55 protein-coding genes and 1 riboswitch (2 of these 56 only partly in view) are annotated in these 57671 nt (G+C 54.1%); of the genes, 12 read left to right on the top strand and 43 right to left on the bottom strand.

What is annotated here, in order from left to right:
* The 5 genes from QY332_05215 to QY332_05195 all read left to right on the top strand — a co-directional run.
* Positions 1–3695, top strand: the 3' portion of a protein-coding gene (locus QY332_05215; protein WKZ37327.1) for a PAS domain S-box protein. 3196 nt of this gene lie to the left of the window's left edge; the window shows 3695 of its 6891 coding nt (coding positions 3197–6891); the start codon falls outside the window, past its left edge; its stop codon occupies positions 3693–3695.
* Entirely contained in the window at positions 3667–4716 is a 1050-nt protein-coding gene (locus QY332_05210; protein ID WKZ37326.1) for a response regulator, read from the top strand. Before QY332_05215 ends, QY332_05210 begins: the two co-directional genes overlap by 29 nt.
* Positions 4713–5363 (top strand): response regulator transcription factor, encoded by a 651-nt coding sequence (locus QY332_05205; GenBank protein ID WKZ37325.1) that lies wholly within the window; start codon positions 4713–4715, stop codon positions 5361–5363. The genes QY332_05210 and QY332_05205 overlap by 4 nt, the downstream gene beginning before the upstream one ends.
* A 69-nt stretch (positions 5364–5432) precedes the next feature.
* Entirely contained in the window at positions 5433–6431 is a 999-nt protein-coding gene (locus QY332_05200; GenBank protein WKZ37324.1) for a response regulator, read from the top strand.
* A gap of 14 nt (positions 6432–6445) precedes the next feature.
* On the top strand, positions 6446–6874 hold the full coding sequence (locus QY332_05195; protein ID WKZ37323.1) for a hypothetical protein: 429 nt from the start codon (positions 6446–6448) through the stop codon (positions 6872–6874).
* A 40-nt stretch (positions 6875–6914) separates the two neighbouring features.
* Here the strand turns inward: QY332_05195 and QY332_05190 are convergent, their stop codons facing one another.
* The 6 genes from QY332_05190 to QY332_05165 all read right to left on the bottom strand — a co-directional run bounded on the left by QY332_05190 (position 6915) and on the right by QY332_05165 (position 11309).
* A complete protein-coding gene (locus tag QY332_05190) occupies positions 6915–7763 on the bottom strand; it encodes an SMP-30/gluconolactonase/LRE family protein (protein WKZ37322.1) in 849 nt (282 codons plus the stop codon).
* A 1-nt stretch (position 7764) separates the two neighbouring features.
* Complete coding sequence (locus tag QY332_05185) at positions 7765–8691, bottom strand: magnesium transporter CorA family protein (GenBank protein ID WKZ37321.1); 927 nt, start codon at positions 8689–8691, stop codon at positions 7765–7767.
* 210 nt (positions 8692–8901) lie between these two features.
* On the bottom strand, positions 8902–9687 hold the full coding sequence (locus QY332_05180; GenBank protein WKZ37320.1) for a class I SAM-dependent methyltransferase: 786 nt from the start codon (positions 9685–9687) through the stop codon (positions 8902–8904).
* Positions 9688–10605, bottom strand: coding sequence for a R2-like ligand-binding oxidase (locus QY332_05175; protein WKZ37319.1), 918 nt, complete (start codon positions 10603–10605; stop codon positions 9688–9690). It lies immediately after the preceding gene.
* Positions 10606–10621: 16 nt separating this feature from the next.
* Complete coding sequence (locus tag QY332_05170) at positions 10622–11032, bottom strand: type II toxin-antitoxin system VapC family toxin (protein ID WKZ37318.1); 411 nt, start codon at positions 11030–11032, stop codon at positions 10622–10624.
* Positions 11025–11309, bottom strand: a complete 285-nt coding sequence (locus QY332_05165; GenBank protein WKZ37317.1) for a hypothetical protein — start codon at positions 11307–11309, stop codon at positions 11025–11027. The genes QY332_05170 and QY332_05165 overlap by 8 nt, the downstream gene beginning before the upstream one ends.
* Positions 11310–11377: 68 nt before the next feature.
* Here QY332_05165 and QY332_05160 point away from each other — a divergent pair, with 68 nt between their 5' ends.
* Both QY332_05160 and QY332_05155 read left to right on the top strand, forming a co-directional pair.
* Positions 11378–12235: a class I SAM-dependent methyltransferase gene (locus QY332_05160; GenBank protein WKZ37316.1), complete on the top strand. Its 858-nt coding sequence runs from the start codon at positions 11378–11380 to the stop codon at positions 12233–12235.
* Between the two features lie 51 nt (positions 12236–12286).
* Entirely contained in the window at positions 12287–13561 is a 1275-nt protein-coding gene (locus QY332_05155; GenBank protein ID WKZ37315.1) for a glycosyltransferase, read from the top strand.
* A 6-nt stretch (positions 13562–13567) separates the two neighbouring features.
* On the opposite strand, the gene QY332_05150 is transcribed toward QY332_05155, so the two are convergent.
* The 10 genes from QY332_05150 to QY332_05105 all read right to left on the bottom strand — a co-directional run bounded on the left by QY332_05150 (position 13568) and on the right by QY332_05105 (position 23166).
* The gene (locus QY332_05150) at positions 13568–14749 is read right to left on the bottom strand and encodes an MFS transporter (protein WKZ37314.1); all 1182 of its coding nucleotides are present in this window, start codon (positions 14747–14749) and stop codon (positions 13568–13570) included.
* 83 nt (positions 14750–14832) lie between these two features.
* Positions 14833–16083: an FAD-dependent oxidoreductase gene (locus QY332_05145; GenBank protein ID WKZ37313.1), complete on the bottom strand. Its 1251-nt coding sequence runs from the start codon at positions 16081–16083 to the stop codon at positions 14833–14835.
* An 82-nt stretch (positions 16084–16165) separates the two neighbouring features.
* Positions 16166–16654: a transposase gene (locus QY332_05140; protein WKZ37312.1), complete on the bottom strand. Its 489-nt coding sequence runs from the start codon at positions 16652–16654 to the stop codon at positions 16166–16168.
* A 25-nt stretch (positions 16655–16679) separates the two neighbouring features.
* Positions 16680–17159: a winged helix-turn-helix domain-containing protein gene (locus tag QY332_05135; protein ID WKZ37311.1), complete on the bottom strand. Its 480-nt coding sequence runs from the start codon at positions 17157–17159 to the stop codon at positions 16680–16682.
* Between the two features lie 151 nt (positions 17160–17310).
* Positions 17311–18318 (bottom strand): proline racemase family protein, encoded by a 1008-nt coding sequence (locus QY332_05130; GenBank protein WKZ37310.1) that lies wholly within the window; start codon positions 18316–18318, stop codon positions 17311–17313.
* A 135-nt stretch (positions 18319–18453) separates the two neighbouring features.
* Complete coding sequence (gene dapA / locus QY332_05125; GenBank protein WKZ37309.1) at positions 18454–19326, bottom strand: 4-hydroxy-tetrahydrodipicolinate synthase; 873 nt, start codon at positions 19324–19326, stop codon at positions 18454–18456.
* Between the two features lie 206 nt (positions 19327–19532).
* Positions 19533–20270, bottom strand: coding sequence for a hypothetical protein (locus tag QY332_05120; GenBank protein WKZ37308.1), 738 nt, complete (start codon positions 20268–20270; stop codon positions 19533–19535).
* A complete protein-coding gene (locus QY332_05115) occupies positions 20267–20422 on the bottom strand; it encodes a hypothetical protein (GenBank protein WKZ37307.1) in 156 nt (51 codons plus the stop codon). The genes QY332_05120 and QY332_05115 overlap by 4 nt, the downstream gene beginning before the upstream one ends.
* Before the next feature lie 45 nt (positions 20423–20467).
* A complete protein-coding gene (locus QY332_05110; protein WKZ37306.1) occupies positions 20468–21022 on the bottom strand; it encodes a GNAT family N-acetyltransferase in 555 nt (184 codons plus the stop codon).
* A gap of 11 nt (positions 21023–21033) precedes the next feature.
* Positions 21034–23166, bottom strand: coding sequence for a bi-domain-containing oxidoreductase (locus QY332_05105; GenBank protein ID WKZ37305.1), 2133 nt, complete (start codon positions 23164–23166; stop codon positions 21034–21036).
* Between the two features lie 203 nt (positions 23167–23369).
* Here QY332_05105 and QY332_05100 point away from each other — a divergent pair, with 203 nt between their 5' ends.
* A complete protein-coding gene (locus QY332_05100; GenBank protein WKZ37304.1) occupies positions 23370–25196 on the top strand; it encodes an aldehyde ferredoxin oxidoreductase family protein in 1827 nt (608 codons plus the stop codon).
* A gap of 175 nt (positions 25197–25371) precedes the next feature.
* On the opposite strand, the gene QY332_05095 is transcribed toward QY332_05100, so the two are convergent.
* The 3 genes from QY332_05095 to QY332_05085 are packed head-to-tail and all read right to left on the bottom strand — an operon-like array spanning position 25372 to position 27296.
* Complete coding sequence (locus QY332_05095) at positions 25372–25650, bottom strand: MoaD/ThiS family protein (protein WKZ37303.1); 279 nt, start codon at positions 25648–25650, stop codon at positions 25372–25374.
* Complete coding sequence (locus QY332_05090; GenBank protein WKZ37302.1) at positions 25647–25979, bottom strand: MoaD/ThiS family protein; 333 nt, start codon at positions 25977–25979, stop codon at positions 25647–25649. The genes QY332_05095 and QY332_05090 overlap by 4 nt, the downstream gene beginning before the upstream one ends.
* 45 nt (positions 25980–26024) lie before the next feature.
* Entirely contained in the window at positions 26025–27296 is a 1272-nt protein-coding gene (locus tag QY332_05085) for a radical SAM protein (protein WKZ37301.1), read from the bottom strand.
* Between the two features lie 165 nt (positions 27297–27461).
* On the opposite strand from QY332_05085, the gene QY332_05080 reads away from it, so the two are divergent.
* Positions 27462–28586: an aminopeptidase gene (locus tag QY332_05080; protein WKZ37300.1), complete on the top strand. Its 1125-nt coding sequence runs from the start codon at positions 27462–27464 to the stop codon at positions 28584–28586.
* A 96-nt stretch (positions 28587–28682) separates the two neighbouring features.
* Here the strand turns inward: QY332_05080 and QY332_05075 are convergent, their stop codons facing one another.
* On the bottom strand, positions 28683–29768 hold the full coding sequence (locus QY332_05075) for an ATP-dependent 6-phosphofructokinase (protein WKZ37299.1): 1086 nt from the start codon (positions 29766–29768) through the stop codon (positions 28683–28685).
* Positions 29769–29889: 121 nt separating this feature from the next.
* Between QY332_05075 and QY332_05070 the strand changes: the two genes are divergently transcribed.
* The 3 genes from QY332_05070 (at position 29890) to QY332_05060 (ending at position 31635) form a co-directional block, all read left to right on the top strand.
* Positions 29890–30708 carry a DUF2085 domain-containing protein gene (locus QY332_05070; protein ID WKZ37298.1) on the top strand — a complete coding sequence of 273 codons (819 nt, stop codon included), beginning with the start codon at positions 29890–29892 and terminating at the stop codon, positions 30706–30708.
* 79 nt (positions 30709–30787) lie between these two features.
* Positions 30788–31360 carry a DUF4126 domain-containing protein gene (locus tag QY332_05065; protein ID WKZ37297.1) on the top strand — a complete coding sequence of 191 codons (573 nt, stop codon included), beginning with the start codon at positions 30788–30790 and terminating at the stop codon, positions 31358–31360.
* A gap of 98 nt (positions 31361–31458) precedes the next feature.
* Positions 31459–31635 (top strand): hypothetical protein, encoded by a 177-nt coding sequence (locus QY332_05060; GenBank protein ID WKZ37296.1) that lies wholly within the window; start codon positions 31459–31461, stop codon positions 31633–31635.
* 41 nt (positions 31636–31676) lie between these two features.
* On the opposite strand, the gene QY332_05055 is transcribed toward QY332_05060, so the two are convergent.
* The 23 genes from QY332_05055 to QY332_04945 form a co-directional block, all read right to left on the bottom strand.
* Entirely contained in the window at positions 31677–32108 is a 432-nt protein-coding gene (locus QY332_05055) for a DUF402 domain-containing protein (GenBank protein ID WKZ37295.1), read from the bottom strand.
* Positions 32105–33094: an ABC transporter ATP-binding protein gene (locus QY332_05050; GenBank protein ID WKZ37294.1), complete on the bottom strand. Its 990-nt coding sequence runs from the start codon at positions 33092–33094 to the stop codon at positions 32105–32107. The genes QY332_05055 and QY332_05050 overlap by 4 nt, the downstream gene beginning before the upstream one ends.
* Positions 33094–34875 carry an iron ABC transporter permease gene (locus QY332_05045; GenBank protein ID WKZ37293.1) on the bottom strand — a complete coding sequence of 594 codons (1782 nt, stop codon included), beginning with the start codon at positions 34873–34875 and terminating at the stop codon, positions 33094–33096. The genes QY332_05050 and QY332_05045 overlap by 1 nt, the downstream gene beginning before the upstream one ends.
* On the bottom strand, positions 34854–35891 hold the full coding sequence (locus QY332_05040; protein ID WKZ37292.1) for a thiamine ABC transporter substrate-binding protein: 1038 nt from the start codon (positions 35889–35891) through the stop codon (positions 34854–34856). The genes QY332_05045 and QY332_05040 overlap by 22 nt, the downstream gene beginning before the upstream one ends.
* A 20-nt stretch (positions 35892–35911) precedes the next feature.
* Positions 35912–36565, bottom strand: a complete 654-nt coding sequence (locus QY332_05035) for a thiamine diphosphokinase (GenBank protein ID WKZ37291.1) — start codon at positions 36563–36565, stop codon at positions 35912–35914.
* A 75-nt stretch (positions 36566–36640) separates the two neighbouring features.
* Positions 36641–36749, bottom strand: a riboswitch (TPP riboswitch).
* Positions 36750–36833: 84 nt separating this feature from the next.
* A complete protein-coding gene (locus QY332_05030) occupies positions 36834–37622 on the bottom strand; it encodes an alpha/beta hydrolase (protein ID WKZ37290.1) in 789 nt (262 codons plus the stop codon).
* A 6-nt stretch (positions 37623–37628) separates the two neighbouring features.
* Positions 37629–38003, bottom strand: a complete 375-nt coding sequence (locus tag QY332_05025) for a response regulator (protein ID WKZ37289.1) — start codon at positions 38001–38003, stop codon at positions 37629–37631.
* Between the two features lie 10 nt (positions 38004–38013).
* Entirely contained in the window at positions 38014–45420 is a 7407-nt protein-coding gene (locus QY332_05020) for a GAF domain-containing protein (protein ID WKZ37288.1), read from the bottom strand.
* A 13-nt stretch (positions 45421–45433) separates the two neighbouring features.
* Positions 45434–46339: a response regulator gene (locus tag QY332_05015; GenBank protein ID WKZ37287.1), complete on the bottom strand. Its 906-nt coding sequence runs from the start codon at positions 46337–46339 to the stop codon at positions 45434–45436.
* Between the two features lie 10 nt (positions 46340–46349).
* Entirely contained in the window at positions 46350–47438 is a 1089-nt protein-coding gene (locus QY332_05010) for a hypothetical protein (GenBank protein ID WKZ37286.1), read from the bottom strand.
* Between the two features lie 24 nt (positions 47439–47462).
* A complete protein-coding gene (locus QY332_05005; protein WKZ37285.1) occupies positions 47463–48740 on the bottom strand; it encodes a hypothetical protein in 1278 nt (425 codons plus the stop codon).
* 79 nt (positions 48741–48819) lie between these two features.
* Entirely contained in the window at positions 48820–49443 is a 624-nt protein-coding gene (locus tag QY332_05000; protein WKZ37284.1) for a 4-vinyl reductase, read from the bottom strand.
* On the bottom strand, positions 49440–50237 hold the full coding sequence (locus tag QY332_04995) for an alpha/beta hydrolase (GenBank protein ID WKZ37283.1): 798 nt from the start codon (positions 50235–50237) through the stop codon (positions 49440–49442). The genes QY332_05000 and QY332_04995 overlap by 4 nt, the downstream gene beginning before the upstream one ends.
* A gap of 20 nt (positions 50238–50257) precedes the next feature.
* Entirely contained in the window at positions 50258–50794 is a 537-nt protein-coding gene (locus tag QY332_04990) for an ATP/GTP-binding protein (protein ID WKZ37282.1), read from the bottom strand.
* A 27-nt stretch (positions 50795–50821) separates the two neighbouring features.
* Positions 50822–51628 carry a DUF4388 domain-containing protein gene (locus QY332_04985; GenBank protein WKZ37281.1) on the bottom strand — a complete coding sequence of 269 codons (807 nt, stop codon included), beginning with the start codon at positions 51626–51628 and terminating at the stop codon, positions 50822–50824.
* Between the two features lie 204 nt (positions 51629–51832).
* Positions 51833–53173 (bottom strand): GNAT family N-acetyltransferase, encoded by a 1341-nt coding sequence (locus QY332_04980; GenBank protein WKZ37280.1) that lies wholly within the window; start codon positions 53171–53173, stop codon positions 51833–51835.
* A gap of 55 nt (positions 53174–53228) precedes the next feature.
* On the bottom strand, positions 53229–53843 hold the full coding sequence (locus tag QY332_04975) for an HAD family phosphatase (protein ID WKZ37279.1): 615 nt from the start codon (positions 53841–53843) through the stop codon (positions 53229–53231).
* Between the two features lie 102 nt (positions 53844–53945).
* Positions 53946–54386: a hypothetical protein gene (locus tag QY332_04970; GenBank protein ID WKZ37278.1), complete on the bottom strand. Its 441-nt coding sequence runs from the start codon at positions 54384–54386 to the stop codon at positions 53946–53948.
* A gap of 28 nt (positions 54387–54414) precedes the next feature.
* The gene (locus QY332_04965) at positions 54415–55449 is read right to left on the bottom strand and encodes a GNAT family N-acetyltransferase (protein WKZ37277.1); all 1035 of its coding nucleotides are present in this window, start codon (positions 55447–55449) and stop codon (positions 54415–54417) included.
* Between the two features lie 9 nt (positions 55450–55458).
* On the bottom strand, positions 55459–56439 hold the full coding sequence (locus QY332_04960) for a GNAT family N-acetyltransferase (protein WKZ37276.1): 981 nt from the start codon (positions 56437–56439) through the stop codon (positions 55459–55461).
* Positions 56417–56995, bottom strand: coding sequence for a GNAT family protein (locus tag QY332_04955; GenBank protein WKZ37275.1), 579 nt, complete (start codon positions 56993–56995; stop codon positions 56417–56419). The genes QY332_04960 and QY332_04955 overlap by 23 nt, the downstream gene beginning before the upstream one ends.
* Positions 56992–57549, bottom strand: a complete 558-nt coding sequence (locus tag QY332_04950; GenBank protein ID WKZ37274.1) for a GNAT family protein — start codon at positions 57547–57549, stop codon at positions 56992–56994. Before QY332_04950 ends, QY332_04955 begins: the two co-directional genes overlap by 4 nt.
* Positions 57550–57558: 9 nt before the next feature.
* On the bottom strand, positions 57559–57671 hold the end of the coding sequence (locus tag QY332_04945; GenBank protein ID WKZ37273.1) for a GNAT family protein. It continues 466 nt past the right edge of the window; 113 of the gene's 579 nt are visible here — the last part of the coding sequence; the start codon falls outside the window, past its right edge; it ends in the stop codon at positions 57559–57561.

Genomic DNA, 57671 nt, shown 5'->3' with positions numbered 1-57671 from the left:
TGCCCGCCATGGTCTGCAGGTTCAAAGCGGACGGGACGTTGACCTTCATCAACTCCTTCTATTGCGAGTATTTCGAAACACCGCGCGATAAACTTATTGGAAGCAATCTGTTCTCCCTCATCCCGGAAACGGAACGGGAACTTGTGATGGGAAACTATCTTTCGCTCAACCGCGAGAAACCGTATATTTCCTATGAATACAAGACAACCGACGGGAGAGGCGGGGAACGCTGGCAGCGCTGGACAGACCGCGCCCTGTTCAACGAGCAGGGAGAAATCTTCGAGTACCAATCCATTGGAGAGGACATCACCCAGCGCAAGCAGGCGGAGAATGAACTAAAAACTTCTCTTTCGATGCTCAACGCCTCCCTGGAATCCACTGCCGATGGCATCCTGATTGTGGACAGGCAGGGAAAGATTACGCTTTGGAATCAGAAATTCGCCGATATGTGGAAAATACCGGAAGAAATTCTCGCCGATCATGACGATGCAAAAACCATAAACTACATCCTGAACCAGCTTGCCGATCCGGAGCAGTTTATATCCAAAGTCAGTACATTGTACGAACAGCCGGAAGAATCGAGTGTAGACCAGATCCAGTTTGCAGACGGGCGCGTGTTCGAGCGTTATTCCCAGCCTCAAACAATCGGATCCAAAATTGAAGGCCGTGTCTGGTCATTTCACGACATCACCGAGCGCACACAGGCGGAACAGGAAAAACAGCGCCTGATCCGCGACCTCGGCGAACGGGTAAAGGAAGTATCCTTTTTACATAATGTCGCCAGGATCTTCATGGATTACTCCCGCCCGGAGGAGGAGGTCCTGCAGGATGTCATCAACAGCCTGCCCTCCGCGTGGCAGCATCCGGAGATCACCCGCGCCCGCATAACATTCCATGACCGGGAGTTTGCCACGCAAGGGTTCCGCGAAACCGCGTGGATGCAAACCCAATTCTTTGATATTTCCGACGGCAAACGCGGCTCCATCGAGGTGGCCTATCTGGAGGAGAGACCGCGGGGGGATGATGGTCCCTTCATGAAGGAGGAACGCCGGCTGCTTGAGTCGCTGGCCGAAAAACTGCAGACCTATATGCGGGGCATCCAGGCAGACAGGGCGATCAACCGCCAGGTGACCGAGCTGGAAACCCTGTATGAAAGCGGACTGGCCATCAGCCGCCTGCACACGCCGAATCAAGTCGCCCACGCAGTGATCGAGATCCTTGGCCGTAGGATGGACTGGCATCATATTGCCATCCGTGAATACGAACCCAGATTCAACAGCGTGAACCTGGTCGGATTCCACAAACCAAGCCTCAGCGCGGAGGAGGCGGAAGATCATATCCAGGAAATGAACGGGATCATTACCAATTCCCGTCAGGGTTTGAGCGGCTGGGTGACGTTGAATGGAACCTCCCTGCGTGTGCCGAATGTGAAAACGGATGAGAGATACGTGGATGTGTTTCCCAATATCCTCTCCGGGTTATATGTGCCGCTTAAGATTGGCGAGCGGGTGATCGGCTCCATTTCGGTGGAAAGCGAGGCGGAGAACGCGTTCACGGAACACGATCAGCGCCTGCTGGAGACCCTGGCCGGGCAGGCCGCGATTGCCATCGAAAATGCAAACCTGTTCACCACACTGCAATCCGAGTTGATCGAAAGACGGCTGATCGAGGCGGAAGTCCGTCATTTGAATGCCGAGCTGGAGGAGCGTGTGCGCGAACGCACCCTGCAGAGCGAAGCCGCAAAACGCCGCCTCGAGCTTGCCACGCACGCCGGGCAGATCGGGGTCTGGGAATATTATCCCGCAGAAAATACAGTCATCTGGGACGAACGGATGCACATGATCCACCACATCCCGGCCGGGGAGTTCGACGGCACTCCGCAGGCCTGGGCGCAATCGATCCATCCCGACGACCTGGAAAAAACGGGGATCGACAGGCAACTGGAGGTCACACAGGACCTGTTACTGAACAGGGAACACCGCATCATCCTGCCCAATGGTTCGGTCCGCCATATTTCCACCAGCTCGGTGACGGTCTTCTCCGATAACGGGGAAGCGGAACGCGTGGTGGGCATCAGCGTGGATATTACCGACCGCAAACAGATCGAGCAGGCCCTGAGCGCGAGCGAAGCCTACGCCCGCCTGCTCTTCGACGCCGCGCCTGATCCCGTCTCGGTGACGGAGGCGGACGGGACCGTGCGGGATGCCAACCGTTCCTTCGAACAACAGCATCAATTGAAACGCGATGAGATCCGCGGCAGGCGCATCTCGGAACTCGGCATCTTCCCGGCCGGGGAATCCGCGAGGCTGCAGGACTACAATCTCGCCATCATGAATGGCGAAAAAACACCGCCGGTGGAGCTTACCTTCCATGCGCCCGGAGACGGCCGGCACGTCCTGGAAATGCACTCCTATCCCGTTGAAGTGGGCGGCAGACGGCTGGTTTTGAGCACAAGCCGCGATATCACCACCCACAAACAGGCGGAGGAAGCCCTGCGCTTCGCCAACGCGGAGATGGAGAATGCCCTGCGGATCAAGGATGAGTTCCTCGCCAACATGAGCCACGAACTACGCACACCGCTTAATTCCATTATCGGCATTTCCGAAAGCCTGGAGGAACAACTGGTCGGCGGGCTGAACGAGAAACAGGAGAAATACGTCCGCATCGTCAAGGAAAGCGGGCACCACCTGCTCGACCTGATCAACGATATCCTCGATATTTCCAAGATCGAAGCGGGGCGCATGGAGCTCGACCTGCGCGCCTTCTCGGTGGAAAAGCTGTGCCAGTCCAGTATCCGCATGGTCAGGGAACTCGCCCAGAAAAAATCGCTGGACGTCTTGTTCCAGGTGAAGGGAAATGTGAAGATCATCTCAGGCGACGAACGCCGTTTGAAACAATCGCTGGTAAACCTGCTCGGCAATGCGGTTAAATTCACAGAGACTGGAAAACGGATCGGGCTGGAGGTGGAGGGTCACCCGCAAAGGAACGAGGTCACGTTTACCGTTTGGGATGAGGGAATCGGCATCGCGCAGGAGGATCTACAACTGCTCTTCAAACCGTTCGTACAACTGGATGCCGGTCTGACGAGGGAATACCAAGGCACGGGCCTGGGGCTTGCCCTGGTGGCACAAATGGTGCGCCTGCACGGCGGGCACGTCCGGGTGGAAAGCGAATGGGGCGCGGGCAGCCGTTTCATCATCACCCTGCCCTGGGGGGCGGAGGAGCAAAATGCCGAGGTGAAGGGCACCGGTGAGCTTTTGCCCCCGCACCAAATGCCGGCTGGGAAGCACAGCGGCAGCGTTTTGCTCGTCGAGGATACAGAGATCATCATCTCTCTCCTGAAGGAATTTTTGACCCATAGGGGGTATCAGGTATTCATTGCGCGCAACGGCAGGGATGGCATCCAACTTGCAAAGAGCGAGCGCCCCGACCTGATCCTGATGGATATAATGATGCCCATGATGGACGGGCTGGAAGCCGCAAAGCTCCTCCGCGAAGACAATGACTTCAAACAGGTTCCCATCATTGCGATGACCGCGCTGGCAATGCCCGGCGACCGCGAGCGCTGCCTCGCCGCCGGCATGACCGATTACATGAGCAAACCGATCCGAATTGACGAACTCGGAAAAATGATCGAACGTTACATACCCGCGGAAGGCAGGTCAAATGCAGAGCAAAATACTGATCGTGGATGACGACCCGGCTGGCATTGCCACCCTCGAATCGATCCTCGACGGGCAGGGCTATGAGATCCTGTCCGCGCAAGATGGGCCGGCCGCCCTGCACATGGCGGACGCATCGATGCCGGACCTGGTCCTGCTGGATGTGATGATGCCCGGTATGAACGGCTTCGAGGTCTGCCGGCGCCTGCGCGCTGCACCGAAACTTGCCGAGGTCCCGATCATCATTCTCACCGCCCTGGATGACCGCGCCTCGCGCCTGCAGGGCATCGAAGCCGGCGCAGACGATTTCCTCACCAAACCGGCAGACAGGCAGGAACTGCGCCTGCGCGTCAATACCATCCTGAGGCTGGACCGCTACCGCACCCTGCTGACACAGCGCGAGAATTTACAGCAGATGGCGGAGCGTGTGGTCACGGCACAGGAACAGGAACGGCGGCGTCTCTCCCGCGAACTGCACGACGACCTGGGACAGGCGTTGATCGCCCATATGCTGCGCCTGCGCAGTCTGCAAATGGAGCCACCCATCCAGACCGGCCTGCTCAACAGGGAGCTTGAAGACCTGATCGCAGATACCAACCAGACCATTCAGAGAATGCGCCAGCTTGCGCAGGATATCCGTCCCAGCATGCTGGATACGCTGGGGCTGCGTTCTGCGCTGGAAACCTACAGCCGCGAATTCGGTTTGCGCGCCGGCCTGCCCATCCACGTCGAAGTCGACGAGAAACTCGCGGACCTTTCCGATGTATACTCGATCACACTCTACCGTTTTTTACAGGAGACCCTGACGAACGTGATCAAGCATTCAAAGGCAACCCAGGTCTGGGTGGATCTGATCGTGGACGAGCACGCCATCATATTAACCGTGCAGGATAACGGCATCGGCTTCACCAGCGAAGATCGTTCCTCCGGGAGAAGCATCGGCTTGAGCGGCCTGGGCGAGCGGTTAATGCTTGTGGGAGGCCATTTAACCATCACATCCGCGCCCGCAAAAGGGACGATCATCTCCGCCCACCTGCCGCTGGAGGCAGCATGATCCGCATCCTGCTGGCGGAGGATCATTCCCTGGTGCGGGCAGGCTTGCGCGCCCTGCTCGAACGCGCCCATGACATCCACGTGGCCGGCGAAGCGTCCAACGGGCAGGAGGCCATCGAAAAAACGGTGGAACTCAAGCCGGATGTGCTCGTGATGGATATCATGATGCCGCGCCTTAATGGCATCCAGGCCGCCGAGCAGATTCGCAGCCTGAAACTGCCTGTCAACATCCTGCTGCTGTCCATGTATGCGGAGGAGGGATTGGTGCATCAGGCTCTGCAAAGCGGCGTAAAAGGCTATGTGTTGAAGACCTCGGCCGGCGAGGAATTATTACAGGCGATCCACACCGTGGCACGGGGGGAAACCTTCCTAAGCGCCACGATCTCCTCCATTGCGACACAAAGCGCAATGCGCCCGAAGGCCCCGCAAAGCAACAATCCGCTGGACGCCCTCTCGCCGCGCGAGAAGGAGATCCTGCAATTGATCGCCGAGGAACATACCAGCGGCGAGATCGGCAAGCTCCTCTTCATCAGCGAAAAAACCGTGGAAAAGCATCGCGCAAACCTGATGGAAAAGCTGCTCGTGCGCAACCTGGCCGGGCTGGTGCGCCTGGCGATCAAACACGGCCTCATAGATAAAGACCGCTGATAGCATGGGAATTTTCCGTATGACAATTTCCGGCATAACACAATTTGCGGCAGCGACCAAGGAGGTCCTATGTCCAGCACAATCCTGATCGTAGATGATGAACCCGCCGGGCGGCACACGCTGGAATCCATTTTGGAGGGGCAGGGGTATATCCTGGAAATGGCGGAGAACGGCATGGAAGCCCTGGAAAAGATCCGCCAGATCCTGCCGGATGTGATCCTGCTGGATGTGATGATGCCCGGCATGGACGGCTTTGAGGTCTGCCGGCGCATCCGCAATGACCCTTTACTGGCCGAGATCCCGATCATCATGCTCACCGCCCTCGACGACCGCAAATCCATGCTGAGCGGCCTGGAATCCGGCGCGGACGATTACATCACCAAGCCGTATGACCGCTACGAATTGCGCGCCCGCCTGCTCGGCATTACGCGCCTGAACCGCTACCGGAAATTAGTGGACGAACGCGCCAACCTCGAAGCGGCGCATGAACAGTTATTATCCGCCTACGATGCCACCATCGAAGGCTGGTCACGCGCCATGGATCTGCGCGACCATGAGACCGAAGGCCACACCCTGCGCGTGACCGCCCTCGCGGAACGACTGGCGATCCGCATGGGCATAAAGAACGAGGATCTTGTTTACCTGCGCCGCGGCGCGCTCCTGCACGATATCGGCAAACTGGGCGTCCCGGATGCGATCCTGCTAAAGCCTGATAAATTAACAGAGCAGGAATGGGAGATCATGCGCAAACACCCACAGTATGCATATGAAATGATCCAGCCCATCGAATACCTGCGCCCCGCATTGGATATTCCCCACAGTCACCACGAAAAATGGGATGGGACTGGATACCCGCACGGGTTGAAAGGGGAGGAGATTCCCATCGCCGCGCGCGTCTTTGCCATCATGGATGTGTGGGATGCTTTGACCTCCGACCGCCCCTACCGCCCCGCATGGAGCAGGGAAAAAGCGCTGGAATACATCCATGAACAATCCGGCGGGCATTTTGACCCCAACGTTGTGGAGCAGTTCAATATCATGATGGATTCAGGCCTGCTCGAAATTTAACAGGAAAACAACCCATGAACATACTCTCCGAAGCCCTGCTTGAAATCCGTGAACATAACGGGGCCGATTACAAACCCTTGATAGATTACCAGGCCTGGCGCGTGGCGTTGATGAATTACACGCCCGATCTTACGCCCGACAGGATCCACCAAATGCAAAAACACACCGAAACCGATGAGGTCTTTGTTCTACTGACAGGACGCTGCATCCTATTCATCGGCGAGGGCGAAGAGATGGTCACCAACATCCATGCGGTGGATATGGAGCCGTATAAACTTTATAACGTAAAGCAGGGCGTTTGGCACTCGCATACATTCAGCAGGGAGGCGCGCGTGCTGATCGTGGAAAACTGCGACACCGTGGAAGCCAATTCGCCGTTTGCACCGCTTTCCGGAAGTCAGTGCAGGGAAGTTGTGGAATTAACAGGGAAGTTGTGGAATTAAATGCATAGGGCGGGGTAACCCCGCCCATGCTTTCGTTACATTATCCAAACTCAAACGTCGGCATTCCCTCAACATTTGTCATCACTTTGAACAGCCCGCCGGAGAGCGGGTATTTTATTAATTCCGCTTCGCTCATGTTTTTTCGCGCCGAGGTGACGTACAACTCGTTCATATCCTTCCCGCCAAACACGCAGGAGGATGTCTGCCGGGCGGGGATGGGGATCTGCGCGAGCAATGCACCCGAATTCGGATTCCATCTCGTCACCTGCGCCCCGCCCCACATGGCGATCCATAGATTGCCGTCCGTGTCAGAGGTCATGCCGTCGGGCCAGCCAAGGTCTGCAGGCACACGGATCGCCACGCGCTGGTCCGTAATTTGGCCGGTACCAACATCATAATCGAAGGCTTTGACTTCGCGGGTGGGCGTATCAATATAATAGAATATTTTGTGATCCGGACTCCACGCGAGGCCATTGGAGATATGAATGTCATCCAGCAGGCGTGTTGTATCTTTTCCGTCGAATGAATAAAGCGCACCGCTGGCTTCTTTTTCGTCCATGTCCATTGTCCCGGCCAGGAGGCGTCCCGCAGGGTCACATTTGCCGTCATTGACACGGTTGGCGGCGGGCTCGCTCAAAGATGCAAGAACCGTCTCTCGCAGCGCAGCCGGCGCGAGGTCCGTAAAAGAGGCGCGTTTGCCGAGCAGGAGATGTCCATTTTTACATGGGGCAAGACATCCGACGAAGTCATCCAGTTGGGCAAGCAGCTCCGTTCCTGCATAGATGCGCTTTTCAAGAATGTCCACCCAGTACAAGGTCCGGGTCTTTGCATCCCATGCGGGACTCTCGCCCAGCGCCGCCCTGGCGTCGAGGAACAATTCGGTTTTCATGTTAGAACCAATCGCGTTTGTAGAAGATATACGTGGCAATGGCACCCAGGCCAAGGGACATCCCAATCAGCGAGAAAAAGGCATAGGGGTGGCCTTCGCCGGGCAGGTGGACATTCATGCCGTAAAACGAGGCAACAATGACGGGCATATTGAGGATGATCGTCAACGCAGCCAGCGCCTTCATGACCACGTTGAGGTTGTTGGAGATGATCGAGGCGAAGGCGTCCATCATGCTGGCGAGGATCTCAGTATTGATGCTGGTCATTTGAATGGCCTGCTGGTTTTCGGTCAGCACATCTTCGAGCAGTTCCTGGTCTTCTTCATAGTAATTGAAAAGCTGCGTGCGCTGGACGCGCTCCATCATCACTTCGTTGGAGCGCAGGGCGGTTGAAAAGTATGTCAGACTCTTTTGATATTTGAGAAGTTCGAGCAATTCGCGGTTGCGCGTGGACTTTTGCAATTGGTCCTCCACAATTTCAATGGCTCGGTTGATCTCGCGCAGCAGGTTCAAATAACGCGCCGAGGTTTCAAGGAAAATGTACAAGGCCAGGCGGTATCGTTTGCCCGTCTTCATCAAACGATACTTGCCGTTGATCAGCACCCTGAAAATATCACTGTCGTAACGGCAGACGGTAATGATCTTGTTCCCCAAAATCATAATGCCAAGCGGCACGCTGTTATAAGGGACGTCGCTTTCTGGCTGGTGGATGGGAATGCGAAGCAGGATGAAGGTGTATTCTTCATCCCGTTCCATGCGCGGCATCTCATCGCGGTCGAGCGAGTAATGAATATAGTCCATCTCCATCCCCCAATTGACCAGCTTTTCCATCTCTTCGGGCGTCGGGTCGATCACATTCACCCAAGCACCGTTGGCAATCGTTTCGATTCTTTCGAGCCCCTGCTCCGTGGTCTTGTAAATGGCCAGCATGACTGCCTCCTTGCGTGAAATATCATCACGCAGAGGCGGGCATCTACGTGATGGCTATTAACAGAATTAAAACGTGCCGTCCGCCCAAACTGGGCGGGTTGTCAGAAGAACCTACATCGCTTTCATCCGTCGTGTGATACATGGTTTCCTTGCCTCTCGGCATCGCTATTTTACGCCCGTTGAATGAATTCCACAACAGCGAATTTTGACCTACCCCTTGCCTGCATGGACAGCAAAGACCCGATGCGGAATTTTCAGGATCGCATGCGTCCCAGCCGCAGCCTGCTCAAACCTCTCCAGCAGTGACTTTAACTCCGAGTCGAATCTGCCTATATCCTCATCCGACAGACTCGCCCCAACCCCCGAACTCGCGCGGATGCGTCCGCGCCACGCATCGGGAGTGTATGGGACATCCAGGTCAAAGGAAAAAGAAAGGATATTTTCAAAGCCCGCCTCGCCCAGATCGCGAAACCAATCGGGATGGATGCCTGTCTTGTTGCCAAAACGCTCATACCAGGCCGGGTTATATTTTTGGACAAGTTTCTCAGTGCCATCTGCAACATTCCCCTCGAGTGGCAGCCAGTCGAAATGCGCGATCAAGACGCGTCCCCTCGGCTTAAGTAATCTCATCGCCTCCCCCGCCGCCCGTGGACGGTCGAACCAGTGCCAACATTGCCCCGCAGAAACCACGTCGAAGGATGAATCGGGCAAACCCGTCTCTTCGGCTTTGGCAAAACGGAACTCGACCTCCACATCCTCCTGCAGGCAAAGGTCCTTGGCCTGCTCCAGCAACGGCACCGAAATATCCACGCCGGTCACGTTGCAGCCGCGGGCGGCGAATCCGCGGGCCAGCGTGCCAGTCCCCGTGCCGAGGTCCACGAGGGCATCCCCGATCTTGGCGATTCCATCACTAAACACGCGCTCGAAGAATTCGTCAGGGAATCCTGCGCGGTATTTTGCGTAATCGTCCGCCGTCATTCCAAAGTTGACATTCATTTACGCGTCCTCGGTCTCCCGTGCCACCTTGTTGATCTCATCCAAACCTGCCCCGCGCGCCTTTTCCAACCGCTCGAAGCGTTTGCTGAATTGACTCATCGCATAGTTGACGAAATCCTCTTCCTTCAACCCAAACGGGACAACCTCATATCGCGCGAATGCATCCCCGATCACCCCGATGGCAGATGGGAGCAAGATATTCATCTGCACTTGGAGATTCTCCCATTCGCGGGGATGTTCCGCGATCAAACGGGACAAAAGATAGACGCCGTACGCAATGTGGCGCGACTCATCCTGCTTGAGCAAGGCAATGCCTTTGCGCAAACCAGGCAGCAGGTCGTTGCGTTCGAGCATGGTGAAGAAGGCTTGATAGCCTGTCTCCGCAAGAACACCCTCCACGACCATGTTATAGGTAACGGATGCCCGGATCTGGCTGGCGGGTGACGGGTCGGAGCGAAGCGCGTTCAAGGCGCCTGGCAGGGATTCGTAGAAAAGTTGTCGATAGTTATCGCCGTGATAGCGGGATAAATCCGACCCCACCCCTAGCCCCTCCCCTAAAGGAGAGGGGAACGCAACCTCATCCATGAAACGGCGGAAGAAATCCGTATGCTTGGCTTCTTCAAAGAGAAATGTCGTCAGGAACATTTCCTCTTCGAGTCGCCCCTCCTGCGCGATGGCCTGAATGAGGGGAAGCAGGTCAAGTGTCACCGCCTCCTCCCCCGCCACGAACATGGACAGAAGCAGAAGGCATAGATCTTTTTCCTCGTCAGTGAACTTCGCCCAATCCTGTTTGTCCTTTGAAAAATCAATATCAGACGGATTCCAAATCCCGAGTTTCTTCGCCTTCTCATACAAACGCATGGGCGGCAGGTCGCGGTTCAGTCCGCGGGTGGTGGTGGCAAATGAGGTGTGAGGCATGCGGTTCTCCTTTGGGTTATTCACGCAGAGTTAACGTACCCAGTTTATCGGCTTGATAGACAACCAAGTCGGGCATGGGGAAATGTTTTGCATTTGTTGTAACAGGCGCCAACCCATGTCCCAGAGCGGTGGCGGCAATCAGCGCATCGGCATCTTCCAGAACAACTCCCTGTGTTCGCCAGACACGAATCAACTCCCCTGCTTTATCAGTAATCTCAATATTGATCTCTATGGTCTCAAGAGAATCAAGAATATCGAGTGTGGCTTCACGTTCGCGATCCCGCATTCCTCGAATGATTTCAAGACGGGTAATTGCCGAGATATACAGCGTATCATCCGCAGCAAGCCCATCCAAAAGTTCATAATATCCGGCGGTCTTTCGCAAAAACAAAATCAAAATGTTCGTATCGAGGAGATAATCACTCATCCTGCCCCCATTCGGCAGAAAAATCACGAGTGGACTTTTTCCGCCCTTCTGCCACCCAACGATTGACATCCTCAAAGGTTGCCAATTCGGGGTGATTTTCATCTTTCCAAGCGCCGTAGGATTTTTTCAACACTTCCTTTAGTTTTCGGCGGCGCAATTCCCGCGCCAGCACTTCCTCGACAAACCGAGTCCGCTCACGGGAAGGGACAGCCTTCCGAAGTTCATCCATGAGGGACTTGGTGATATACAAATTCATTCGTTCTTTTACGGTACGCATTGCACTCTCCTTTTGCACCACGCATTGCACCATTATTATACCCCGATTCCCTGGGATATAATTCGAACATGCCCACCACCACGGACTCCATCCGCGCATATTACGACGAAAACACCCGCCTCTTCCTCAAATTCAGCGGACATAACAAAGCCCAAAACATTCACCGCACCTTGTGGATGGAAGATACCAAAACTCTCGAAGACGCGCTCAACACCTCCAACGCGCTCATCAAAGCGGAGATCGAATCGGTTGTACCGGCCAACGCGCGCATCGCGGACCTCGGCTGCGGAGTCGGGGCGGGATTATTTTACATTCATCCGCGCCTGCAAAGTCCCGCCCCCGCCCTTGGACTGACCCTCAGTTCCGTACAAGCCAGGCTGGCACAGGTCTCCGCCGTGCAACTGGGTCTGCAAAATCAAATCAACTTTGCAGAGGGGGATTTCACGTCCGTGCCGCTGCCAGGCGAATCACTTGATGCCGTTTATTCCGTCGAAGCCGTTTGCCATGCCGTGGAGCCTGAAAAATATTTCAAAGAAGCGGGTCGACTCCTTCGCAAAGGCGGCAAACTCATCCTGGTGGACGATGTTCAGGCGGCGCGTCCGTTCACGCAGCATGAGCAAAAATGGTTGGATGCGTACATGGAAGGCTGGCACGTCCCCGGCGTAAGAACAGCAGGCCAAACCCTTTCATTTGCAAACAAATATCAACTCAAACTTGTCAAGAACGACGAACTCACCTCGTATCTTCGTCTTCGCAACCTGCCCGATCTGCTTGCCGGCACGCTGCTCTTCCTCGGCGAGAGACTTCCCATCAAACACTCCATCGTCCCATCCATGCTGGGGAGCATGGCATTGCAGCAATGTTTGTTTATGAGGGTGGTCGAGTATCGGATGTTGGTGTTTGAAAAAACGACCGTGGACGACTGACGGCAGACCGCGTTACCACCGTCCATCGTCTTCCGTCGGCGGTCATATCTTATGAAAACCATCACCCTCCTCACCAGCGGCACGCGCGGCGACGTGCTTCCCTACATCGCCCTCGGCGCAGGTTTGCGCGACGCAGGCTACAACATCCGCATTGCCGCGCCGCGCGGGTTTGCAAATCTCATTCAACAAAGTCAGATTCCCTTCGCACCCTTCGACGGCAACCCCACCGACCTGATGATCGAACAGGGCGACTTCACGCCGTTCACCATCGGCACGAATCCCATCCGCTCCATCCGCGCCACACAAAATTTTCTACGCAAAGCCCGCCCGTTATATCGGCACATGTTGCACACCGCCGCCGAAGCCTGCCGCGGCTCCGACCTGCTCATCCACGGGTTGCCGACTATTTGGAGCGCACACATCGCCGAAGGGCTGGGCATCCCTGCCGTCCGCGCAATGCTACAACCCCTCACACCCACCCGCGAATTTCCGTCCGTATTATTACCATTTCGGTTTTCTCTTTCAGGGATTGGGAACTGGCTCTCCCATTGGATCGTGACTCAAGCCACCTGGCTTTCGTGGCGCTCGGAGATCAACCAAGCGCGTCACGCGGACTTTGGGCTTGCTCCCGCCCATCCGCTTGATCCTTCGCTACGGGCGGCTTCGCACCAACCGCTCACCCTCAACGCCTTTAGTACACATGTCGTACCACACCCAAAAGATTGGAAAGAGAAACAAATCATCACTGGTTACTGGCGTAACTTTGAAGTCAGGCAGCTTGCTGCCGAAATTCCAGAACAGCAAGCTGTTCGACTCCAATATTTCATCGCCTCCTCCCCCAACCCCATCGCCATCGGATTCGGCAGCCCCGGCACGCAGGGATATTTGCCCATGCTCGATGAAGCCTTGAAGCTCGCCAACGCCCACGCCGTGCTGACGATCCCTTCCAAATGGCATGACGAAATAAAATCCAAAAACATCTTGCCCATCGAATACGCCCCGCATGATTGGCTGTATCCACGCGTCAGAGTCGCTGTCCATCACGGCGGAGCGGGAACCACGTCAGCAAGTTTGCATGCTGGGATTCCCACTGTCACCCTACCCCTCGCCATTGACCAATTCTTCTGGGGCGAGCGGGTGTACAAGATCGGGGCTGGACCGAAGCCAATCCCACAACGAAAACTCAACGCAGAAAATCTGTCGCAAGCCATCACGCAGGCATTGACGGACGAGTCCATGCGGGCGCGGGCGAAAACCCTCAGTGTGGCATTAAGTCAGGAGAATGGGATACAGGCTGCGGTGAGCGCGATCCGTGACTGGGTGTAGAAAAAGTCAAGCGGTGGACGAATCTGATCGAGACGAGAAACCAACAGACGCAACAATCAAAGCAAAAAGCGAGAAGGCACTTCCGATCCAATACGGTGCGGAAACCGCGATCACTTCAAACGAGATGCCCGCGAGTGTCGGACCAAAAATATTCGTGAGTGCGAGCAAGGTTTGCATGCCACCCATAAGACGCCCTTGTTCATTGTCGGGTACGCGCAGAGAGATCAATGCCGTGAGTGACGGGATGCTCGTGCCCGTGCCCAGCGCGACAACGGCAACAGCGGGGAATAGCAACCACGCATTGGGGACGAATGCCATGCCTGCCAGGCCAACGACCATAAAAGTGAGACCAGCGGGGATAAGCACACGCTCGCCAAAACGCACCTGTAATTTGCCGAATAAATATCCCTGAATGAAAACACCACACAAGCCAACATAAAGATAAAAATAACTGTTCTGCGAGGGGGTCCAGCCAAAGCGGCTGTTGGAATACAACGGGAAATTGGTCTGCAAGCCCGCGAAGGCAAGGTTGAGCAGAAAGAGCGCGATGAGAAATTTTTGAATATTCTGCTGACGGAAGATACCTGTAAATTGATTTCTCCAACTGAACATGTGTGAAAGCGGTCTGGATTCCCTGCTCTCAGGCGGGAGTGATTCAGGCATCACAAAAAATCCAAGGATGGTATTGCCAAACGCCAGTGAGGCGGCGATCAGAGCGGGAATGCTGAGACCAAATCCGCTCAACAAACCTCCAAGCGCAGGACCCGACATGATCCCCAAGCCAAATGCCACGCCTGCGAGGCTAAGTCCGCGCGCGCGGGTTTCGGCTGTGGTTGTGTCGGCGATGTAGGCATGGGCGAGGGTGAGGTTCGAGCCTGTGAGACCATCGATGAAAACGGCGAGAAAAATCAGCGCGAGCGAATCTGCCAACCCAAGCAGGAGATATGCAAATGCCGTACCGAGAAGACAAAGCAGCAAAATGGGTTTGCGTCCGAAACGGTCCGAGAGCGCACCGAGGATGGGACCAGATACCAGTTGGATGGACGCGTACATCGACATCAAGCCGCCCGCGATGGCGGCGCCGCCATCCTGCGCCTGCACGAAGAACGGCAGCAACGGCAGCATGATTCCGTAGCCGAGCATGTCCACGAAGACGGCAATGAGAATGAAGATGAGGGATGAGTTCAAACCTTGAGAAACCTATAAATGGAGAGTGGTTCAGTGATTATACAGCCCTGCTTTCCACTTTTTTGTTTTGCTGGTATCGAAATTTAAAACCGCTCCATCCCAAACGGGCTCAAATCAAACGCCGTCTCTTGACCATTGACCAACTCCGCCACCACCTGTCCCGTCCCCGGTCCCAGCGAAAGACCAAGCATCGCATGCCCCGTGGCAACCGTCAGGTTGGAATGATGCGGCGAGCATCCGATGATGGGCATGCCGTCGGGCGTCACGGGGCGCAAGCCCGCCCACGTCTCTTTGATGTCCAGTTTTTCATCCAACCGAATATATTCGCGCGCAAAGCCTTCGAGGCGTTGAATCCAGCGCGGCTCCGGCGTGGTGCTGTACTCACCCACCTCGAGCCGCCCCGTGACTCGAATTAGATTCCCGAACGGCGAAACCGCCACGCGGCGATCTCCCAAAATCAACGCCTGACGCGGCATGTTCTGAATGGCAGACGCAGTGAGGCTGTAACCGCGCGCAGGCTGGACGGGGATGTCCAGCCGCAGGTCACGCGCCACGATGGGAGACCACGCACCCGCCGCCAGGATGACCTGCTGCGCTTCAAACTCACCCGCGCGTGTTTTTACAACCCGAACCTTTCCCTGCGCTGATGCAAAGCCCGTGACCGGCATATTCTCGTGTACCTCCGCCCCCATCGCGCGGATGCGCTCGCCGAGCAGTTGCAAAAAGACCGCAGGGTTGAGGTGCGCGTCCCCTGTGAAATGCACCCCGCCGAGAACGTCATCGCGAACAGCAGGCTCGACCTCTGCAATTTGATTCTTTTCATACACGCTGACGGGGATGCCGTGCTTCTGCATGAACTCCGCTTCGTGCCTGCCTGCGTCGAAGGCTTTTTGATTTTTGTATACATTCAAAAAGCCTGTGGTTTGGTAATGACAATCGAAATTCTCCTCTTCGATCATCTTTGCAAAATTATCCGCGCTGAGAAAACCGAGATTCTTCATCGGCTCCAGCGCGCGGCTCACGTTGGCTTCATTGCATGCCGCCGCGAATTGGATCAGCCATGAAATATATTTCAGGTCGAAGCGGATTTTCAAGCCAAAGGGACTGCTGTTCGGGTCGAGCATCCACTTGAGGGCAGAAGTTACCACGCCCGGCGCCGCCAGCGGAATGATGTGACTCGGCACGATATGCCCCGCATTGCCCGCGCCGCTGCCCTTGCCGATTTCATTTGAGTCAAGGATGGTCACTTTGCGCCCCGCTTTGAGCAGGTAGTAGGCGGAGATTAATCCAATTGGTCCGCCGCCGATGATCAATACATCATGTTTTGAATTCATTTCATCTCCATAAAAAAATCCCCTCCCATATGGTGGTTGAGTAGCGGCGCTTTGCGCCACGTATCGAAACCACACCTTCTATTCAGGTTAACTGAAGTTGCCTAACAGAAAGACCGGCGGCATGAAAGAAGCCAAGAAGTAAGTCTGGTCGACGACGCAAGCGAGCAAAACCACGATCAAGCATTGAGCGAATCTCCTCTTTAGAAGTTGGACGAGCATTTCTGAGATGTTGTTTAACATTTCCGTGACAATACTCTTCCGGATTGAGCTGTGGAGCGTAAGCAGGTAACTCTTCAATCATGATCTCAGGATGCTGGCAGAGATAAGCTTTGGTGAGCTTGCTAAGATGAATACGGGCTCGATCCCAGATCAAGATGATTTTTCCAGGTACCTGCCTACGGAGGTGTTCAAGTGCCTCAATCAAGTTATCGCTTTTTATCGAACCTTCAAAACATTTCTTGTAGATCTTGCCTGTAAGTGTCAGCGCTACGGCTGTCGATAGCGCTCGACGATCTTTGGTTACCCGTCGAAAAACGGGTCTCTTGCCAGTCCGAGCCCACGTCGTAGCCAATATTTCTTGAAAGGAGAACCCAAATTCATCCCAAAATACGATTTTTGCTTTGAGACGATGTGACTTTTTTTATCCTTGGCCAATCTCCTAGCAACCAAGCTTCCACTAACTCTTTTTCCTGTTCAATAGCCTGTGGCATTGGCTTTTGTGGACTGAAACCTAGTTTGCGCAACAATCGATTGAGGTAATTCGGATGATAAGTGACATCAAATTCTCTTTTGATCAATTTTTGGACACGGTCCAATGTCCAGCGATCAGTTGGATATCCATTCGCCAAAGCCCCTCGTTCCAGCTTCCTCTTTAAGCTTTGCTTTTGTGGATTACTCAACTTCGGCTCGCTACCAGCCGCTTTTCTTTTTTGGAGTCCGCGCATACCTTTTGTTTCTATGATTCTGGCCCATTGGCCGACCGTGGCCCGGCTTACTCCGAGGTGTCTTGAGATTTCGGCTTTTGACATTTTTCCAGCTTTCAACAGCCGTCCACCTTCAAGCCGTCTTTCTTCCATTTGTTCTCGGGTTAGGTATGATGGTTTCCATGTCATACCGACTATTGTAAATCAATCTAAGTAAACCTGAATAATTTCATGTCCACTTGTTATTGCTGGTTTCGATACACCGCTCAAAGAGCATTCGCGGCTACTCAACCAGCGATGGATCCTAAATTCCCTTCCCAAACGGATCGCGTTCATCCACTAAAATTTCACCCTCCGCCATGACCCACGCTTCACCGGTGATGGTGGGAATGATCTTATCTCCGTCGAGTTGGATGCTGCCTTCGAAGATACTTCCGACGACGCTTTGTTGTTTCCAGATTTGCCCGACTTGTAATTTTCCATCTGAATATAAACAAGCGAGTTTTGCGCTGGTGCCCGTTCCGCAGGGGGAGCGGTCATAGGCTTTGCCGGGGCAGAGGACGAAACTCTGGCTGTCCGCTTCGGGCGTGGACGCGAATAATTCCACATGGTCGATCTCTGCGCCGCTCGCGCCGGTGATGCCGTTCGCAGTCAAACCCTTGCGCACGCGCCACGAGAAATCGGTCAGCGCTTCGAGGTTGGACATGGTCACGTCCATGCCGTGGTCGTGGACGAGGAAGAACCAGTTGCCGCCATACGCCACGTCACCGTGGACGGTTTTGCCTTCGACGGTGACGGGGATGTGAGTCAGGTGGCGGTAGGCGGGGATGTTTTGGACGGAGACTTTATTGGGATATATGTCGTTGCGAGCCGAAGGCGAAACAACCTCCCCATTAATTGGGGGATTGCTTCGCCCCTGCGGGGCTCGCAATGACATATCATGCAATGTTGCTTCCACAACCCCAACAGGAGTCTCCACTTGAATAACGCCAGGTTGCACTTTGCCAAGATAAGCAAGCGAGGCGATCAAGCCGATCGTGCCGTGTCCGCACATGCCGAGGTAGCCGACGTTGTTGAAGAAGATGACTCCGAACTGGCAGGTCGGGTCGGCGGGCGGGACGAGGTATGCACCGACAAGAACATCTGAGCCGCGGGGTTCGAGCAGGACGGTGCGGCGCAGGTCGTCGTGATTCTTTTTCAGCGTGGAACATTTGTCAGCAACGGAACCAGTTCCAAGGTCAAAAGGAAGCGCGGTGATGAGTCGCGTGGGTTCGCCGCCGGTGTGGGAATCTAAATATGGGATTCGTTTCATAATCATTATTTCATGTCTTTGCGAGAAGGGCGATCTTCCCGACGAAGCAATCCCCTGTTATGAGGAGGTTGCTTCGTCGCACACCGCCCTGCGTTTGGTGCAGGGAAGAACAAGAACGCTCCTCGCAATGACATGTTAACTTATAGCCTTGAAGATTTTTTCGAATTCAGCTTTATCTTCGTCAGTGAGTGGAAGCAACGGCTGTCTTGGATTTCCAACGGGGATGCCGCGCAGTTCGCAGCCGAGTTTGACCTTTTGGGTGTAGCCGCCGCTTTCCATGTTGCGGAGCAGGGGCATGAGTTTTTCCATGTGCGCCCGGGCTGCCACGAAGTCGTTGTTGAGCGCAGCTTCGAGGACGTTGTGATGTTCGAGCGGAGCGCAGGAGGCGGCGCCGCCGATCCATGCGGTGGAGCCCCACAGGAAGTAGTCGAGCGCCTGGTCGTCGGAGCCGCAGATCATTTGATAGCGGTCGCCGTAGCGCAGGCGGAACTCGTAGACGCGGGACATGTCGCCGCTGGCTTCCTTGATGCCGATGACGTGGTCGTATTTGGTCAGACCGTCCATCACTTCGTAGCTGACTTCGGTGCCCGCGCGCCAGGGGAAGTTGTAGAGCACGATGGGAATTTTGACGGCTTTGGCGACGGCTTCGTAATGTGAGAGCAGTTCGCGCTGGTTTGGACGTGAATACGGCGGGACGGCGACCATGAGCGCGTCGTAGCCCATCTCTTCGGCGATCTGCGAGTAGCGGACGACGTCGCGCGTGGCGCCAGAGTTTGTGCCTGCAATAAGCGTCACCCGCCCATTGACCTTTTCTTTGGTGAATTTGAAAATGTCCAGCCGTTCCTGTTCGGTGAAGGCGTAGACTTCGCCCGTGGTGCCGCCTGGGACAAGCCCTGCGATCTTGTTGGCAATCAGGTATTCGATCAGTTGCTCGAGGACGGGGTAGTTGATGCTTTCGTCCGCGTTGAAGGGGGTGACGATGGGGGCGTATATTCCTTTGAGTTGCATGAGGGTTCTCCAGTTTCAGGTGTCAGGTCTCAAGTGCCAGGTGATTATGCGATGTTAGAGTGCGTCGCACCACACGGGTAGGATTTTCCTGTCGAGCAGGAGAATCTCACCTTGTAGACTCTCGCTCCGTTAGTCTGGTGCGACGCCCTCCGGGCGTGGTGAAAGTTTACTTCCCCCAGTGAAAGTGGGCAAGAGACAAATTCACTTCAAGTATCAATACCGAGGTCGCGAAGAACTTCGTCAACAGGCTTATTGCCGTCAAGCCAATATTCTTTTTTGTCTTCATGAAAAGTTTTCAGAATTACATGAAACCCTTTGGCTTGATTAAGACTAAAAACGATACATTCCAAAGCATGACGTACAGCTTTTTGCGCGTCATCTTTTGTAAGATAGGCTGGGGATTTATATTCTTCACTTTGAAAACCCTTTTGGTTTGGATCTGGATAAGTTGCGTGAGTTATCCCCCTTACGGTTTCATCGTCAACTTGAATAAATTCATGTTCAACTATTATTGTGTATGGATTTCCATGCGCAACCCAATTCCGCAGATTTTTCAATTCGGTTATTTTGCTGTTGAAATCTTGCGAAAGAGGGTCAAATCCTTGTTCATTCCAAACGAGCGCTATTCTCTTTTTGAAGGGCAGATTTTGCCAATCCTTTAAGTGCTTTTCTGTAACAAAGACCCTGTCTTCAGCCCCTATATACCAATTCGATTTTTCATTTTCAAAATATTCATATGCCAAATAATTTATGAGGCTATCTACCGCATAGAAACTATGTAAAATACATGAACTGGATAAGCGCCACCGAATCAGAAAATCGTCGGGAGAATCACCTTCTTCGATTTCCAAAACCTCCTGTAGCTCATCCAACGCTTGGCCAAGTTGCTGTTCAAAGAAGTTGATCGTAAATGTATGCTTCCGTTTGCCAGTTGGGAATTTCATAGATAGAGTTCTTCTTCATCCAACCATGGTTGAATCCACGGCTTATCATCCCCTTGTGGGACGGCGCGGAGTTTTTGATACAACTCGCGGACAGCGGGTTTGTCCGTGCTGGAGCGGCAGAGGAAGACGCGAAGTGGACGATTTGTTGTCATAGGCTTGTCCCCGAATTATAAAGTATGAACTTGAAGGCGGGTGATTTATTCCCCCACCCGCTTCGACATCAAAATATCAGGCTTGCCGATGCCGTTCGCGTCCGGCACCACGCCCGTGATGGCATATCCCATCTTTTGATAGAACTCGTACGGATGTCCCTTGAGATTGCGGATATCCCTGACCTTGCCCCACAGGTCGTCATACAGGTCAACATTCGAGAGCGACGTCATGCCATCCTCGTCGTCCGTGCCGAGCATGACCGTCAGCCCGCCGCGCTGGCGCACCTGCTCTTCGAAATCCACAACCAGTGCGCGCCCGATTCCCCGTCCCTGCACATGCGGCTGAACCGCCAGCGGATGCAACTCCCACACCTTGCCGTCATATTGCGGGATGCCGCCAATCATGCCGAGCAAATTCCCATCATCATCCAGTGCCGCGCGGCAGATGCGCTCCGCCTCCAGCATCTCCTCCACTTCCTCCATCCCCTCGTCAAACGTGCTCCACGCCGCCAACCAATGCTCGCGGAAGGCATCCACCAGTAACTGCGCCATCTGACGCCTCAGCCGCTCGTCCTGCCCGTCGAATGTCAGGATTTGCATCGCCGCCTCGTTTACTTGATCTGCACTGGATTGCGACTCCGAATCGACTCGACCGCCGCAAACGTGGAGTTGGTCACGCCGATCAACTGCTCATAGGGAATCGGCGCCTCGCCCCCGCTCTTGATTGCTTCAGCAAACGCAGCCATCTCCGCCCTCCAGCCTTTGTCCTGCGTACCTCTTTCTTCTTTCCTCTTTCCATCCTTCACAGTCACCAATGAAACATAATCATCCAACACGGCGACCATGCCCTCGCAGAAAACTTCGAGACGTTCCTTCGGCACGGACTTGTCGCCATTGGCGAGATAATCCACCACGCCGAGCGAACCGTCAGGGAAGGTGAACGTCATCGAGACGTTGTCTTCGCTGTATTTGCCGTTATCTGGCAACGCATGCGCACTCACGCTGACAGGCGGCGCGCCGACCAGGAAGGTGATCAGGTCAATGAAATGACACGCTTCGCCGATGATGCGTCCGCCGCCGATGGCTGGGTCTTGTGTCCAATGCTCCGCGGGGAGGCAGCCTGCGTTGACGCGGTAGTGGGCATGGAGCGGTTCATTTCGATCTACGATTGACGATTTTAGATTTCGGATCAGGGGAGAAAATCTGCGGTTGAAACCAGTGAGCAACAGCGATTGGCTGTTCGCTTTTAGCTGTTTGCGAACCGCTAAAAGCTGAACGCTATTGATCGCCAGCGGTTTTTCGACAAAGACATGTTTCCCGGCCTTCAACGCCTTGACCACCAAGTCCGCGTGGGAGTCGTGGCGTGTGAGAATGGCGACGGTGTTCATATGTTTATCGTTGATGATCTCATCTTCGGACGAAGTGGCGTATTGGAAGCCAAATTTCTTCCCCGAATGCTGCGCGTGAAGTCCGCCCGAGGAGGCGATGCCAATGAGTTCAAAATCCTTGTCCTTTTTGATGACAGGGAGAAGAGTGGAGTTGGCGAAAAGCCCAGCACCAAGGACACCCAGTTTGACCGTGGACGAGGGACGGCGGACGGTGGAAGGAAAAATTACTTTTCTTTCTTCTTTCATCTTTCCTTCGGGATACGCGAGAAGGACACCAAGAAATGCTTCCTTCTTCTTTCCGGTGATGACTTCGTAGGCTTTTACACCTTTTTCAATCGGAAAACGATGGCTGATCAGCGGAGCAACCTTCAACATGCCGCTTGCCATCAAGTCAACCACTGCCTGAAAATTCCTTCCCTCCGTCCAGCGCACATAGCCGATGGGATAGTCATCCCCGTTCTCTTCGTAATTCGCGTCGTAGCGGCCCGGTCCATACGAACGGGAATTGATGAAGGAAATCTCTTTTTCGTAATAGATTTTGCGTGGGAAGTTCAATCCCACCGCGCCAGTGGCGACCACTTTGGCGCGGTCACGGGCGATGGTTCCGGCCAGTTCAATGGGGTCATTGGAGGATGTGTCCGCGCAGATGATGATGCTGTCAAAGCCGTGGTTGGCGGTGAATGCCGCAGCGGCAGATTCTGCCTGTTTACGAGCAACAGCCTGCACGTTAAGAGCAGAAGCGAGTTTGACACGCTTCGGGTCAATGTCAATGCCGAGGACACTGCATCCCGCCGCAGACGCCAGCTGAATCGTCAATAATCCCAAAAGACCCAGGCCGATGACAGCGACGTTCTCGCCAAGTTGCGGTTCGGCGAGACGGAATCCATGCAGGGCAATCGCGCCGAGTGTGGTGAAGGATGCAGATTCAAAATCAACATTTTTAGGAAGCGGCGTTAAAAGATTGCGCGGCACAATGTTGTATTCGGCGTGCGTGGCATATCCCCCGCCCGCACACGCCACGCGTTGACCGACTTTGAAACCCTGCATGTTCTTTCCGAGCGCAACGATGGTTCCCGCGCTTGAATAGCCGAGCGCCATCGGCTGGTCGAGACGGTTGAAGGCGGCTTGCACGGTGGGAACGAGACCTTCGCGTTTGGCTTTATCAAGGACTTGTTTGACGAGATCGGGGCGTGAGCGCGCCTTGCCGACAAGACTCTTTTCTGCGAACTCCACCACCATGCGTTCCGTGCCCGCCGAGACGAGGCTGGCTGAAATTTTGACAAGAGCCTGTCCCTCACGCGGGGTGGGGATGGGAACGTCTTCGATGGAAGCCTGCCCGGATTTGATATTTTGCAAGAGTTGCTTCATGAACAAAAGTATAACGCAAATCAAAATTCAACCATTGAATGATTTGTGAACGCGCGCGCAATATGACAAACGTCATATTTTTCAGTTAAGGAAAAATTTAATTATTGAAAAAGAACTCCCCAAATGCTATCCTATATGAAAAGCGGGCGGCGCCAGCCGTCTTATTATCATTTCATCAAAAGGAGATAACCATGAAACTGGGTGGCTACGCCAACAAGATCGCATGGGTCGATCTGTCCGCCGGCAAAGTGGAATACAAACCCATCGCCGAAGATGACGCCCGCAAATATATCGGCGGACGCGGCTTGGGCGTCAAGTACGTCTTTGATAACGGACCGCAGGTCGATCCGCTTTCTCCCGACAACATCCTGTGCTTCATGAACGGACCCTTGACCGGTTCGGAAGCCAACATGAGCGGACGCATGGCGGTCGTAACCAAATCGCCCCTGACTGGAACCGTAACTGATTCCCACCATGGGGGCTGGTCTGCCGCCCGGTTACGCTGGTCCGGCTTCGATGGCCTGGTCTTCAAAGGCAAAGCGAAAAAACCCGTCTACGCCTACATCCACGACGATAAACTGGAATTGCTCGATGCATCAGAAGTTTGGGGGAAGGGCGTTCACGACACAATCAAACACTTCAAGGAAAAATACGGCGAAAAAGACCTGACCGTCATCGCCATCGGACCGGCTGGCGAGAACCTCGTCAAATTCGCATGCTGGATCAACGAGGACGACCGCGCTTCCGGACGCGGCGGCACCGGCTGTGTCGGCGGAAGCAAGAACCTGAAAGCCGTGGTTGTCAAGGCGCCGAAGAAGATCGTCAAAGCCAAGGACCGCGATAAGTGGAAAGAGGCGCACAAGACCGCCCTCGCCATGATCATGGACGAGCGCGTCGTCACCTCTCCGCGCAAAGGCGGACTCTCCGTCTACGGCACGAACGTGCTGATGAACATGACCAACGTCATCGGCGGTCTGCCCTCCATGAACAGCAAGTTCGCCGCCTATGAACATGCCGAAAAGATCAGCGGCGAATACGTCAACGACAATATCCTCGTGGATAACCCCACCTGTCATGCCTGCCCGGTCGCCTGCAAGAAGGAAGTCGAGATCAAAGACGGACCCTACGCGGGTCTGCGCATGGAATCAGTGGAATACGAACCATCCTGGTCTGTCGGCGCGAACTGCGGCAACGACGACATCCGCGTTGTGGCGAAGATGATCGACACCTGCAACGACATGGGTATGGACGCCATCGAGATTGGTCACCCCCTTTCCATCTGGATGGAAGCCAGCGAAAAAGGCTATACCAATGGCGATGGCAAACTAGCATGGGGCGATGGCGCAAAGATGGTTGAGATCGCCGGCAAGATTGCCAAACGCGAAGGCATCGGCAATATCATGGCTGACGGCGCAGACCCAACCGCCAAATATTTTGGTCACCCCGAACTCGCCATGACCTGCAAAGGTCAGGGCATACCCGCGTACGATCCGCGCGGCATCAAGGGTATGGGTCTCGGCTACGCCACCTCCAACCGCGGCGCCTGCCATCTGCGCGGCTATACCCCCGCCGCTGAAGTCGTCGGCAACGTACTCGGTCCCTCTACCGTCACCGACCCGCTCGAGTGGAAGGGCAAGGGCGAGCTCGTCATCATCTTCCAGAACGTCCACACCCTCACCGACTGCCTGGATCTCTGCAAATTCGCCACCTTTGCCGAATCCATGGATGCCTTCGCCGCGCAATACGAAGCCATGACCGGCCTTCCCGCCACCGCCGCTGACATGCTCAAAGTCGGCGAACGCGTGTACAACCTCGAACGCCACATCAACAACCTCAACGGCTTCGGCGAAGGCTCGGATTCCCTGCCCGAACGCTTCCTCAAGGAACCATCACAGCATGGCGGAAGCAAGGGACACGTCTGCGAACTCGACGACATGCTCGTGGAGTACTACGACAAGCGCGGATGGGTCAACGGCGTTGTGCCTGAAGCCAAACTGAAGGAACTGGAGATCATCTAACTCCCGCCTCTTCCTCAACCAAGCCTGATTCTGTTTCCCGAACAGGATTTTCCCCCAAATAACAAGCAGGGCGACGTACGTCGCCCTGCTTGTTATTTGGACTCAGACGGCTTGCCGTCGAAACTACGGGAGCATACCACTTCGTGGCACTTAGTAGCTCCCTGACTCCAAAAACCTACCCTCCACCCACCGCAGGGAAGACATTGACCGTGTCCTCCTGTGTGATCCGTGTCTCGAACTTGTCGTCGGTGAATTGCACATCGCGCCCGTTAATAAAGAAGTGGACGTGACCGTACATCTCGCCGCTCTCATTGAGCAATTCCTTTTTCATGAGCGGAAATTTTTCAATGATGGCATCCAGCAATTCCTGAGCGGTGACGCCATGGTCCACGTCGAACTCAATGGTTTTTCCGCCGGCAATATCGCGCAAGGTCGCAAAAAAGTTGACTTTCATTCTTCACTCCTCTTTCCAAAATTGGGCTCACGCAATACTTCCACGTTCATCCGTCCGCTGGAGATGGGCGAGAAAAAACTGACGATGGAATCAGGTTGGAGGGGGGTATCAATTCCCGCCGTAGTCAGACGCGGGTTCCGTCCATCCACATAGACAGGCACATCCTGACGCAGACCGCCACCCTCGTCAAGCAGGTGGAATCTGGCTTCGGGGTATAGTTCGGTGAGGTGGGCAAGCAGTTTGCGGAAGGTGTCCACCCGCGTATCATCCACATCGAGGGATGATGCTCCAATCACGGTACGCATATTGGCATAAAAACAGACTTGCATGAAGCCAGTATAACAAAGTCCCCCTCTTTTATAAAGCGGCTCACATTACGGGCATTGGATTATGCCCTGCGCCCACAAACACCCGCCGCAGACGGGGGCAATGTCATTGCCGAGGCAATCCTCCACATTGGCTTCGGAAAGGTCGCATCCGCCGCAGAAGGTGCAGGGCGCGAAAATAAAATTATGGAGGCGTTCGCGGTAGGAAACATAATCGGGGTTGAGCCAGATTTCCTCGAGTGAGTTTTCCTTTACATTGCCGATGATGTGTTTATGGGAAAGACGCGGCTTATTATGCAGGTAGCTCATGTGGGTGTGCATCAGGGGCCAGCACGGACTGACTTCCCCCGTCCACGCAATGGACATGGTGCCGTTCTCGACGAAGTTACAGACATCATTCGCGCCGCCCCAGTTGTTACCCGCAAAACTGACGTTGCATCCGCTGTTGAAGGCTTCGATAAGAGCGGTTTGCGTCTCTTCGTTGAAGTCCATTTTGGGCAGGCTGAGTTTTGGCAAAACCGGCGAGGGAAGGTAGGCAATATTCCGCATAGTACGGGTGTAAAGGCGATCCTCCTGCATTTCTACCGTGGCAGGCTGAACATTGCTTACCGAATAATAACGCGCGCCGAAGGTATGTCCCATTTTGATGATCTTTGGCAGATCATTGATATTGCGTTTCATGGCGACGAACGCAACGCCGATCTCCGGTTTGGGGAAGTGACCCGGTCCGCGCAGTTTGAAAAGGCGGCGCAGGTTTTCGAGGATAGCTGGAAGTTCCGCGCCGAGGCGCACATCGGCAAAACCTTCGGGGGTGGCACCATCTAAAGAGACCCATAACACATCGAGTCCAGCGTCAATTAATTCGCGGGATTTTTTTTCGGTGAGGATCGTGCCGTTGGTGATGAGTTCCACTTTTACGTCGAGTTCCTGTTTGATGCGGCGGATCCATTCGATGGTTTTGAGGTGGAAGAGCGGCTCGCCGATCCCGCCGAAGTACACATCGGGGATCGGGTCCATTTGTTTCAGGCCCTTGAAGATATGCTCGAAGGTCTCTTCGCTCATGCGCCCGATGGGCTGATCCCATGCGTTGCGGAAGCAGGTGATGCAATCGAGGTTGCAAGCGACGGTCGGTTCGATGTAGACTTTGGTGAGGTGGGTGACGGGGCGGTGCATACGGACAAAGTTCCCCCCTTCGTCGAGGCGGACTTTGGAGCCTGGATTCAGCCCATATTGGCGGGCAAGTTCGGGCGGAAGAATGAGGCGTCCGTTTTCGTCCACCTCCGCCCAAGCGGTTGTCTGTTTTGTGGAAGGGGCAATCACGGTCTCTCCTTACAAATAAACCAATGTCAACCTATCATATCCAATTTCACGAATAATTCACGTGACGAAAGTTACATTTCCATTCGCCACACATCCCAAATGGAAATGGGTGGAAGTGAAGGTGATATAATTTTCGTATTCCCAGCTTATTCCAGGAGAATTCCATTGGCTGACATCCGTGTTTCAAAATACGCGAAAATTCTGATCGAGCATTCCGCTCGTGTAAAACCAGGCGACCGCATCCTGCTGGAAGGAACGACTGCCGCTGAACCGTTGCTGCGTGAACTGTATGTTCAGATTCTTGAAAAAGGCGGGCACCCGCACTTGATGGTGGCCCTGCCCGGCACCATGCCGTTCAGCCAGGACGAGTTATATCTGACCTACGCAAATGAAGCGCAACTCGATTTTGTGCCAACCTTTTACAAACTGGCATACGAACAGTTCGAGGGACGCGTCCGCATTCACTCTGCAACCAACACCAAAGGCACAACGAATATTAACCCGGCAAAATCCCAGCGTCGCGGCAAGGCCATTTCAGCAATCACGGAAGCGCAGTTCCGCCGCGGCGCAGAGGGGGCTTTCAAATGGGTGACGACCCTCTTCCCCACCGAGGCATATGCACAGGACGCAAGCATGAGCCTGAAGGAATATGAGGATTTTGTGTTCGGCGCTGTACATGCGAATGAAGAGGAACCGATCGCCTTTTGGAAGAGCGTGGAACAGAAGCAGCAATCTGCGGTGGATTTCATGAAGGGCAAAAACCAGGTCATCCTGCGCGGACCCAACGTGGACCTGATGCTTTCCGTGAAGGGGCGCACATTCATGAATTCGTTCGGCACGTTCAACATGCCGGACGGGGAAATCTACACGGGGCCTGTCGAGGATTCTGTCAACGGCTGGGTCAAGTTCACCTATCCCGCAAACTACGGCGGGACAAGCGTAGAGGGCGCTGAACTAACCTTCTCGAACGGGCGGGTCGAATCTGCAAAAGCCGAAAAGAACCTGGACTTCCTGCTTAAAACGCTTGAGACCGACGCCGGCTCGCGTCATCTCGGTGAGTTTGCCATCGGCACAAATTTTGACATCCAGCAATTTACAGGAAATATTTTATTCGACGAAAAGATCGGGGGGTCCTTCCACATGGCACTCGGCGCAGGCTACCCCGAAACCGGTTCAAAAAACAAGAGCGCCATCCACTGGGACATGATCTGCGACATGCGCACAGACTCGGAAATCCTTGTGGACGGCGAGTTGTTCTACAAGAACGGTCAGTTCGTGTTCGAGAAGTAGTTGAAGGCTTGAAGGTTAATAGTTGAAGGTTGAGGAGTAGTCTTACTCAACCTTCTTTCTTTTCCGTGTACTCTGTGAAATCTGCGGATTATCTTTTTAATCATCCCCAAATGAAATGCCAATATTGCGCGCAGTGATGACCGCATCGCCATGGATGTTCACCCGCTTTGGGGAGGCAGTCGCCTCTTCAAGCGAGATGTCCGTGATCTCGCCGCACTGTAATGCCACCATACGGTCAAATCCGCCGCGCGCCGCCAAACGGACAGCCGCCGCGCCGTAACGCGTGGCAAGCCAGCGGTCAAAGGCGGTGGGAGTCCCGCCTCGCTGCAGATGCCCCAAGACCGTCACGCGCGATTCAAACCCCTGCCCTTCAATGTGTTCGGCAACCATCTGACCAATTCCTCCCAAACGCGGGACATACATTTCATCCCCTTTGCGGGAAAAGACCTGCTCGCCGCCCTGAAGTTTGGCCCCTTCGGAAACCGCGAGGATGCTGAACTTGCGCCCCTTTGCAGCGCGGGAGTGGATCTTCGCCAACACGCCTTCAAATTTGAACGGAATTTCGGGGATCAAGACCACATCCGCTCCGCCGGAGACACCCGCATGAAGGGCAATAAAGCCGGCATCTCGTCCCATTACTTCAAGCACCATGGCACGGTGATGTGACTCAGCGGTTGTATGCAGCCGGTCCAAGGCTTCCGTGGCGATGTTAAGCGCGGTATCAAAACCAAAGGTGGCTTCCGTGCCGCCAATATCATTGTCAATTGTTTTGGGAACACCGATCACAGGCACACCCTTCCCCGCCAGTTCGTGCGCGATGTGAAGCGTACCATCCCCGCCCACCACGAGCAGGGCATCCATTTTCAGTTTTTTGATGCCTTTTACGATCTCATCCGAGACATCAATGGTGACTTCCCTGCCGTCACGCATCACCTTGCGGGCATAAGGATTCCCGCGGTTTGCCGCGCCAAGGATCGTACCGCCGCGAGGCAAAATTCCGCGTACTTCATCGAGGCCAAGAGGGAGGATGCCCTCCTCCTCCAGGAATCCATCGTATCCATTCCTGATCCCATAGACTTCACAGCCATACTCATTGATGGCAGTCTTCACCGCCGCGCGGGTGACCGCGTTCAACCCGGGTGCGTCACCACCGCCCGTGAGAATCCCTATCTTTTTCATCATGCAGCTCCTGGTTAAAAACACACGCTTATGATACCCCATTCATATCACCAGGGTAGAAGAAAGTCCTTTCTTGCATTTCACACCCATCCCCCATATAATGTGACCGATGAACTCAAACCAGATGTCACTATTTCAAACCATCATCAAATGGTTCGTGCCGATTGCCGCAATCATCGCTTTTGGCACATGGATGTACATTTCACCGGAAGGCGCACTCGGCAAACTGGACGCCATCGGCTATGCCGTCTGTCACCGCATTGACGAACGCTCCTTTCAGATTGATGACCGCCAGCTTCCCTTGTGCGCACGCTGCACAGGCGAATTCTATACGGCTGGCGTTGCACTAATTTTTCAAGCCTTTGTCAGCAAAAAACGGAGCAAACTCCCCTCGCGCGGACTGATTGCCGTGCTTGTCCTGTTCTTCGCCGCCTTCGGCATAGACGGAACCAATTCCTACATCTACCTGCTCAAACAAACCTCCCAGGGTGCGCTTGACCAGGTCCCCAATCTTTATGTTCCCAACAACATACTGCGCCTTTTTACCGGAAGCGGCATGGGCATTGCGCTTGCGGCGGTTTTGTATCCGGTTGTCAACCAGACCCTCTGGCGTGAAATGGATGACCGTCCTGCGCTCGAATGGAAATTGCTCGGCTTCCTGACCGCGATCATAGCAGCCATCAACCTGCTCATCCTGACCGACAGTCCCATCATCCTGTACCCCATCGCATACATGAGTGCGCTTGGCACATTGTCCCTACTCGTTCTGGTATTCACCATATTGTGGATTATCATCATGAAACAGGACAATGCCTTCGACCACCCGCGTCAACTCTGGCTCCCGCTCGCTTCAGGCTTGACCCTGGCCCTGATCCTCATCCTCGGCATTGACCTGCTCCGGCTGCAATTCACCGGTACGTGGGGCGGCTTTCCCGGCCTGTGATCATACAACAAGTATGCGTCTTTTGCGTAGTATAGATGGTGGGCTTATACTCATCATACGTTAGAAGGAGAAATAAAAAATGGACCTCTTGCTCGGCATCTTTTCCGCCTTTGGGCTTTCCGCCAGCGCGGGACTCAACGCCTACATCCCGCTGCTTGTCGTTGGTGTCATCGCGCATTACTTCCCCAAAACCCTGACCCTCAGCCAGCCTTTTGACCTAATCGCCAACCCCTGGATCCTCATCCTGCTCGGCATTCTCGTCATCATCGAAATGATCGCGGATAAGGTTCCCGCTGTCAATCACATCAACGACGTTATCCAGACCATCATCCGCCCTGTTGCGGGAGCCATCGCCTTTGCCGCCAGCGCAAACGTCATCACCGATATAAGCCCTCTGCTTGCCCTGGCGTGCGGATTGCTCATGGCAGGAAGCGTACACGCAGTCAAGGCGGCGGCGGTACGCCCGGCGATCACAGCGGCAACGGCAGGTGCGGGCACAACACCTGCATCCATTGCAGAGGATATCATTGCCTTCACCACGTCCATTCTGGCCATCATGCTTCCCATCATCATGGGTGTCATCCTCGTTATCCTGCTTGCCCTGCTGATCTGGTGGTGGTGGCGACGCACGAACACGGCGCAAGCCGCCTGAAAATGTTGATGCTTTTGTTAACACAACCCGCCCAGGTTTCTAGTTTATAATGCATGCATTCATCGTCAAAACATTCATTTGAACAAGGAGAAGAAATCATGTCCGAAATGCCCGTCACCCCCAATGAAGAGCAGCCTAAAAAGAGCAATCAGGGACTCATCATTGGCATCGTTGTTGTTATCCTGCTGTGCTGCTGCTGTGTCGGCGCAATCGGCGGCTGGTGGCTGTGGGAAAATGGCGACAGCCTGCTCAGCCTTGCCCAGCAAATGATCTGATCATTCCAACCAAAATAATCCTCCGTTTATCGGAGGATTATTCATTTAAACCTTGCCTGCAATTCGCGCAGGCCTTCGTACGCTTTTTTCCGCAACGCAACATCCAAATCCAAGGCTTCCAGTTCATCCTCATCCAGCAGGGTTTGTTTTCCATCCGCCGATATCCATAGATCCAGGGCAAGGTCCACATAAGAAACTGTATCGGTCTCGATTACAGCGGGCTTGCTGATATTGCAATAGCGTCCCTTCAATTTCCCGTCATCACGGTCGAAAATTTCAAAAATGTTGTACCACCTGTCGGTGTAGAATGTTTCCACAAAGCGGTCGTTGCGTTTCAAGACGACATTCTGAAACGGCAGATCATCACGATTGAATAACGCTTCAATCGTCACAGAAGTTTCATCGCGGCTCACAACCACACCATCATACTGCCACGTCACTTCATCCGCAAGATTTTTCTTCAAGACTTTCATGTGAGGCATTTTACCTGGACCCGTATTGGAATGTTGTCGCCGATCTTCGGCGCATCTTTCATGCGGATGACAAGCCCGCCTCTTCCTTTGACCTCAAACTGGTCCCGCTTAAAAATCACATCCTCCACCATGAGTCGAATCTCATCCCCGCCATCCTCCTCGGCATGTATCAACACGGAAACCTTTTCACCGGCTCCATGCCTGTGCTTGCAAATCAAGGAATATACACCAAATTCCGTTTTGACTTTATCTTTTGAAATCACCTCCCCCTCGATCACATTCCCGACCCCCAGGAATTTAGCCACGACTGCAGACTCTGGATTCTTCCAAAGCTCATCAGGTGTTCCAGCGCGGACAATTACACCTTCATGCAGTACCAAAATGCGATCCGCAATGGTAAAGGCCTCCTCCTGATCGTGCGTGACGTAAATGGCAGGGATCTTTGTTGTATGCAGAATCATCCGCAATTCGTTGAGCAGGTCTTCCTTCATGGCTCTGTCCAACGCGCCGAGGGGTTCATCAAACATGAGCAGGCGGGGCTGGGGGGCAAGGGCGCGCGCCAATGCAATACGCTGCTGCTCGCCGCCAGAGAGGTCTGTCACGTTGCGCTTCTCGAACCCCGTCAAATTGATTTGCTCCAGAAGAGCGGCTACGCGCAGCTGGATGGTATCTGTTGGAAGGCTGCGCATCTTCAAGCCGAAGGCAACGTTTTCAAAAACATTCAGGTGAGGAAAAAGCCCATAGTCTTGAAAGACCAGGCCAAAGTCGCGGAGATGAGGCGCTGTGCGGGCAAGGTCAATGTTGTTGAAGAGGAGATGTCCACTTTCAGGAAACTCCAATCCGGAAATAATCCTCAAGATCGTTGATTTGCCGCTGCCTGACGCGCCAAGCAAACAAATCGTCTCCCCTTCTGCAACAGTGAAGGAGATGCCGCGCAGGAGCGGTTTGCCCTGGTAGGATTTTACGATATCCCTGAGTTCGAGCATTAGAATTCTCCAGAACTGGACAGGCGCAGCTTTTCAATGAACAATATGGCAAGTGTGGTGAGAACCATGAGCACGGTCGCCATTGCCATCGCCTGACCATAATTGAGGCCGCCGGGCTGGGAGAGGAAGCGTTGGATGGCAATCGGAATGGTGGGATATTCGGGGCGGGTGATAAGAAGTGTTGCGCCGAACTCGCCAAGCGAAACCGTGAAAGCGAACGTGGCGGCGCTCAATGTGGCGCGGGAGAGGATGGGAAAATCCACAGTCTGCCAAACACGGAAGGGCGATGCGCCCAGCATGGATGCTGCCTGGCGCAGCTGTTCGGGGATGGAGGCAAGTGCGGGCTGTAATGTCCGAATGACAAAAGGCAAAGCAATGAGCGAGTGCGCAATGGGCACAAAGAACGGCGAAGCAAGGGCGCGGCCAAACGAGAGGATGAATCCAAGACCAAGCATGACAGCGGATGAGCCGAGGGGCAGCATGATGAAGGGGTCTAGAAATTTCTCAAGCCTGGCAGGTTTGGCAAGCGCATAGGCGGCGGGATAGCCAAGGGCGAGCGAAAGCAAAACCGTGATGCCTGCATACCCAAGCGAGTTCAGGGCGGCCTGCACAGGCGGGACGTAAAACAACGAGCCGCGCCGATTGATAAAAAGTTCCCTATAGTAATCGGTTGTAAGTCCGTATTGAATTTCTGCACGCTGACCACGATCCGCTTCGAGACGGGCAAAGGAACGAATGGGAAGCGAGACGAGAGGGAAAAGGAAGAAGGCGGAAAGCAAAAGACGGAGTGTTACAACAAAGATTTTTTCTCTGATGGTTTTGGCAGGGCGGGCGGTGGAAAAGCGCGGGGCGGTCTGGGTGTTGACCCGGTTGATGATGCGGGTGTACAGAACCGAGAAGATCAACGTGAAAGCAAGTTGAATGACAGAAAGCAATGCTGCCAGGTTGAGATCTGGGAGCTTCAAAACGCGGATGTAAATTTCCACCTCCAGCGTGGAGAAGTTTGAACCGCCCAGGAGAAGGATGACGCCGAAACTGGTAAAGTCGAACATGAAGACGAGCAGAGCAGCGGCGAACAACGACGGACGCAGCAAGGGCAGAATGACATGCCGCCACGCCTGGAACGAATCCGCGCCAAGGACGCGGGCGGATTGCTCCAGTTTTGGATCAAGGCGGGAGAGGGCGTTGCCGACGATGCGAATAATGATGGTGGTATTGTAGAAAACATGAGCCGTGAGGATAAGCAGAAAGTGGAAACTGGGGGAGGTGGTGAATTCGGAAGAAAGGGGAAAGAGGAAAGAAAATAGACCGCGTGATCCAAGGAATGAGTTGAAGGCAGCGGCGACTACCACGGTTGGGAGCATGAAGGGAACGGCTGTCAGGGCGCGCAGGATTGATTTGCCGCGAAAATCAAAGCGGGAAAACAGGACCGCAGACGGCAGCCCGAGGATGAAGGTTAAGATTGTGGAGAGAGTGGCTTGATAGAGGGTAAATCTTAATGCGTGGTATGTGATGCGCAAGTTGGTTGGTTCGGCAAGGGTGGAAAGATCGAAGGTAAGGGTGAGGATTTTTACAAGGGGGTAAAAGAAGAAAACCGCAAGAAATGAAATCGGGGCAAGCCAGAGAACGAAGCGGGAATTCGTGGGGAGTAACAATGCAGACAGACAGACACGAATCCTCGTAATCGCGTTGTGAAGAACATTGATTATTTTTGAGTCCATATCTACCTGTCTGCCTGGATACCCATTTACATCCTCGCCTACTTCATTACTTCTGTCCACGCTTCAATCCACGGGTCGCGGTTGGCGGCGATTTCATCAAAGGGGAGCAACGCGGGTTGGTCAGCGACTTGTGCGTGTTGAACGAACACATCAGGCAGTTGAGCGGTTTTGTTGACAGGATAGACAAACATATTCAACGGCATATCCTCCTGGAATGGTTTGCCCAGTATAAAGTCCACAAATTTTTCGGCGAGTTCGCGATTTTTTCCGTTTTTGAGAACGCCGACAAATTCGATCTGGCGGAAGCACATGCCCGAGGCAACGATGGAACCCGTTGGGGATTCGGTCAACGGCTCGGCGGCGAAGAATACTTCCGCAGCCGGGCTGGATGCGTACGAAACGACCATGGGCTGGGGTCCTCTGCCGGAAGAGGCCGAGAAGTTGGTGTAGTAGGCCGTCTCCCAGCCGTCCACAACCACAACACCATTTTCTTTCAAGCTTTGCCAATACTCGAGAAATCCGTCACCGAAGTAGGCACGTGTGGCAAGCATAAATGCCAGACCGGGCGATGATGTGGCGGGATTTTCCACCACGAGCAGATCTTTGTATTCGGGCTTTGCCAAATCTTCAAAGGAGTGCGGTATGGACAAATGATTATCTGCAAAATATTTTTTGTCGTAGTTGATGCACACATCCCCATAGTCCACGGGCAGGGCGCGATAGGTTTTATCAATAACGAATTCAGAGGGAACATCATTTAAGGCGGGGGATCGATGGGCTTCGAAAATATCGGCATCCAATGCGCGGGAGAGGAAGGTGTTGTCCACGCCAAAAAGCACGTCCGCGAGCGGCGCATCTTTTGTAAGGATGGCCTGATTGAGCACGGAACCTGCGTCGCCGCTTTGCAGGAACGAAACCTTTGCATGATTCGCTTCTTCAAACGATCTCACAATCTCCTCGCTGATGGCAAAGGAGTCGTGAGTCATCACAGTCAGGGTCGCGGGCCGGGTTGATGCGGGTGCACAGGCGGAAAGCAAAAGACACAGGCTGAAAAGTAAAATGAGTGAATTTTTCATGCAAAATCCTTTTGTTATCATTAATCAGTGAACAGTGATCGGTCTTGAATTCGGTGGATGACGAGCAATAAGCCTGATGCGATTCGAACAGATGCGGTCTTAGCGGTCATTTCGTTGCTGATGCCGCGGGTTTTGTCTGGAAAAAGTGTTTCGTAATGAAGGTGCCAGCGAAGGTTTTCGGTACATACGCCTGTGACTTTCCCCTGCCAGGGAATCAAGGAGACGATGTCTCCGCTCCGCCCTTCAACATTGGCCTGGTCTCTGCAAAAGAAAATTTCCTCCACACCGTCGGCGAGTTTGATGGTACAGGCTGCAAGTTGCGGGATGGAGAGCAAGGTGATGTTGGCCAGGGTTTGGTCCATACGCCCGCCAAGCGCGCCGAGGATGAGGATCTGCCCGGGGTCGAGGGTCAAGGCATGTTGAATCGCAAGCTCGAGGTCGGTTTCATTTTTATCTTTTGGGAACAGGATCATTTCACCGTTAAAAGTTAAGTGGTCGAAATTCACAGGCAATGAATCCATATCACCAATGATGAAGTTGGGGGTGAGCCCCAGCGCAAGAGCATGGCGTGTGCCTCCGTCCGCGCAGATGATGATGTCGTCCGGTTTTATGAGGGCACGGGCTTTTTCCAAGTCAAGCAGTTCGCCGTTGGTAAAAATAATTATTCCAGACATTTTCTTCCTTCATGAAGGATGAGAGCGCTTCCCGGCAATGACATAAACAAACACATCCTCCGAGCGGAGGATGTTTGCATACGTATGGAAAATCCCTCCGCTGGCATTAACCAGATCAGGTGATGCGGGTCGAGCAAATCAATGCTCCTCTCAGCCTGCCAGGCAGGCTCCCCGTTCAGTTGTAAAGCGAGTATATGACCGGGATGGGTGAATGTCAAGAGAAATTCACCCATCAAAAAACAGGGCAGTGATCCTAGTCACCGCCCGTTTAGCGGACTCTGCGCTTCCACTCTTCCTTCATTTGCAGTTCGCGCGGACTCGCCCCAGAATCCAGGGCGAGGAAATCTGTCAACAGGCGGTTGAATTGGGTGGGGTTATCTATCATTGGAAAATGTCCCGCGCCTTCAAGGATGATCTGATGCATGTGAAGGGGCAGGGCATTTGCCTTTTCCTGGGATGGTAGAGTGACGGCGGGGTTATTGGTTCCATATACGAACAAACCGGGGATTCCGAGGGTGCTGATGCTCGCAAAAAGGTTATTCGCCTGAAGCCCTGCCATTGAAATAGAAACAGCCCGCGGGTCCACTTTGGAGGCGTCGGAGAGGGCGGCAATGGCTTCCGGCGTGCGGGATGCAAGCCAGTCAACGAGTTCAGTCGCGGGGGCGGTCCGCATCCGGGCGTTGAGCGAATCATACTCAAGCGGGCAGTTGATCATCATCATGCGGTCCACGCTTCGGGGCCATTCTTTAATGAAGGAAAGCCCGACCAATGCGCCGAGGTCGTGACCGACAAGAGCGACCTTGCCGATCCCCATTTCTTCAAGAAAGCGATTGACAAGGCCTGCCTGTTGATCGAGGGAATAACGCAGGGGGTCGCGGGTGGTATCACCAAAACCGAAGAGGTCGAGCGCGTAGGCGCGGAACGATGTGGATGCGACCTGCATGGCGTTGATCCAGTAACGCCATGAGCCGACCCAGCCGTGCAGAAAGACAATGGGACGCCCGCGCCCCAACGCCTCGTAATGCACCATCGAACCGTCAAGTATGATCGCGCTCATTTACATTTATTTTCCAAATTTTATTAGGATCGCTTTTACGCGCTCCGTAAGCTGGTTGGGGGCGAAAGGTTTAAGCAAGTATTCCTCCGCGCCTGCATCCAGCCCGGTTTGAATTTCCGAATCCTGTCCCTTGGCTGAAAGAAAAACAACCGGGATATTCCTTAAGGCGGGGTCGGCCTTCATCGCGCGGCAGGCATCGTAGCCTGTCATGCGAGGCATCCGTACATCCATCAGAATAATATCCGGGATGATATGGGATGCCTGCTGCAGAGCTTCCTCTCCATTGGAAGTCGTTACAACCTCGTGACCTGCAAAGCGCAATGTAAAAGCCACCAGTTCGCGAATATCGGGTTCGTCTTCGGCTATTAATATCCTCGCCATTCAAACTCCATTATTTCTGGATGGGCAGGGTGAAGGAAAAGGTGCTTCCATTGCCCGGCACACCCGTGCTTTTCATCCAGATGCGTCCATTGTGCATTTCAACCAACTGGCGGACTATTGGAAGTCCAAGACCAGTTCCAGGGGTGGCGAGAACGAGGGGATTTTCACCGCGGAAGAAACGGTCAAAGATGCGCTCCTGATCCTCAGGGGGAATGCCAACACCATTATCCTGAATATCCACCTGCACCTCACCGTTCATATGTTGGATATTGACATGGATGGTCCCACTCGCAGGCGTGTAATTGAAGGCATTGTCCACAAGGCTGCCCAAAATCTGGCGCACACGGTCGCTATCGCCGATGACCGGGGGCAAATCCTTGGATGCTTCGATGGAAAGTGCCATCGGTTTGTTCTCGGTTTGGGAACGGCGCAGGGTTTCGGCAACCACATCCTCGGCAATCCCGTGCAAGTCTACAGGCTGTGAGTTAAGTGTGACACGCCCTGCTTCGATGCGCGAGATATCCAGCAAGTCACCGACAAGGATATTCAGGCGGTCAATGTTCCCGCGCACGATCTCAAGGAAGTGCATTTGATTTTCGGTTAATGCACCCGCCGCACCCATCGTTAGAATATCCACGTATCCCTTGATGGCGGTCATCGGCGTGCGGAGTTCATGACTGACGGTCGCCACAAATTCAGATTTCAGGCGGTCCACTTCAACCTCGTGCGTAATATCACGGAATATGGATACCGTCCCAAGAAAATCCTCTTGCAGGATGACCGGCGCAAGGTGGACAAGCACAATACGCTTATTCTCCAGTTCCAACTGCTCGGCATATGTATCGCCGGGCTGGTGGGAGGCAGGGTCCTCAGACCAGCGGCGAATGGTTTCAGTCCATGAAGACGCGGCTGTGCCGAACAGCCCGCCAACCTTTTCCAATGAATTACCAAGCAGGCGCACACTCTCCACGGCAAGGATGCCTTCGGTGGATGAGTTGACAAAGGTAATACGGTTATCCGTACCTGTCACAAGCACGCCGTCTGCGACGGCTTCGAGGATGGCCTGCGAACGGCTGGCTTCCTCCTGTTCCTTGCGGAGCATGACGCCGAGACGTTCAGCCTGATCGCGGATCAATTCGTAGAGGTGCGCATTGTTAATGGCCACAGCCACCTGGCCTGCAATGGCTTTGATAAGGACAAGCATTTCGGGGCTAAAGAAATTTTCCGTGCGGTGGAAAACCATCAACACACCGATCACATCCTCGCCAACCAACATCGGCACGGTGATATTGCTGCGATGATCCCGCCCGGCGGTTGTACTCCGTACCCAGCGCGGATCCTTGTGCAGGTCATCCACAAGAACCGCCTCCCGATGTTTTACCACCCAGCCGGCAAGTCCCTCACCGACTTTCAATGTAAAGCCGCGTCCACCGGGTGCTGAACGGTCTGAAAGGTAACCGTAGCCTGCACGGTAATGCAAAAGATTATCCTCTGCATGCAGAAGCAAAATGGTGCCCTGTTCCGCACCAATGGCTTCATTAAGCAGTGACAGTGTACGGTTCAATGCGCGGTCCAGATCGAGGCTGGATGAAACTTCCGTGAGGATTCGCAGAAGCGTCTCGGTGTTCTGTTGTTCACGCTGCAACTGGGCAGTGCGTTCCACAACGCGCCTCTCAAGTTGAGAGGCGAGGTTCTGTGTTTCCGCAAACAGGCGTCCATTTTGAATGGCAACGATGGCTTGATTTGCAAGCGTCCCCAGGACCTGCATATCCTCCTCTGTATATACACCCGCTTGATAACTTTGGGCGGATAGCATACCAATTGCCCTGCCGCCCACGATCATGGGGACGGCAATAATGGATTGTGTCTCTTCGCCTTCCTCGCCCACCACCACAGTATCCATTTGATTCGCCTGCTCAATATTGGAGATCAGGATGGGTTTGGCAGTCTTTATCACCTCACTGCTCATGCCTTTGCCGAATTGGACACGTTCCGCCGTATGACGTTTTCCACGGTCAAAGAGATAAACGGGTTCAATCTCCCTCTTTTCCTCGTCAAGCAGAGTGATGACGAACGAATCAAAGGGTATGAGCCGCTCCGCCGATTTATGTACGGAGACATACACCTGCTCAGGCTCAAGGCTTGCGCTGACAAGGGAACTGGTTTCGTTAAGGACTGCAAAGCGCTGTGCGGTACGGACGGATGATTGATATAAACGCGCATTCTCGAGTGCAATGGTGGCTTGATTGGTGATTGTACGCGCCACTTCAAGTTCATTGATGCCAAAACGCACCCCGCCCGTCATTTGAGCAAAAATGAGGGCTGTCAGGTTTTGTTCGCTGGCCAGTGGAAGGGCAAGCAAGGCAGATGTATCCTGGCCGATCATTTCCATGAGAGGCGCAAGGTCCGGTTCACTGTGGACATCATCCGTATTGAAAATACCAAGCGATTCCCGCAGGCGGTTAAAGATGGGGGCATCCGGCAGAGGCTTTGGAAGCTTCGTCCGTATCCTAGGGGTGGTAACCTTCCAGTATGCCTGACCCCGCTCAAAGGTCACAACAGAAACGCGGCGGACACCCAATCCCTTGAACAATTCATCGGCTGTCAAATTCAAAATCTGGTCCGTATCCAATGATCCGGTCAGGGCGGAGGTGAAGCGGTTGAGCGTGGTGAGACGCTGGGAGCGCTGGTCCAGTTCAGTAGCGCGTTTTACGCTATCTTCATACAGACGGGCATTATCCAGCGAAACAGCCGACTGGCTGGCAAAGGTCAGCGCCACCTGCATTTGTTCGCGGGTATAAAAATTCGCCTGCCATTTTTCCACGGCGAGCGCGCCAACCAACTCACCTTTGGAAATTAACGGAATGCCCAGCCATGAAAGGCGGGGGGCTTCCAACGGCGGGAAACGCGAATCCTCACGCACATCGCGGACAAGGATGGGCTGGCCGGTTTGCGCCATCTCCTTGAAAAGCGCGCTGTCTGAAACGGAGATGGACAGACCCAGCCGCTGTTCGGCATCTGAAAAACCGCGTGCAGAAGCAACGGCAAGGCGGTCCTTCTCACGCAGCCAGAGCGTTGCTGTATCATACGGGATGATGGCGCTCAATTGATCGAGCAGGGAGTTAACCAACTGGTCACTGCGCAGACTGGAGGTGAGGGATGCGGCGGCATCGTTCAACGCCTGCAATTGACCGGCACGTTCCTGCGTTGTTTGTACAAGCCGCAGGTTATCGAGCGAGAGGGCAACCTGCTGGGCCAGGGAAAGCAAAAGTGCCTCGTCTTCAGCGCTGAAGGCAGAGGTGGCGTTGAAATTATCCAACACAAGAAGTCCCAACCCCTGGTCGTTCATAATAACCGGCACAAACAAACTTGAAACAGGCAAACGTCCCCCGGTGGCCTGGCGATACAGGGCCAGGTTTTCCGCACTCAAATTGTAATCGCGCGCAAAATTAATCTCATCCACGCGGCGCGTATGTTTGTTCATGAACGCAATACCGGGCAGGGCCTCCCCCATGCGGTAGTTGATTTGCATCATGCTTTTATCATCCGCATAACCGGAAGCGGCACGCGGGGCAAGGATTTCAGTTTTCGGATTCCAGAGCAGCACCATGCCCGCATGCGCGTGTTGAAGGACACGGCGCGAACTATCAAGCAACGATTTGACAATCGCATCGGGTTTCATGCCTGATAAGTGGTGGCTGAAATCAAGCAGCAGGTTTACCTCTTCGAGGCGGCGGCGCGTCTGGTTGAGCAGGGAAATATTCTGCAGGATCAGCGATGTCTGCTGTGAGATTTGCATATACACATGACGATCCTCTTCCGTTAAGGATGGCATGGGTTCCGGGCTGACAGCCAGCATTGCAGCAACCGGTTTATTCTCCACAAGTACCGGCAGACAGATCACGCCCTTTGCATGCAATGACGTGAGCAGGGAGGTATCACGCCATTCGTCATCTTCGTCAAGGCTCGAGATAAGAATGGGGGCGCCGTTCTGCAAACAGGTGCGCAGCGGATTCCGTTGGCCGAACAAGGCCTCCACATTGGTCGAACGCGGTAAACTTCCCAGCACATGCAGCAGGCGCGGACCTTCCGCTGTATTTTCCGCAACAAGCGCAACAGACATGCCGAGCTGCGTAAGTGTTTCACGCCCAAGCGCAGACAGGGCGGAGGATGCATCCAACTGGCGGCTGACGGATTCGGTAATCGCGAGGCCTGCGCGCACGCGCTGGGCACGACGATCCAGATTGAGCAGTGAAATGGTTTGTTCAAGGTCTTTGTGCAGCAGGACCGGCAGGTCATTCTGCGTGATCGCGAGCAATTTCTGCTGGCGCTGCATGCCGGATGAAAGTGAATCGATCCGCGCGCGCAGCTCACTCTGACGCAAGATATTGCTGATCAACAGGGCAGCCTGGGCAGAGAAGACTTCCGCCGCTTCAATCGCCGCGGTATCCGGGCGCAAGCCATCGGACGGATCATCCAAGCTGATTATTCCCACAACCTGCCCTTCCGCATTTTCAAGCGGTATGAACAAAAGATCTTCAGGATCCCATGTATTCCCTGATCTTTCGGAAGGCGCAGGGATATCCAATGTGACCATGTGCAGATCAGACGGGATGACGGGTGTCTGTTCGAGAGGAATAAAGTAGGAACGGCTGATCTTAAACTCGGGACGCATGATCTGCTGGATGCTTGAAAGCGGCTGTTTGCGGGCCAGCAATTCATTCATCGTTTCCTGCGGCACACCCACAGCAGTGACACGGCGCATCATGCCGGTCTCCGGTTCAAAAATGCTGATTAAAACCACACGGAAGGGCGTAGAGTCGCGGATACCGCGCGCAATGATCTGCAAAGCATGGTCCAGCGGCTGGTCATGACCTACGCTGTAACTTACATCCGCAAGACGCGCAAGCGTATCCGAGCGGCGATGCATCATCTCACTCTTCTGTTTTTGAGATTGATAACGTTGGGCATTATTTATGGAGATACCAGCCTGCACGGCAAGCATCTGCACCAATCCGGTCATCTCGGATGTAAAGAAACCGGGCCTGGCAGAGTGCAGGTTGATCAAACCAATCGTCTGCGCCTGGTAGGTGATCGGCGCAATGATCGCAGAACGCACGCCGCTATGGACTGGAGATATGCCCTCTTGGAAAAGGTCGGCCACGATATGCGGTTCTCCTTTTTTTACAGCAGTTTGTTCCGCCAGGGTTAAGCCGCGCATCGTCTCGCAGCCGATGAAACAATCGATCCGAGGATCATCGATGCCGCTGTTGTTATCAAATAAGATCACGGACGCACAATCCGCCTGTACTGCCCGCACCCCTTCATCATGCAAAACCTGGAGCAAATGCCTGATGTCCAACGATGCGCCCAGCTCACGGCTGATGCGCGTGATCGCAGAAAGCTGATCCACACGCTGGCGCAGGGAATCATCCGTCTGTGAGAGCAAACCGGCGGATTCCACTGCGGTAGCCATCTGTCCCGCCGCAGTCGATATGACCTGAAGATCGTACAAACTGAAGTAATCCGTTTTTGCGCTTCCCAGCATCAGTTCACCGATACTGCGTTCACGCGCCACCAGTGGAACAACCATGGCAGATTCCATCCCAAGCGCGTTGGCCAGCGGGCGATAGACAGGTAAAACCCGCCTGTCTGTGCCTAGACGCCCTGAAAGGAAGGGCTTTTGGCTCCCTGAAACCGTATAACGATAATTGGGATCGTCTACAAAGATTTGAAGGAAGGGGCCGTTGATATCTTCTGCAACCCCAAAGGCAGACTCGCTCCGCAAACGCAGCGAACCACGCGTCTCGTCCATCAGGAATACGGCTCCCGCATCTGCCTGGAAGAGGTGAGCCAGTTCCTGCACGGAATATTTGAGGATTTCATCGAGCGAGGCGGATGAAACGGAAAGACTGGCAATGCGGCGCAGTGCATCGGCGCGTTGCGCACGCGTGCGCGCCTGTTGAACCAGCATAACGTTTTCGATGATCGCCGCAGCCTGGTTCGCGACGATGTGCATCAAACGAATCTCATCATCCGTAAACGCGACCAGGCCGCGAGTGCGATGACCCACCTGGAAGTAGCCGAGCATGCGTCCCGAAGAAAGCAGCGGAACCAGCGCATTATCCCGCAGGCTCGCCGCGGTCGCCACATCCACAAGCCCAAGTGCGCCCCAGTTCTCGTCCGTCATCGTGTTCATGGTGATGATGGGTTGTTGATTTGAAATTATTTTTTCAGCGGGGCTGTCCGCCGGAATCGTGGTGCGATAGATTTCAACAAAATGGTCGGGCAGTCCCTGGAAAGGCGCCTTGCTTTCCAGCGTACGCTTCTCCTCATCATAGAGCAGGAAGCCAACGATCTCCGCAGAGAACAGAGGCGCCACACTTTCAACCAGCCGCGAAAAAATGGCCTGCATGTCACGCACGGAACCAAGCGACTGGTTCAGGTTTGCCAGACCTGTAAGCTCCATACCCCGTTTTTGCTCATCTTCATATAGTTTTGCATTGCGAATGGCGACTGCCGCCTGCCCGGAAATCAGGGATAGAAGATCAAGGTCATGCTGCCCGAACGCCCCGCCGCTTGTCTGACCTGCCTCCAGCGCGCCCACCAGATTGCCGCCTGCAACGAGAGGAATACCCAAATACGATTGAATGGGCAGCAGTTCAGCATTACTAACAAGATCAGATTGTGAGCGGATATCTGCAAGCAGGATGGGAAGGCGGCGTTCCACCAGTTGTCTTGTCAGGCTTCCGAATTGGGACAGCGATGCCGTTTCTACACGGGGCGAATGAAGCTGCTGAAAACGATAGGGGACCAAAGCCTGACGTTCCGCGCTCCACAACTTTAATTCAAGCACATCCGAGGACACCAGCCTGCTGACATTATCCAAAATGGAGCGCACCGTTGTTTCCAGGTCCAAGCTGGCGGCAATGCCCTGGCTGAACTCTGTCACCACGCGCAGAATCTCCTCCGATGCGCCGCTGCCAGATCCCAGCATGGGTGAATAGTCCCTGCCGCGTAAAGAGATCAGCATCATGGGATATACGCCCGGCACCTCGTAGGACGCGATTTCCACCAGCCTTCCGCCAATGGAAACACGCCTCGACCCGGGAGTAACACACAAATCCAAAAAATCGTCGGAGGGGCGCACCCGCCGCGCTAGGCTTTCCAGGTGATAGGGTTCATTCTCGCGCAGTTCAAAATAGGAACGCGCAGCATCGCTCAAATACTCCACCCGCCCGCCGGGCTGGAGGATGATAACCGCCTCATTTGAATTATTGGATCTGGGGAATACCAGCGAGTTTGTTTGATTCTGCTCAATCGATTGGGAGCGCGATAAAACACGCAAAATCATCCAGGCCAGTGCAATAACCACCAACCCAGCAAGAAACAGGCTAACTCCCAAACCGGAACCCATGGAAAATACTCACCTATGAGACGGCATCAGCCGCCGCATCCTGTCGCCGTGCATCAGCCGCCAGTTCAGTGATCTCACGAATATCAGCAAAGGAATGCAGGCTGGGCGAAACCAACCCTGCGGAAAACGTCATAAACGGCACCTTTTCCACCCCCCCCTCCGCTTTTGGCGCCTGGATAAATCCCTGCTGGCGGTCTATAAAGTTGTAATGACTTTGAATTTCCGTTGTAAAACGTTCCTTTATTTTCTGACGAATGAGCGGTGCGGCTTCATCGGTGGTGATGATGATAAAGTTATCGCCTCCCGCATGACCGATGAAATCGCTGGTCGTCCCCAGGTCGTCCACCACCTCGCCGATCAGCATCGCCGCAAAACGCATGACATCATCGCCTGCCACAAAGCCGTACACATCCTTGAATGAATCGAAGTAATTGATGCGGATGTCCAAAAGCGACCAGTTCTTCTCACGGATGATGCGCCGCAGTTGTTCCTCGATCAAACGGCCGGCCGGCAGTCCGGAGCGCGGATCCGTGAGGCTTTCACGCTCCGAGCGGCGAATGGCACCCTGCACGCGTAGTTTCAATTCTTCAATGTCGAAGGGTTTGGTAATGTAATCATCTGCGCCCAACTCCAACCCCTGCAGCTTGTCACTACGTTCATCCTTCTGGGTCAGGAAGATGACCGGAATATGGCTGGTGCGCGTGCTGGTCCGCAAATTGCGGCAAACTTCATACCCGTCAATATCCGGCAGCATGATGTCCAATACGATCAAATGCGGCAGGACCTGCTTGGTCTTTTCCAGGGCATCCCTTCCGCGGTTCGCCACATCCACGTCATATTTCATGCCCGTGAAATAAATCTTGAGCATGTTGGCGATGTCAATATCATCTTCAACCACCAAAAGACGAGCATTACCCATGTTGAGCCTCCTAAGCGCGTCGTTTCCCTTTGCGGGCATTTTTCCGAACGGCTTCGATCTGATCTTCTGTCACTTCGCGCTCGAACGAGCGGAAACCGCTCATTCGAAAACCATGTTTCTCCGCAATGGCGGTGATCTCCTGCACGCGTTCCAGCGTAATCTCCCTGCCGACCGTATAATCCTCGAAACGGCCCTCCAGGGCGAGCGCAATCGTCTCCGCCATGCAGGCATACGCCTTTCCCGGCGGAAAGCCGAAGTTAAAATGGAAATCCACGGGACCTGGCACATCCACCATGCCGCCGTCAATCACTAATATATCATCTCTCACCGCCGCCACCATTGCAGAAACATCACGAGGTCGCGCCACGTCACAGACCACGCTTCCCGCCTGCAGATGCCCGGGGCGGATGACATCATGGATGGAACTCGTGACCGTTAAAATCAATTGCGCATCCTTCAAAACATCCATCTTCGTACTGACGACAAGCTCGCTTCGCGCCCGGACCTTGAGCCTGTCCCGCAGGGCTTCGAGTTTTGGTTCATTCCGGGCGATGAGCAGCGTCCGGGCCGCCTCACCAGCCAACAGGTCCGCACAGACGCGCCCAATGGCGCCCGTGGCGCCCACGACGGCAACCGTCGCATCTGAAATTTCAATCTCCATCACCTTTGCCGCATCACGAATGGCCTGCACAGCCATTGCCACCGTGTACGAATCGCCGGTGGTGACGGGCACATCCAGCGCATTCGCGATGGTCAGGCCGGCATCGCCAACCACCGAGGTGAACGCGCCCAGACCGAGAATATTTGCGCCAAGTTCCTCAGCCATGCGCCCGCTTTGAATAATTTTACGATAGACCGTACGCTCGGGCAACTGCAGCATGCGGCGCGGCGTGTACGGACAGGCGATGAACCAGCCTTTGACAGCCTTGCCCGTCGATTCAGATATGATCCCTTCGATCTCCGAAATATAAACAGGAGGGAAGAAGGTGGAGAAAAAATCAATCTGTCCTTCTGAAAGCACCTTTCCTAAAAATGGAAACTTTCGGCTGACATCGCGCTTGGGATCGATGGGGTGAATGATGAAGGCGAAGCTATCCATGTTTCGACCGGGCTCGACAGCCGTTCACCACGACTCCACCTCGGCTTTCAAATGCCTGTGATACGGGGTTTGATGCAAATGAGCCAGCCTTAAACGATGATGGTCACTCTGGTCAAAGGTGATATCGCGGTCAATGATGCGCCATTCAGCGGAAGCCGCCAGCACCACGTCCGATTCGATGGTGCGCGCGGGATACACGATCATGCCGGAACCGATGCGGCAATTGTGTCCGACACAGCCGCCTATCACCGGACGGTTGGAAATGCTCAAATTCCCATTGCCGTCACGGGCGCGGATGGGGGCGGGAATCAGATTGTAATCCGTCCATGTGGAGCCCGCACCGATAAAGGTATTCCTCCCAATCACGCACATTTGCAGGCAGGTATTTTGCGCCACCATGCTGTTCTCCATCAAAGTGGTCATGAACAAAGCCGTGCGGAACGGCAAAAAAGCGCCGTCGCCAATGACGGAGAGCATCAATTGTACGTCCTGTGAAATATTAACGTTATTTCCGATGACACAATTCTCGATCACCGCCCCCGCATTGATGGTGACGTTATCCCCGATGATGGCGGGTCCATGGATGATGGCGCTCGGGTCAATGACACAGCCCTTGCCTACTTTCACCAGTTCAGACGATTCCAAAACCTGGCGTCCCTCATAAATAGCTTTGCCAAGGATCTTTATTTTAAAACCCACATCCTCGTTCAGGCGTTTTTCAAAACGCGCCCCGCGTGCAAATTGGCTGAAGACCATGTCCGCGATAAAAACATGCACCCACGAGTCAATCGCCAGCATGGCACGCAAAGGGACCTGGAAGACAAGGTCCCCGCTCTGGTCCGCCATGTAGGTCGGCACGTGATAATAGCCGATCTCGCGCGCCTGCATGTCAATCACCAGCGGTTCCACGCCCGCCTTTGGGCCATCCGGGTAATACCACAGGTCCGCAAGGTACAGACTTCCCGCAGGCGTATAGGAAGTGGAAAGCGGCAGGGCATGCTCGCGGAAGGCGGGGTCGTCCGCACGGAAAGCGGCACGGACGGGGCGGTTGAGTTTTATTGCCTCCGCCATAAATGCCTGAATATAATATTTGTCAAAAAAGAGGTTGTCACGATAGACAATGGTCGGCTCGCGGACCGGCTGCAAACGTTCCCCCTGCCTCAACTCCATTTCACGGGTCACATACGGCGCAAGTAAATTACGCTGGTGCAGCCAGAGCGGGGAGTTCTGAATCCGAAGTTCACGCGCGGGTTCACAAAAAGGCATGATCGGATTTTGCGCGTGCAGAATGACTTTAAGCATGATTGGAGATTATAAATCAAAGTATGAGTTAAGACACGCCGTTCCACAAAACAAAACTGTGATCATCCTGCCTGCCCGGCTACGAAAGTGGGACTGTGTCTATCGTGATCGTGCAGGATGGGTCGCCTTGCGCAATACAGGCGGTCTCCTCGGCGTTGAAAACCTTGCCCCCGCTCAACCAATATAGGGATTCCTGCAGCAATCCCACTGCCAGATGGCAAATTGGCTCATCTGCATTTCTGCCCCAGCACAGCGGACAACGCTCGATATGCCAGAAGATTTTATCACCCGCTTCCTCCACGCGCACCTTTTGGTCCGTGTGCTTGTTGAAGAGGTCGGCAAATTCCCTGACGCCCATGTGCAGCTTCATGGAAAGAGGCAGCAGACGAAACGCAGTCTCCGTCAGACCGAGCATGGAACCATATTCTTTGAGACCATAACTAAAGGCCGCCCGTCCCACGCGCAGAGCCAGCCCGCGTCCACCGCGAGGACCGTATGCCCGCTCCAGTGTATTTTGCAGGAGGCTCACTATTTCGAATGGAAGGGTGCGCTCAGCACGCGAAGGTGGATAATTCCCAATTAAATTCTCAAGCGAAGCAAGGCGGAGCACTGCATTCACCCCGCTCTCGCCAATCACCTCCTGCATGCCGAGAAAAATGATCCTGCCCATCTTCTGAGGATAAAAAAATGTTTCACCACTCATGGGGTTGGGGTGTCTTGATCAAGAAAGGATTTTAATTTCTGGCTGAAGGAGGCCGGCTCTTCCAGCATAGGGAAATGACCCGCTGCAGGGAATCGTTCGATCACTGCATGGGGGATGCCTTTTTGCATGGGCTGCCACTGCAAGGGATGGACAATGACGTCCTTATCACCGTACATGCCCATCGCGGGGACTTTGATCTGCGGGAGCATGGCAGTCAAGTCTGTGCGGCGAAGCGAAGCGATGGAAAGCAGGAATGATTCAACGGTTGTACGGGAGAGGTCGCGATCCATCATCTCTGGAAAGCGTGGATCTCTGCAAATAAAGGGGGAATACATCCGCATCCCGCTGCGAAACACACCCATCATATTGAAAAGCATGAACGCAATCGGCCGTTTGCCCGCGATTTTCAACAACGGTGCCAGCGATGACCCCACCATCGGCGAACCCACCACCACCACTTTGCTGACGCGCTGCGGGTACTGAATGGCAACAGCCAGGCTGACAGTGCCGCCCATACTGTGCCCCACCAGCGGCGCGTGGACAATGCCCAACTGCTCCATAAATTGATCGACAAGGCTGACAAAATCGGAAACCGCGTAGGTCTCGCGCTTTTTACCAGATTCCCCGAAACCCCAAAAGTCGAGGGCATAGGTGCGGTAGAAGGCTCCCAGATACGCCATGGTTTCCTGCCACAACCCCCACGAACCAAGCCAACCATGCAAAAGAATTACGGGACGCCCCCGCCCGTACACTTCATAATGAACAATTCCCTGATCAGTGGTGATGGATGACACGGCAAAAGGCTACCCGTCCCCTATTTCCCTTCCATTTCATTTATGATGCTATACAAAAGCTCAAGCAGGACCGTCTTTACAGTATCCCGCTCCGTGGCAACGCAAGGCAAAAGTTTTGTGTTCTTATCAAGCCGCAGGGCATGGCGCACATCCTCAATTTCCCATGAATCTTCCATGTCCTGCTTGTTTGCCGCAACGACATACGGTGTGGGCGCATACGCGCGGAAGGTCTCAAGGATGGAGCGCGCTTCGCGGAAGGTCTCGGGACGGGTGCTGTCCACCATGACAATAAAACCCAACATGCCCTCTGAAAGGATCTCCCACATGAAATCAAAACGCTTCTGGCCGGGCGTGCCAAAAAGATACAGCACCAGATCCTCATCGACTGTGATGCGGCCGAAATCCATCGCCACGGTGGTGGCGGATTTAACAGTGCGCTCCTCATCCGAAGAGATCTTGCGTTCCGTGGCAACAACATCGATCTCACTCACCGACTGAATGAATTGGGTCTTGCCTGCACTGAATGGGCCTGTCACTACCATTTTGACCGTTTGCATAATTCCTATCCTTCTAACCTTTTTGCATTACATCGTACGAATGCGGCCGATCAGTTTATTGACCAATGATTTCTGTTCTTCCTTGTTCTGCGTTGGGAACATCTTCGGGTTGGGCGGGACGGGAGCGCCGGCGAGGCGCACCATTTCAACCAGGCCAGCCTGTAAAAGACCATAGACGATCCTGCGGATCTCAATTTCGGTCAGCTTGTTCGTGCTCGCGATCTGACGCATCGTATTCTTCGGGTCGACGAACTTTACGACTTTCCATTCATCCACGCTCAAATTGACATTCGTAAGGGGTCGTTCGGTGAACCGCAGAGCCATGTCCAGGCTGGGGATCTCATCCTGCAATTGCTCCTGCTCACGCAGCTGACGCGAACCCTCGATAATGATATTCTCAAGGTCGAGCCGCACATTGATGCGGTCTTCGGGGGGCAGCATCTCATTTTCAAAGCGGAAGATACCCTCGACCCATGTAAACAAGCGGCGTACCACGTCGGTAAAATATCCCTGCAAATTCAACAGGATATCCTCCTGGGACAGATACCCGGCATTAATAAGCAGAAGTCCCAGCTCCTTATCGCTCATCTGCCCGGCGCGGTCGGCAATCGCACGATACTGATTGGCGTTGATCTTGTTGGCTTTATGAAGAATATTCGCCAGGCTTCCATCCTCCTTGCCAATCCGGGCATACGCCAGTTTCCCATCACGGAAGGAAAGAAACGCCTGTTCTGAAGCCCCATCCACAACCAACGTGCCAGTCTTGCTGGCAAGGTTAATCAGATTTAGCAATTGTGTGATCGTAAAATCACGTAAATTTCCACGCAGGGCCATGTGTCCTCTACTCACCCTCAAAGAGGGATAGGTTGCAAAATTATACTTGCAAGGGGATATTGCGTCAATTAATCCTCCTAACACTCTTGTTTGGGAAAAGCAGGGACGGCCGCTTTGTCCCTTTAACCTATCCCCTGCCTCAAAATGGAAGCTTCACGAGCAGTCTCCCGCCTCCTGCGGGTTGACCCGGTTTTCGAAGAGCAACTAATAAATCGGATACACATCCGACGGGCGCCTGGGGAAGAGGGCCTTCAACAACACCCGCGCGGTGTTATTTTCCCAGTAACAATCGGTAAAGGCGTGGCGTAATTCATCCAAAGTACGGTGGCCAAAGAGAAGATGCAGGAAGGTCAGATCGGGAAAGCTGGCGTCGGTCCCAACTCCGGAAGTAATTCGAAGAGGCTCGATGGAGGTGATCGCTCCGCGTTCGAAAACCATGTGCAAGCCGCTTGTGTAAAAACTGATCCGCAGCTCGCCGGTATGCCCAACCGCAATGGACCCGGCCAGCCGCTTCTCCAAAGCAGGCTTGACGCGGTTCAGGAATGCAGGCAGATCCGCCACGCGGACATAGTACGTGTACGGCTTGCGCTGGGCAGGAAGTTTATCGTCCATTGCTTCGTATACAGGATGCTGCTCGCCAAGGCTGAAGCCAAACGAAGTGCGGGTTTGCGAATCGCGCCTGGCATATTCGCCGCCCTGCCTCCATAAATAACGCGCCACACTTAGCGAAACCTCCAGCCACGAGATTCCCGCAGCAAGCCCATAATAGGTGCAATACAAGCCATCGAACCACAATGAAGTGGCGTGCTGAATATACCCAACCCGTTCCCCGCCCGCATCTTCGATCACCGCCATGGCAAAATGATTGACATTATCCACGCTTTGCCCGTTCAGTTCATAATGTATGATCTCAGGGGTGCGTTCACAGGAAACTGCGTAGCGCTTTTCATTTTCCTGATAGATTTTCAAAATAAAATCCACATCCTTTCCCACGGCGGGGCGCAATGTGAACTTCTCCGTCTCGCCACCCTTTAATGCCGCCACATGCGGTTCAAAACCAAAGCGGCGGCCCACAAAATTTAAAGCCATAGCATAACCAAACTGGCGGTAGTAAAACGGGATGCCTGTAATAATCTGCACGAGATGACCGCGTTCGGCACTCCATTTGTGAACTTGCTCCATTTGCACACGGACAAGACCACGCCGGCGATACTCGGGCAGGGTACAGACAAGTTCCGGCCGTCCCACGCCAAACTCGATGCCCTCGTAGGTCCATATTTGGGGGATCAAGCATAACGTCGAAACGATGCGCCCGCTGGCAGTTTCCTCAACGATGGTAAAGTCGCGCGGGCTGAGAGTCGGATGGGGCCTGGCGAGCAGGTCGCGGGTCCATGAAGCGATGCGCGGGTCCGGCTTGTCGGGTCCATCGTCGCTGTGCAGGCGGCTGTTGATGTCCGCAACGGCATCCGCGTCTTCGGCGGAAGCGCGGCGCAGAATCAGCCCCTCACCGAGGTTGCGTAAAAATAAATCACTTTTCATCATCATGATATTCACGGCCTTCAAAATGGATCAAAGAATTCCCCGCTTTATTGGTTGAATTTCATTTGATCTTCAACAGTTGTTTCAACTGACCCATGGCTTCCTGCGGCTCCTTGAAGAGGATGCCCTGCATGCCGATTTCCTGACAGGCCTCGATATTAACCTTAACATCATCCACAAAGACCGCTTCATGCGCCTTGACCTGCGCCTGCTGCAGCGCAAGATGATAGATCCTCCCGTCAGGCTTTGCAATGCCAACCTCCGCGGAAATGACCAGATGGTCAAAGGCATCATCAAGTTTTTTTTTGAGCAGGTATTCACGCATGTCAGACCAGGCATTGCTGATAAGTCCGGTTTTATGGCGCGGACGCAGGGATCGCAGGAACCCGACCATCGACCAATCAATCACATCGCCGCCAAAAAATTCAGCTTCAAGTGCTGCAATCTCATCGTCCCGAATTTTGAGTTTGCGGGCAACAGACTTCCAATGCTGATCCACGCTGATCTCGCCTGTGGTCGCCTTTGCGGCAGTGCCATTCGGACCGCCGCCAAAAACGAGCTTGTCCATATCGTCATAGTCCATGCCAAAACGCTCCGCCAGATGCTGGCGCGGAGCCTGAAATTCTGTGCGCTGGAGGACACCGCCAAAATCAAAGAAAACTGCACGAATACCCATTACTTTATCCCAGAAAAATACAAAGCCTTAAAGAGGCTGGTCTTTTCGGCTTTGCATGAAACATAAACGTTTTTCGGTACATTCCCCGGCTTACCAAACCTACTACTTCTTCCTGCCTTTTGCAGGCGCCTTCTTTGCGGCAGGTTTGGCAGGGGTCGTTTTCTTGGCGGCAGGTTTCTTCGGCGTCTTCTTTGGGGAGGATGCCTTGGCGGGTGCCTTTTTTGCAGGCGCCTTCTTCGCCGGAGCTTTCTTGGTCGTCATCTTACTGGCTTCCAGCCTCTTCTCTTTTGTAAGAGGCTGGGTCTTTAATACCGAAGAAGCAGGTGTGGGCGGTGGCGCGGAGGCTTGCTGTTTGGCGGCTTCGCGCCAGTTCGGGAAGAACAGCTCCATTCTTTGGCGGGAAATGGAATTAGCGCGGCGGCATCGCGGACAATGCGCGTCGTAGTGATTCTGATTCTTCTCGTTCATGGTCACAATCGCGCCAAGCATTTCAACGCGGCTGAGGGTGAACGGGGTCTGGCAATAGATACAACGCAGATTCATAAGTCTCTCCTTGGCAGGAAACCATTTTTTATTCTGACAGAGATTCTACACTGATTTCACGTCCTGTGCGAATCGTCTTTTCATACGTGTCAAACACCAGGTGAACATGCATACCTGCCTTCTCATATAAGCGCAGGGCGCCGGTCAGGTTTTCCGCGTCCACACCAAGGCCAACCTTGCGCTTGCCGCGCCGAAAAAACTCGCCGAAGCTGTGCTGAAGGAGCGCCAGCCCAAGTCCCTTTTTACGCCAGGGGCGTCGGACGCCGAGGGTGTTTACCCAGCCGAGATCGGCATCTTCATAGGACCTCGGGCGGCACAAACTGACGCCGGCAATTTCATCGCCATCCATTGCAAGGAACCAGACAGTCGGATCATAACCTTCCCCTGTGAAGAAATGCTTGAAACGCGCAAAGCCTTCTTCGAACGGCTCAGGGATGTGACCAAAATGGTCGCGAAACGATTCTTCGGCTGCCGCATACACGGTCTGGATGTCCTTTTCGGGGTCGGCGGTGCGGACGGTGATTCCCTCAGGCCAGAGCGGAGGGGGGGGCGCTTCATCCATCTCGATGTGCATCTGGTGGAAACTGCGGATATAGGAAAAACCGCGATCCTCGAATAGTTTTTTGGAATCTACAGCGGCGCGTAATGTCCCCGTCCGGGGAGCGAAGCGCAGGTCTGCTGGCAGGTCGTCCAGCACGCGGCAGGCATGCGCTTCCGCCCATTGTAAAAGCCATGTGCCGATCCCCAGCCCGTCAAAGTCCGGGTGGACACGTCCCCAGATCCACGGATGGACGGGCGGTTTGGCGTTTGTCCACACCTCAATGTAGCCAGCCATTTCCCCTTTAGGCGAAACGACGAGGCGGATATCCCGCGCAGGATCAAAGCCCGGCGAGCCCCATTCCGTGCGGATCGCTCCAGCATCGGTGATGTCATCCTGCTGTATCACGGACTGCGACCATGCGTTGATCATTTCGATCGCAGGTTGGATATCATTTAAATTCGCGCCTCGGACGGTAAATCCTTCCGGCAATGAGATGTGTAAGGTTTCGATCTTTTCCTTCATGATGTCCTCTTAATCTTCAAAACTTCGTCCTGGCCGAAGTTCCTTCTCAAATGTAACGAATTCGCTCGCCACATGCATGCCCGCTTTTTCATACAAACGGGTTGCGCCAGTGGAATTGGACGCATCCACGCCGAGACCGATGGTCTTCGTTCCCCGGTTGTAGAAATCATGGAACGAATACTGAAGCAATGCCAGTCCAAGCCCGTTTTTACGCCACGGTTTGCGGACTCCGAGCGTGCCGACCCAGCCAATTCCCATGCGAAAGCGATTTTGGGAGAAACCCGCAATCTGATCGCCATCCCAGGCAACCAGCCACAAAGCCGGGTCAAATTCAGGTCTTCCGAATTTCCTATGAGACCACTTTTCAAAAGTGGCGCCGTGACTGCCCCAATGTTCGCTGAAGGCTTCATTATCCGCCTGCCAGACAAGGCGTCCATGCGCCTCCTTGTCAAAGGGATACAGTTCGATTCCCGCAGGAAAGGCAGGGATGGCCGGCGTTTCATCCAACGTGATCTCCATACGCCAGAAATAGCGGACGGGGACGTAACCCATCTCCTTATGCAGGTTGATGGCATTTTCATCCTTGCCATCCATCGTACTGCGGATGTACACGCGCAGGTCGGGCGCGGTGAGTTTCATCTCTTCGCGGGCGCGTTCCTCGGCGCGCTCCAACAAGACACGGTCAATGCCAAACCCTTTGAAGTCGGGATGAAGATAGCCGTCAATGGCTAAATGGGCGTGATCTTTTACATTATCGAAGTCCTGGTAGCCAACCACACGCCCATCCTGTGTTTCCATGAGAAAGGCGTCCGTTTCGAGGTTGAAGCCTTCGCTGCGCCACTCGTGCTGCAATTCCTCGGGTGTTAAAGCAACAGTGACATCACCGTCTGCTTGGCAGACTTCGTAGATGAGCTGCGCCACAGCGTGGGCATCCGCCCAGGTGACAGCGCGTAAGTTCAAGTTTGAGTTAAGAAGCGTTTCCTTTTTCATTGTTCAATTCCATCCAATCGTCCAATAAAATTCCCATATAAATAATATCCCAGCGTTTTCCATCCTTGAGCAATGCGCTGCGCTGGCGCCCTTCGATGCGAAAACCACACTTTTCATAGGAGCGGACCGCACGAGGGTTGTATTCAAACACGGCAAGCGTGACACGACGCAGATTAATTTCGGTAAAAGCGAATTGCAGCATGAGGGTCATCGCCTCAGTGCCATAGCCTTTGTCCCAGTCTTCACGGTTATTGATACCGATACCAACGAAGGCATCACGCGAAGCCCAGTCATGGATGACGTCAAGATTGATGTTGCCAAGCAGGCGGTCATCTTCGATGGCGCGGATGCAAAAATAATGCCGGGCGGGGTTTGCTTTTTCAAGGTCTTTCTCAAAAAAAGCAAACCCCGCCTTCGACGAGTGCAGACGCGATGCACTTGAATCGGATAACCGTTTTAATTCAGAATCGCGATTCCAGATGGCGTAGGCTTTGCCCAACTCTTCGTGATCCACTGCCCCAAGCCGTACCACTTTGCCCTTCAAAAAATCGTTCATGCCGCACCTTGCGCCTTCCATTCCTCGCGCAGCAATCCCATATACAGGCCATCGTAACGGACGCCGTCACGCAAACCTTCACCGCGCGCCCGTCCTTCGAGTGTAAAACCGACCTTTAAGTAGGACTTCAAAGCACGTTCATTGTACAAATGCAAGCCAAGCGTAATGCGCCGCAGGTTCAACTCGCAAAATCCATATCCCACGATCAGGCGCATGGCATCTGTGCCAAAGCCCCTACCCCTATACTCGCGCTCACCAATAAAAATGCCAAGCCATGCGTCGCTGTGGGTCCACGAATGTACCCACAGCGACGTAACACCAATCAATGTATCTTCATTAAGCGTGCGGATCGCAAAGCGGAAACTGTTCCCTTGTTTGTCGTCATTCTTTTCGACAAACTCCCTGGTCTTTTTCTCCGACCATAACTGCGCAGGCGCACTGTCACCAAGGCGGTGTGCCTGCGAGTCGCGATCCCATTTGACAAAGGATTGGGCCATCGTCTCCGCAGATTCGGAGGCGAGGCGGACGAGGGTGCCGCGATAGATGTCTTTCATCGCCTCCCCCTACGCCGACGCCTGCTCGCGCCATTCGGTATTCAACAAGCCGAAAGAGACGATGTCCCAAAATTCTCCGTCACGGTGCAGGGCTTTTCTGCGACGTACCTCTTCCATAAAGC

The sequence above is a fragment of the Anaerolineales bacterium genome, assembly GCA_030583885.1.
Lineage (GTDB): Bacteria > Chloroflexota > Anaerolineae > Anaerolineales > Villigracilaceae > Villigracilis.
This window is presented reverse-complemented; position numbering and strand designations above follow the sequence as displayed.

Coding starts and splice junctions, on each gene's coding strand:
- QY332_05155 (WKZ37315.1), top strand. CDS start 12,287: ATGAAAACCATCACCCTCCTCACCAGCGGCACGCGCGGCGACGTGCTT.
- QY332_05190 (WKZ37322.1), bottom strand. CDS start 7,763: ATGAAAACCGAATTGTTCCTCGACGCCAGGGCGGCGCTGGGCGAGAGT.
- QY332_05135 (WKZ37311.1), bottom strand. CDS start 17,159: ATGGAAGAAAGACGGCTTGAAGGTGGACGGCTGTTGAAAGCTGGAAAA.
- QY332_05195 (WKZ37323.1), top strand. CDS start 6,446: ATGAACATACTCTCCGAAGCCCTGCTTGAAATCCGTGAACATAACGGG.
- QY332_05030 (WKZ37290.1), bottom strand. CDS start 37,622: ATGAGCGCGATCATACTTGACGGTTCGATGGTGCATTACGAGGCGTTG.
- QY332_05200 (WKZ37324.1), top strand. CDS start 5,433: ATGTCCAGCACAATCCTGATCGTAGATGATGAACCCGCCGGGCGGCAC.
- QY332_05210 (WKZ37326.1), top strand. CDS start 3,667: ATGCAGAGCAAAATACTGATCGTGGATGACGACCCGGCTGGCATTGCC.
- QY332_04975 (WKZ37279.1), bottom strand. CDS start 53,843: ATGGGTATTCGTGCAGTTTTCTTTGATTTTGGCGGTGTCCTCCAGCGC.
- QY332_04970 (WKZ37278.1), bottom strand. CDS start 54,386: ATGAATCTGCGTTGTATCTATTGCCAGACCCCGTTCACCCTCAGCCGC.
- QY332_05165 (WKZ37317.1), bottom strand. CDS start 11,309: ATGCGTACCGTAAAAGAACGAATGAATTTGTATATCACCAAGTCCCTC.
- QY332_05205 (WKZ37325.1), top strand. CDS start 4,713: ATGATCCGCATCCTGCTGGCGGAGGATCATTCCCTGGTGCGGGCAGGC.
- QY332_05180 (WKZ37320.1), bottom strand. CDS start 9,687: ATGAATGTCAACTTTGGAATGACGGCGGACGATTACGCAAAATACCGC.
- QY332_05070 (WKZ37298.1), top strand. CDS start 29,890: ATGTCACTATTTCAAACCATCATCAAATGGTTCGTGCCGATTGCCGCA.
- QY332_05065 (WKZ37297.1), top strand. CDS start 30,788: ATGGACCTCTTGCTCGGCATCTTTTCCGCCTTTGGGCTTTCCGCCAGC.
- QY332_05160 (WKZ37316.1), top strand. CDS start 11,378: ATGCCCACCACCACGGACTCCATCCGCGCATATTACGACGAAAACACC.
- dapA (WKZ37309.1), bottom strand. CDS start 19,326: ATGCAACTCAAAGGAATATACGCCCCCATCGTCACCCCCTTCAACGCG.
- QY332_05170 (WKZ37318.1), bottom strand. CDS start 11,032: ATGAGTGATTATCTCCTCGATACGAACATTTTGATTTTGTTTTTGCGA.
- QY332_05175 (WKZ37319.1), bottom strand. CDS start 10,605: ATGCCTCACACCTCATTTGCCACCACCACCCGCGGACTGAACCGCGAC.
- QY332_04955 (WKZ37275.1), bottom strand. CDS start 56,995: ATGAACGATTTTTTGAAGGGCAAAGTGGTACGGCTTGGGGCAGTGGAT.
- QY332_05020 (WKZ37288.1), bottom strand. CDS start 45,420: ATGGGTTCCGGTTTGGGAGTTAGCCTGTTTCTTGCTGGGTTGGTGGTT.
- QY332_04965 (WKZ37277.1), bottom strand. CDS start 55,449: ATGAAGGAAAAGATCGAAACCTTACACATCTCATTGCCGGAAGGATTT.
- QY332_04990 (WKZ37282.1), bottom strand. CDS start 50,794: ATGCAAACGGTCAAAATGGTAGTGACAGGCCCATTCAGTGCAGGCAAG.
- QY332_05130 (WKZ37310.1), bottom strand. CDS start 18,318: ATGAAACGAATCCCATATTTAGATTCCCACACCGGCGGCGAACCCACG.
- QY332_05120 (WKZ37308.1), bottom strand. CDS start 20,270: ATGAAATTCCCAACTGGCAAACGGAAGCATACATTTACGATCAACTTC.
- QY332_05075 (WKZ37299.1), bottom strand. CDS start 29,768: ATGATGAAAAAGATAGGGATTCTCACGGGCGGTGGTGACGCACCCGGG.
- QY332_04950 (WKZ37274.1), bottom strand. CDS start 57,549: ATGAAAGACATCTATCGCGGCACCCTCGTCCGCCTCGCCTCCGAATCT.
- QY332_05025 (WKZ37289.1), bottom strand. CDS start 38,003: ATGGCGAGGATATTAATAGCCGAAGACGAACCCGATATTCGCGAACTG.
- QY332_05035 (WKZ37291.1), bottom strand. CDS start 36,565: ATGTCTGGAATAATTATTTTTACCAACGGCGAACTGCTTGACTTGGAA.
- QY332_04985 (WKZ37281.1), bottom strand. CDS start 51,628: ATGGCCCTGCGTGGAAATTTACGTGATTTTACGATCACACAATTGCTA.
- QY332_05055 (WKZ37295.1), bottom strand. CDS start 32,108: ATGAAAGTCTTGAAGAAAAATCTTGCGGATGAAGTGACGTGGCAGTAT.
- QY332_05000 (WKZ37284.1), bottom strand. CDS start 49,443: ATGAGTGGTGAAACATTTTTTTATCCTCAGAAGATGGGCAGGATCATT.
- QY332_05005 (WKZ37285.1), bottom strand. CDS start 48,740: ATGCTTAAAGTCATTCTGCACGCGCAAAATCCGATCATGCCTTTTTGT.
- QY332_05100 (WKZ37304.1), top strand. CDS start 23,370: ATGAAACTGGGTGGCTACGCCAACAAGATCGCATGGGTCGATCTGTCC.
- QY332_05095 (WKZ37303.1), bottom strand. CDS start 25,650: ATGAAAGTCAACTTTTTTGCGACCTTGCGCGATATTGCCGGCGGAAAA.
- QY332_05090 (WKZ37302.1), bottom strand. CDS start 25,979: ATGCAAGTCTGTTTTTATGCCAATATGCGTACCGTGATTGGAGCATCA.
- QY332_05040 (WKZ37292.1), bottom strand. CDS start 35,891: ATGAAAAATTCACTCATTTTACTTTTCAGCCTGTGTCTTTTGCTTTCC.
- QY332_05185 (WKZ37321.1), bottom strand. CDS start 8,691: ATGCTGGCCATTTACAAGACCACGGAGCAGGGGCTCGAAAGAATCGAA.
- QY332_05145 (WKZ37313.1), bottom strand. CDS start 16,083: ATGAATTCAAAACATGATGTATTGATCATCGGCGGCGGACCAATTGGA.
- QY332_05050 (WKZ37294.1), bottom strand. CDS start 33,094: ATGCTCGAACTCAGGGATATCGTAAAATCCTACCAGGGCAAACCGCTC.
- QY332_04980 (WKZ37280.1), bottom strand. CDS start 53,173: ATGATGATGAAAAGTGATTTATTTTTACGCAACCTCGGTGAGGGGCTG.
- QY332_04960 (WKZ37276.1), bottom strand. CDS start 56,439: ATGAAAAAGGAAACGCTTCTTAACTCAAACTTGAACTTACGCGCTGTC.
- QY332_05060 (WKZ37296.1), top strand. CDS start 31,459: ATGTCCGAAATGCCCGTCACCCCCAATGAAGAGCAGCCTAAAAAGAGC.
- QY332_05015 (WKZ37287.1), bottom strand. CDS start 46,339: ATGGGTAATGCTCGTCTTTTGGTGGTTGAAGATGATATTGACATCGCC.
- QY332_05115 (WKZ37307.1), bottom strand. CDS start 20,422: ATGACAACAAATCGTCCACTTCGCGTCTTCCTCTGCCGCTCCAGCACG.
- QY332_05110 (WKZ37306.1), bottom strand. CDS start 21,022: ATGCAAATCCTGACATTCGACGGGCAGGACGAGCGGCTGAGGCGTCAG.
- QY332_05010 (WKZ37286.1), bottom strand. CDS start 47,438: ATGGATAGCTTCGCCTTCATCATTCACCCCATCGATCCCAAGCGCGAT.